This window comes from Bacillus sp. FSL R5-0709 (genome assembly GCF_038004785.1).
In the GTDB taxonomy this organism is placed as follows: domain Bacteria; phylum Bacillota; class Bacilli; order Bacillales; family Bacillaceae_G; genus Bacillus_A; species Bacillus_A mycoides.
This window is the reverse complement of record NZ_JBBORT010000001.1, coordinates 2,846,644-2,904,314: the sequence shown is the minus strand read 5'-3', so window position 1 is coordinate 2,904,314 and position 57,671 is coordinate 2,846,644. Positions and strand designations below refer to the sequence as shown.

57 protein-coding genes, 6 pseudogenes and 1 riboswitch (2 of these 64 only partly in view) are annotated in these 57,671 nt (G+C 34.4%); of the genes and pseudogenes, 45 read left to right on the top strand and 18 right to left on the bottom strand.

Going from position 1 to position 57,671, the window contains the following annotated elements; translation table 11 throughout:
- Together MKX37_RS14900 and lepB are read left to right on the top strand one after the other, a co-directional pair.
- Positions 1-1,696, top strand: partial view of a peptidoglycan D,D-transpeptidase FtsI family protein gene (locus MKX37_RS14900; RefSeq protein WP_176126844.1) — the 3' portion only. The gene continues 461 nt to the left of window position 1, outside the view; the window shows 1,696 of its 2,157 coding nt (coding positions 462-2,157); its start codon lies off the left edge, out of view; its stop codon occupies positions 1,694-1,696.
- 110 nt (positions 1,697-1,806) lie between these two features.
- A complete protein-coding gene (gene lepB, locus MKX37_RS14895; protein ID WP_016127209.1) occupies positions 1,807-2,328 on the top strand; it encodes a signal peptidase I in 522 nt (173 codons plus the stop codon).
- 33 nt (positions 2,329-2,361) lie between these two features.
- Here lepB and MKX37_RS14890 read toward each other — a convergent pair whose 3' ends face one another.
- Complete coding sequence (locus MKX37_RS14890) at positions 2,362-2,985, bottom strand: cephalosporin hydroxylase family protein (protein WP_078422142.1); 624 nt, start codon at positions 2,983-2,985, stop codon at positions 2,362-2,364.
- Positions 2,986-3,150: 165 nt separating this feature from the next.
- Between MKX37_RS14890 and MKX37_RS14885 the strand changes: the two genes are divergently transcribed.
- Positions 3,151-3,675, top strand: a complete 525-nt coding sequence (locus tag MKX37_RS14885; RefSeq protein ID WP_002127986.1) for an NUDIX hydrolase — start codon at positions 3,151-3,153, stop codon at positions 3,673-3,675.
- A gap of 82 nt (positions 3,676-3,757) precedes the next feature.
- Here MKX37_RS14885 and MKX37_RS14880 read toward each other — a convergent pair whose 3' ends face one another.
- Complete coding sequence (locus MKX37_RS14880; RefSeq protein ID WP_002127984.1) at positions 3,758-4,522, bottom strand: class I SAM-dependent methyltransferase; 765 nt, start codon at positions 4,520-4,522, stop codon at positions 3,758-3,760.
- Positions 4,523-4,718: 196 nt separating this feature from the next.
- On the opposite strand from MKX37_RS14880, the gene MKX37_RS14875 reads away from it, so the two are divergent.
- Positions 4,719-5,210, top strand: a complete 492-nt coding sequence (locus MKX37_RS14875; RefSeq protein WP_078422143.1) for a DUF2716 domain-containing protein — start codon at positions 4,719-4,721, stop codon at positions 5,208-5,210.
- Positions 5,211-5,307: 97 nt separating this feature from the next.
- On the opposite strand, the gene MKX37_RS14870 is transcribed toward MKX37_RS14875, so the two are convergent.
- From MKX37_RS14870 to MKX37_RS14860, 3 genes are all read right to left on the bottom strand, one after another.
- On the bottom strand, positions 5,308-6,078 hold the full coding sequence (locus MKX37_RS14870) for a DNA alkylation repair protein (RefSeq protein WP_078422144.1): 771 nt from the start codon (positions 6,076-6,078) through the stop codon (positions 5,308-5,310).
- A 33-nt stretch (positions 6,079-6,111) separates the two neighbouring features.
- The gene (locus tag MKX37_RS14865; protein WP_002127979.1) at positions 6,112-6,417 is read right to left on the bottom strand and encodes an iron-sulfur cluster biosynthesis family protein; all 306 of its coding nucleotides are present in this window, start codon (positions 6,415-6,417) and stop codon (positions 6,112-6,114) included.
- 114 nt (positions 6,418-6,531) lie between these two features.
- Positions 6,532-7,998, bottom strand: coding sequence for an amino acid permease (locus tag MKX37_RS14860; RefSeq protein ID WP_002013597.1), 1,467 nt, complete (start codon positions 7,996-7,998; stop codon positions 6,532-6,534).
- A 112-nt stretch (positions 7,999-8,110) separates the two neighbouring features.
- Positions 8,111-8,303, bottom strand: a riboswitch (Lysine riboswitch).
- 384 nt (positions 8,304-8,687) lie between these two features.
- Between MKX37_RS14860 and MKX37_RS14855 the strand changes: the two genes are divergently transcribed.
- Positions 8,688-9,137, top strand: a complete 450-nt coding sequence (locus MKX37_RS14855; RefSeq protein WP_002127978.1) for a GNAT family N-acetyltransferase — start codon at positions 8,688-8,690, stop codon at positions 9,135-9,137.
- Between the two features lie 40 nt (positions 9,138-9,177).
- Here the strand turns inward: MKX37_RS14855 and MKX37_RS14850 are convergent, their stop codons facing one another.
- Positions 9,178-10,080 (bottom strand): sulfite exporter TauE/SafE family protein, encoded by a 903-nt coding sequence (locus tag MKX37_RS14850; protein ID WP_002127976.1) that lies wholly within the window; start codon positions 10,078-10,080, stop codon positions 9,178-9,180.
- A gap of 207 nt (positions 10,081-10,287) precedes the next feature.
- Between MKX37_RS14850 and MKX37_RS14845 the strand changes: the two genes are divergently transcribed.
- The 8 genes and pseudogenes from MKX37_RS14845 to MKX37_RS14810 form a co-directional block, all read left to right on the top strand.
- Positions 10,288-11,085 carry a VOC family protein gene (locus tag MKX37_RS14845; protein WP_078422145.1) on the top strand — a complete coding sequence of 266 codons (798 nt, stop codon included), beginning with the start codon at positions 10,288-10,290 and terminating at the stop codon, positions 11,083-11,085.
- 14 nt (positions 11,086-11,099) lie between these two features.
- On the top strand, positions 11,100-12,038 hold the full coding sequence (locus MKX37_RS14840; RefSeq protein ID WP_002185507.1) for an aminoglycoside phosphotransferase family protein: 939 nt from the start codon (positions 11,100-11,102) through the stop codon (positions 12,036-12,038).
- A gap of 13 nt (positions 12,039-12,051) precedes the next feature.
- The gene (locus MKX37_RS14835) at positions 12,052-12,795 is read left to right on the top strand and encodes a metallophosphoesterase family protein (protein WP_002013591.1); all 744 of its coding nucleotides are present in this window, start codon (positions 12,052-12,054) and stop codon (positions 12,793-12,795) included.
- A gap of 111 nt (positions 12,796-12,906) precedes the next feature.
- Positions 12,907-13,557 carry an AAA family ATPase gene (locus MKX37_RS14830; protein ID WP_003190117.1) on the top strand — a complete coding sequence of 217 codons (651 nt, stop codon included), beginning with the start codon at positions 12,907-12,909 and terminating at the stop codon, positions 13,555-13,557.
- Between the two features lie 43 nt (positions 13,558-13,600).
- Positions 13,601-14,143 (top strand): GrpB family protein, encoded by a 543-nt coding sequence (locus MKX37_RS14825; protein ID WP_002168100.1) that lies wholly within the window; start codon positions 13,601-13,603, stop codon positions 14,141-14,143.
- 286 nt (positions 14,144-14,429) lie between these two features.
- A complete protein-coding gene (locus MKX37_RS14820; RefSeq protein ID WP_002185508.1) occupies positions 14,430-15,254 on the top strand; it encodes a DUF2785 domain-containing protein in 825 nt (274 codons plus the stop codon).
- Positions 15,255-15,370: 116 nt separating this feature from the next.
- Positions 15,371-15,652 (top strand): annotated as a pseudogene (locus MKX37_RS14815) (alpha/beta hydrolase); the annotation flags it as partial.
- A pseudogene (locus tag MKX37_RS14810) lies at positions 15,652-17,613 on the top strand (PAS domain S-box protein); the annotation flags it as partial. The pseudogenes MKX37_RS14815 and MKX37_RS14810, both read left to right, overlap by 1 nt.
- Positions 17,614-18,255: 642 nt before the next feature.
- Here MKX37_RS14810 and MKX37_RS14805 read toward each other — a convergent pair.
- The gene (locus MKX37_RS14805) at positions 18,256-18,393 is read right to left on the bottom strand and encodes a hypothetical protein (protein ID WP_000283272.1); all 138 of its coding nucleotides are present in this window, start codon (positions 18,391-18,393) and stop codon (positions 18,256-18,258) included.
- 320 nt (positions 18,394-18,713) lie between these two features.
- On the opposite strand from MKX37_RS14805, the pseudogene MKX37_RS14800 reads away from it, so the two are divergent.
- Positions 18,714-19,420, top strand: a pseudogene (locus MKX37_RS14800) (alpha/beta hydrolase family protein).
- 105 nt (positions 19,421-19,525) lie between these two features.
- Here MKX37_RS14800 and MKX37_RS27460 read toward each other — a convergent pair.
- Positions 19,526-19,751: pseudogene (locus MKX37_RS27460) on the bottom strand (IS4 family transposase); the annotation flags it as partial.
- 69 nt (positions 19,752-19,820) lie between these two features.
- Between MKX37_RS27460 and MKX37_RS14795 the strand changes: the two are divergent.
- The 3 genes from MKX37_RS14795 to MKX37_RS14785 are packed head-to-tail and all read left to right on the top strand — an operon-like array spanning position 19,821 to position 23,561.
- Positions 19,821-21,356: a spore germination protein gene (locus tag MKX37_RS14795; protein WP_078422146.1), complete on the top strand. Its 1,536-nt coding sequence runs from the start codon at positions 19,821-19,823 to the stop codon at positions 21,354-21,356.
- A 4-nt stretch (positions 21,357-21,360) separates the two neighbouring features.
- Positions 21,361-22,461, top strand: coding sequence for a GerAB/ArcD/ProY family transporter (locus MKX37_RS14790; RefSeq protein ID WP_002120379.1), 1,101 nt, complete (start codon positions 21,361-21,363; stop codon positions 22,459-22,461).
- Positions 22,458-23,561, top strand: coding sequence for a Ger(x)C family spore germination protein (locus MKX37_RS14785; RefSeq protein ID WP_002168107.1), 1,104 nt, complete (start codon positions 22,458-22,460; stop codon positions 23,559-23,561). The genes MKX37_RS14790 and MKX37_RS14785 overlap by 4 nt, the downstream gene beginning before the upstream one ends.
- Positions 23,562-23,901: 340 nt before the next feature.
- Here the strand turns inward: MKX37_RS14785 and MKX37_RS14780 are convergent, their stop codons facing one another.
- The gene (locus MKX37_RS14780; RefSeq protein WP_033712249.1) at positions 23,902-24,099 is read right to left on the bottom strand and encodes a hypothetical protein; all 198 of its coding nucleotides are present in this window, start codon (positions 24,097-24,099) and stop codon (positions 23,902-23,904) included.
- Positions 24,100-24,330: 231 nt separating this feature from the next.
- Here MKX37_RS14780 and MKX37_RS14775 point away from each other — a divergent pair, with 231 nt between their 5' ends.
- Positions 24,331-24,651: a DUF3892 domain-containing protein gene (locus MKX37_RS14775; protein ID WP_002120371.1), complete on the top strand. Its 321-nt coding sequence runs from the start codon at positions 24,331-24,333 to the stop codon at positions 24,649-24,651.
- 86 nt (positions 24,652-24,737) lie between these two features.
- Here the strand turns inward: MKX37_RS14775 and MKX37_RS14770 are convergent, their stop codons facing one another.
- Positions 24,738-25,178 carry a YaiI/YqxD family protein gene (locus MKX37_RS14770; protein ID WP_002120370.1) on the bottom strand — a complete coding sequence of 147 codons (441 nt, stop codon included), beginning with the start codon at positions 25,176-25,178 and terminating at the stop codon, positions 24,738-24,740.
- An 80-nt stretch (positions 25,179-25,258) separates the two neighbouring features.
- Positions 25,259-26,701 (bottom strand): MocR-like pyridoxine biosynthesis transcription factor PdxR, encoded by a 1,443-nt coding sequence (gene pdxR, locus MKX37_RS14765; protein WP_078422147.1) that lies wholly within the window; start codon positions 26,699-26,701, stop codon positions 25,259-25,261.
- 124 nt (positions 26,702-26,825) lie between these two features.
- Here pdxR and MKX37_RS14760 point away from each other — a divergent pair, with 124 nt between their 5' ends.
- Positions 26,826-27,737 carry a DMT family transporter gene (locus MKX37_RS14760; RefSeq protein WP_002120365.1) on the top strand — a complete coding sequence of 304 codons (912 nt, stop codon included), beginning with the start codon at positions 26,826-26,828 and terminating at the stop codon, positions 27,735-27,737.
- Between the two features lie 18 nt (positions 27,738-27,755).
- Here MKX37_RS14760 and MKX37_RS14755 read toward each other — a convergent pair.
- Positions 27,756-28,176: pseudogene (locus MKX37_RS14755) on the bottom strand (NUDIX domain-containing protein).
- Between the two features lie 96 nt (positions 28,177-28,272).
- On the opposite strand from MKX37_RS14755, the gene MKX37_RS14750 reads away from it, so the two are divergent.
- The 7 genes from MKX37_RS14750 (at position 28,273) to MKX37_RS14720 (ending at position 33,268) form a co-directional block, all read left to right on the top strand.
- Positions 28,273-28,674: a DUF3980 domain-containing protein gene (locus MKX37_RS14750; protein ID WP_002084779.1), complete on the top strand. Its 402-nt coding sequence runs from the start codon at positions 28,273-28,275 to the stop codon at positions 28,672-28,674.
- Positions 28,675-28,691: 17 nt separating this feature from the next.
- Positions 28,692-29,162 (top strand): GNAT family N-acetyltransferase, encoded by a 471-nt coding sequence (locus MKX37_RS14745; RefSeq protein ID WP_078422148.1) that lies wholly within the window; start codon positions 28,692-28,694, stop codon positions 29,160-29,162.
- Positions 29,163-29,209: 47 nt separating this feature from the next.
- A complete protein-coding gene (locus MKX37_RS14740; RefSeq protein WP_002127964.1) occupies positions 29,210-30,100 on the top strand; it encodes an AraC family transcriptional regulator in 891 nt (296 codons plus the stop codon).
- A 23-nt stretch (positions 30,101-30,123) separates the two neighbouring features.
- A complete protein-coding gene (locus MKX37_RS14735) occupies positions 30,124-31,074 on the top strand; it encodes a serine hydrolase domain-containing protein (protein ID WP_002127961.1) in 951 nt (316 codons plus the stop codon).
- Between the two features lie 79 nt (positions 31,075-31,153).
- Complete coding sequence (locus MKX37_RS14730) at positions 31,154-31,453, top strand: hypothetical protein (protein ID WP_000361375.1); 300 nt, start codon at positions 31,154-31,156, stop codon at positions 31,451-31,453.
- 293 nt (positions 31,454-31,746) lie between these two features.
- Positions 31,747-32,772 carry an SDR family oxidoreductase gene (locus tag MKX37_RS14725; protein ID WP_002127960.1) on the top strand — a complete coding sequence of 342 codons (1,026 nt, stop codon included), beginning with the start codon at positions 31,747-31,749 and terminating at the stop codon, positions 32,770-32,772.
- Between the two features lie 64 nt (positions 32,773-32,836).
- Positions 32,837-33,268, top strand: a complete 432-nt coding sequence (locus tag MKX37_RS14720) for an SMI1/KNR4 family protein (protein ID WP_000265815.1) — start codon at positions 32,837-32,839, stop codon at positions 33,266-33,268.
- Between the two features lie 61 nt (positions 33,269-33,329).
- On the opposite strand, the gene MKX37_RS14715 is transcribed toward MKX37_RS14720, so the two are convergent.
- A complete protein-coding gene (locus MKX37_RS14715) occupies positions 33,330-33,527 on the bottom strand; it encodes a hypothetical protein (RefSeq protein WP_016127194.1) in 198 nt (65 codons plus the stop codon).
- 195 nt (positions 33,528-33,722) lie between these two features.
- Between MKX37_RS14715 and MKX37_RS14710 the strand changes: the two genes are divergently transcribed.
- The 6 genes from MKX37_RS14710 (at position 33,723) to MKX37_RS14685 (ending at position 37,385) form a co-directional block, all read left to right on the top strand.
- On the top strand, positions 33,723-34,112 hold the full coding sequence (locus MKX37_RS14710; RefSeq protein ID WP_016127193.1) for a GntR family transcriptional regulator: 390 nt from the start codon (positions 33,723-33,725) through the stop codon (positions 34,110-34,112).
- Positions 34,100-34,972 (top strand): ABC transporter ATP-binding protein, encoded by an 873-nt coding sequence (locus MKX37_RS14705; RefSeq protein ID WP_000432454.1) that lies wholly within the window; start codon positions 34,100-34,102, stop codon positions 34,970-34,972. The genes MKX37_RS14710 and MKX37_RS14705 overlap by 13 nt, the downstream gene beginning before the upstream one ends.
- Positions 34,960-35,577, top strand: coding sequence for an ABC-2 transporter permease (locus MKX37_RS14700; protein ID WP_002127955.1), 618 nt, complete (start codon positions 34,960-34,962; stop codon positions 35,575-35,577). The genes MKX37_RS14705 and MKX37_RS14700 overlap by 13 nt, the downstream gene beginning before the upstream one ends.
- A gap of 29 nt (positions 35,578-35,606) precedes the next feature.
- Positions 35,607-35,900 carry a YfzA family protein gene (locus MKX37_RS14695; RefSeq protein ID WP_029442680.1) on the top strand — a complete coding sequence of 98 codons (294 nt, stop codon included), beginning with the start codon at positions 35,607-35,609 and terminating at the stop codon, positions 35,898-35,900.
- A 351-nt stretch (positions 35,901-36,251) separates the two neighbouring features.
- Positions 36,252-36,719: an NUDIX hydrolase gene (locus MKX37_RS14690; protein WP_016127192.1), complete on the top strand. Its 468-nt coding sequence runs from the start codon at positions 36,252-36,254 to the stop codon at positions 36,717-36,719.
- 21 nt (positions 36,720-36,740) lie between these two features.
- Complete coding sequence (locus MKX37_RS14685) at positions 36,741-37,385, top strand: hypothetical protein (RefSeq protein WP_016127191.1); 645 nt, start codon at positions 36,741-36,743, stop codon at positions 37,383-37,385.
- Positions 37,386-37,432: 47 nt separating this feature from the next.
- Here the strand turns inward: MKX37_RS14685 and MKX37_RS14680 are convergent, their stop codons facing one another.
- A complete protein-coding gene (locus MKX37_RS14680) occupies positions 37,433-39,376 on the bottom strand; it encodes an elongation factor G (RefSeq protein WP_016127190.1) in 1,944 nt (647 codons plus the stop codon).
- A gap of 290 nt (positions 39,377-39,666) precedes the next feature.
- Here MKX37_RS14680 and MKX37_RS14675 point away from each other — a divergent pair, with 290 nt between their 5' ends.
- The 10 genes from MKX37_RS14675 (at position 39,667) to MKX37_RS14630 (ending at position 49,230) form a co-directional block, all read left to right on the top strand.
- Positions 39,667-40,095: a MarR family winged helix-turn-helix transcriptional regulator gene (locus MKX37_RS14675; RefSeq protein WP_078422149.1), complete on the top strand. Its 429-nt coding sequence runs from the start codon at positions 39,667-39,669 to the stop codon at positions 40,093-40,095.
- Positions 40,096-40,113: 18 nt separating this feature from the next.
- On the top strand, positions 40,114-40,752 hold the full coding sequence (locus MKX37_RS14670; protein WP_063225766.1) for a nitroreductase family protein: 639 nt from the start codon (positions 40,114-40,116) through the stop codon (positions 40,750-40,752).
- A gap of 46 nt (positions 40,753-40,798) precedes the next feature.
- Positions 40,799-41,092 (top strand): putative quinol monooxygenase, encoded by a 294-nt coding sequence (locus tag MKX37_RS14665; protein ID WP_000583822.1) that lies wholly within the window; start codon positions 40,799-40,801, stop codon positions 41,090-41,092.
- A 146-nt stretch (positions 41,093-41,238) separates the two neighbouring features.
- Positions 41,239-42,171 (top strand): AAA family ATPase, encoded by a 933-nt coding sequence (locus tag MKX37_RS14660; protein WP_001023371.1) that lies wholly within the window; start codon positions 41,239-41,241, stop codon positions 42,169-42,171.
- A complete protein-coding gene (locus tag MKX37_RS14655; protein WP_001075915.1) occupies positions 42,168-43,277 on the top strand; it encodes a DUF58 domain-containing protein in 1,110 nt (369 codons plus the stop codon). The genes MKX37_RS14660 and MKX37_RS14655 overlap by 4 nt, the downstream gene beginning before the upstream one ends.
- A gap of 15 nt (positions 43,278-43,292) precedes the next feature.
- Positions 43,293-44,027: a hypothetical protein gene (locus MKX37_RS14650; RefSeq protein WP_016127189.1), complete on the top strand. Its 735-nt coding sequence runs from the start codon at positions 43,293-43,295 to the stop codon at positions 44,025-44,027.
- Between the two features lie 349 nt (positions 44,028-44,376).
- Positions 44,377-44,883 (top strand): DUF3902 family protein, encoded by a 507-nt coding sequence (locus MKX37_RS14645; protein WP_002127948.1) that lies wholly within the window; start codon positions 44,377-44,379, stop codon positions 44,881-44,883.
- 424 nt (positions 44,884-45,307) lie between these two features.
- A complete protein-coding gene (locus MKX37_RS14640) occupies positions 45,308-46,474 on the top strand; it encodes a serine hydrolase domain-containing protein (protein WP_002127946.1) in 1,167 nt (388 codons plus the stop codon).
- Positions 46,475-46,840: 366 nt separating this feature from the next.
- Positions 46,841-48,595 (top strand): adenine deaminase C-terminal domain-containing protein, encoded by a 1,755-nt coding sequence (locus MKX37_RS14635; RefSeq protein WP_078422435.1) that lies wholly within the window; start codon positions 46,841-46,843, stop codon positions 48,593-48,595.
- 113 nt (positions 48,596-48,708) lie between these two features.
- On the top strand, positions 48,709-49,230 hold the full coding sequence (locus MKX37_RS14630; protein WP_078422434.1) for a hypothetical protein: 522 nt from the start codon (positions 48,709-48,711) through the stop codon (positions 49,228-49,230).
- Between the two features lie 124 nt (positions 49,231-49,354).
- On the opposite strand, the gene MKX37_RS14625 is transcribed toward MKX37_RS14630, so the two are convergent.
- The gene (locus MKX37_RS14625) at positions 49,355-50,734 is read right to left on the bottom strand and encodes a catalase (RefSeq protein ID WP_078422433.1); all 1,380 of its coding nucleotides are present in this window, start codon (positions 50,732-50,734) and stop codon (positions 49,355-49,357) included.
- Between the two features lie 301 nt (positions 50,735-51,035).
- Here MKX37_RS14625 and MKX37_RS14620 point away from each other — a divergent pair, with 301 nt between their 5' ends.
- On the top strand, positions 51,036-52,253 hold the full coding sequence (locus MKX37_RS14620) for an aspartate aminotransferase family protein (RefSeq protein WP_002127942.1): 1,218 nt from the start codon (positions 51,036-51,038) through the stop codon (positions 52,251-52,253).
- Positions 52,254-52,556: 303 nt separating this feature from the next.
- Positions 52,557-54,008: an MFS transporter gene (locus MKX37_RS14615; RefSeq protein WP_002185536.1), complete on the top strand. Its 1,452-nt coding sequence runs from the start codon at positions 52,557-52,559 to the stop codon at positions 54,006-54,008.
- Between the two features lie 68 nt (positions 54,009-54,076).
- Here the strand turns inward: MKX37_RS14615 and MKX37_RS14610 are convergent, their stop codons facing one another.
- From MKX37_RS14610 to MKX37_RS14600, 3 genes and pseudogenes are all read right to left on the bottom strand, one after another.
- Positions 54,077-55,183 (bottom strand): DUF4018 domain-containing protein, encoded by a 1,107-nt coding sequence (locus MKX37_RS14610; protein ID WP_078422432.1) that lies wholly within the window; start codon positions 55,181-55,183, stop codon positions 54,077-54,079.
- Positions 55,158-56,321: a DUF58 domain-containing protein gene (locus MKX37_RS14605; protein WP_002168123.1), complete on the bottom strand. Its 1,164-nt coding sequence runs from the start codon at positions 56,319-56,321 to the stop codon at positions 55,158-55,160. Before MKX37_RS14605 ends, MKX37_RS14610 begins: the two co-directional genes overlap by 26 nt.
- Positions 56,318-57,247: pseudogene (locus MKX37_RS14600) on the bottom strand (AAA family ATPase). The gene MKX37_RS14605 and the pseudogene MKX37_RS14600 overlap by 4 nt, the downstream one beginning before the upstream one ends.
- 204 nt (positions 57,248-57,451) lie before the next feature.
- Between MKX37_RS14600 and MKX37_RS14595 the strand changes: the two are divergent.
- A protein-coding gene (locus MKX37_RS14595; protein ID WP_000991891.1) for a PadR family transcriptional regulator crosses the window boundary here: on the top strand, positions 57,452-57,671 show its 5' portion. 98 nt of this gene lie beyond the right edge of the window; only the first 220 of its 318 coding nucleotides appear in the window; its start codon is at positions 57,452-57,454; its stop codon lies beyond the right edge, outside the window.

Here is a 57,671-nt window from a genome sequence, read left to right as displayed (position 1 = left end):
TGAGAGTAAATTTAGGAAACAGGAAATAGAAGGGAAAGACTTAGATAAGAAAGTAGAAGAGTTGAGACGAGAAAGAATTACACAAGAAGAATTAAACGAGCTTTCGAAAGAGGATATAGAAGTACTAGCAATTAAAAGCAAAATGAATGCGGGATATAAAATGACGCCACAAATCGTCAAAAAAGATGTAAGTCAAAATGAATATGCAGTAGTGAGTGAAGGATTATCGAGCTTGCCAGGCGTAGATACGACTGTGGATTGGGAGCGCGAATATCCAAATGACAAAATACTACGTTCTGTACTTGGTAGTGTTTCTACTGAGAATGAGGGATTACCAAGGGAGCAATTAGACTATTATTTAGTGCGAGATTATAACCGAAATGATCGTATTGGTAAGAGTTACATCGAAAAACAATACGAAGATGTGTTACATGGAACGAAAGAACAGTCTAAAAATATTACGGATAAAGCTGGAAATATTATTCGGACTGAAAAAGTGACAAAAGGAAAAAGTGGAAATAATTTAATGTTAACAGTTGATATGGATTTACAGAAAAAGGTGGAGGAAAGTCTTGAAAGGAATTTAAGGGCATTTCATTCTTCTGAACCGATGATGGATCGTGCATTCGTCGTTATGATGAATCCGAAAAATGGTCAAATTCTATCATTAGCAGGAAAGAAAATTGTAAATAAAGATGGCGGGATGCAAATAGAAGACTACGCTTTAGGAACGATGATAAGTTCTTACGAGTTAGGATCAACGGTGAAAGGAGCTACGGTATTAGCGGGATATCAAACAGAAGCGATTAAGCCATATACGCATTTCTTGGATGCACCAATGTACTTTAAAGGAAGTTCGAAGCCGAAGAAATCGTGGAAAGACTTTGGAGATATTGATGATTTAAGAGCATTGCAAGTTTCATCCAATGTCTACATGTTTAATACGGCGTTAAAGATTGCGGGGATTGATTATGTACCAAACAATCCGTTAGATATTAGGCAAGAAACATTCAATAAAATGCGCTATTACTTTAGACAATTTGGTTTAGGTGTACCAACCGGTATTGACCTTCCAAATGAATCGATTGGTCAAATGGGTAGAACAGATAATATACCTGGTTTTTTACTTGACTATGCCATTGGACAATATGATACATATACGCCGCTTCAGCTTGCGCAATATATGTCAACGATTGCAAATGGTGGTTACCGAATGAAACCACAAATTGTACAAGAAATTAGAGAGCAACCGAATAGACCAGAGGAAGTCGGGAAAGTTATGCAATCGATGGAACCAGTCGTGTTAAATCGAGTGGATATGGATCTTTCATATATAAATCATGTGAAAGAAGGGTTTAGAAGAGTTTTCCAAGAGGTAGATGGGACCGGTGCTGGAACTTTTAAAGGTTTACCGTATAAACCGGCTGGGAAAACAGGAACAGCAGAAACAGTGTACGGTGGAGAAAGTGATATTGGAAGAGATGAAAACAACTATCGAAAAAAATGTTATAATTTAACTCTCGCCGGGTATGCGCCATATGATGCTGATCCGGAAGTTGCTTTTTCTGTTGTTGTGCCATGGGTAAATAATGATAAATCAGGTATTAATTCTGCAATTGGTAAAGAGGTTTTGGATGCATATTTTGACTTAAAAACGCAGAGATCGGGTGCAAGTCCAGTCCCAGTAGCACAATAGCCGAGTAAGGCACAATAAAAACTTCAAATTGTAGCATATCACTGCGCAAATGAACAGGTGCAGTGATATATTTTTGAGTTGAAAAGTGTTTTGATAAGGTGGGAATGGATATGAAAGAGGAGATTAAGAGAGGTTGGGGAAAGTACATACTATTTATATTTGTCCTAGTAGGAGCGTACCAGTCTTTTACTTTATGTAAGGTGGAAGGAAAATCAATGCAGCCAACTTTACATGAAGAAGACTACGTATTTGTAAATAAAGCCGCTGTACACTTTTCTAGCTTACAGCATGGAGAAATCGTCATTATTAAGGAAGAGGATGAGTCGAAATATTATGTGAAACGTGTAATAGGGCTTCCTGGTGACATAATTAACATAACGAATGGAACTGTATACGTAAATGACAAAAAGCAAGATGAACCTTATATAAATAAAGATTTATATAACAATACACAAGTGTTTTATAATTTTCAAAAGACAAAGATTCCGCCAAATAAGTTATTTGTAATGGGAGACAATCGTGAACAAAGTAAGGATAGTCGAAATGGTTTAGGATATATTGAAGAAGATAATATAATAGGAAAAGTGAAATTTGTGTACTATCCTTTTTCGAAAATGAAAATCATAAAATAAGTGGGGATTCACAAAACCCCACTTATTAAAGTTTCACTTTATCTTCTTTAAAAAACCTTTTGGATTAAATGATATGAAAAACTTATGTTTAGATTCATCGATTATGAAATTGCTATTTTTAGTTAAAAACTCTTCCACAGCTTCCATTGGGCCAGGGCCCCAATCAGGAAGGAGAGGATTTCCGTTAATACTTGTATCTTCTACAATAATGTAACTGCCAGTGGTTACAATAGATTTATAAAGTAAGAGTTCTTTCGATACATGTTCTTTACTATGATTAGAATCTAAAATAACTAAAATCACATCATCAGGTTTGCGCATACTTAATATTGATTGGACGGCCTGTACAGAAACAGATGAAGCTGTTAAATACGTAATTCGATTATGGGATGGCCGATTTGGTTGCGGAGTTATATCGATAGTAAGTACGTGACCTTTTCCAATTAAATCTAACATAGAAGCTAAAAACAGTGCACTACCACCGTAAAAAGTTCCGCATTCAATAATTAAATCAGGCTTTAATTCGTATAATATTTCTTGATACAAAAAGAGATCAGAAGGAAGTTTGCAGATTGGAACCCCGAACCAGTGTGTACCATGTAACCAAACGTTGCTGTCGTAATATTGTTTTAGAAATTCGCTACTAATGTTATCGATTTTGAATTCTCCTTTCTAAAAAGGATTCTTTCATACGTAAAGAGTTTACGTATGAAAGTTGTACTATATATTATGTGGTAAGGGATTATAAGGCGAGTATTTTCACGTGAAAATAAGCCAAATAACACATGTGGAAAATGAATTGCTATGAAAGGAAATGATCGTATGTATAAGTACACAATTTGCTTCATTAGAAAAGGAGATAATATACTGCTATTAAATAGAAACAAAAAGCCGACAATGGGAATGTGGAATGGTGTCGGAGGGAAAATAGAAGAGTATGAAACGCCATACGAAGGAGTTATTAGAGAAACGTTTGAGGAAACGGGAATAGAGCTTCCAAGTGTAACGTATAAAGGGAATGTTATGTTTCAAGTTAAAGACGAACCTTTGGGTAGTGAGGGAATGTATGTATTCCTTACTGATTTACCAGATGGAGTACATATTGATACGCCAGTAAGCACAGATGAAGGTATATTAGAATGGAAGTCAATTGATTGGATATTAGATGGTGATAATAGAGGTGTAGTTAGCAATTTGCAAAGATATTTACCAAGAGTATTAAAAGAAGAAAACAATTTAGAGCATACATTCACATATGATAACCGGAATATTATTGATTACACAACTACACTTTTGACAGAAGATGATACGAAAAAACGATATGAAAAACATCTCATTTCTCAATAGGATAAGATGCGTTAAAATAATAAGAAAAAGCCAAGTCCTTTATTGGGACTTGGCTTTTTTGTAGGGAATGCTAATTCAAATTTTACTCTTCATAATTTGCTTTAATAATAAAGCGGTGTTGCTTCACATCGAAATATCCTTTTTGCAAGATGATTTCATGTATGCGATACAATTCCTCGGTATAGCTGTCTACTGTAAATTCAGGAATTTGCCACGGAATTGCTTGCAAGTAATAGACAACAGAACCGACATCATAAAAACGCTGAAGAGGGAACTCTTCCTTCGCTTCTAAAATTGTAAATCCGCTTTTTCTCAATTCACTACATGCCGTTTCGAGTGACCAACTTGAAAATTCGCTATTCAGCGGTGTGCCAAACTGCTCATTCAGTTCCGCACAATCAAGACCACCGACTTGTTGTGTAAGAAATGTTCCATTGGTGGAAAGACTTCTTTTCACTTCAGAAGCAGAATAGGATTCATGTTGATTCACAATTAAATCAAACTGACCATCTTGAAATGGTAAAGCAGTATCATCAGTCACTTCTACGACTATAACTCCTAAAGGTTCTAATTTCTTTCGTGCAATTGGGACATTCGGAGCATAGCCCTCAGTCGCATAAATAGTTGACGGGAACGGTTGTAACATAGATAAAAACTCTCCGCCACCAGTCCCCATATCTAGCATTGATTTTGCACGTTGCATAAGCTGGAAAGCAGTGCTACCGTATGACCATGATAGGGGCTCGCTATTCATACGGCCAGTTTCTGAAATGAAAGAAAAATCCCAGCCGCTAAAGTTAGTCTTTGCACTTTCTAATAGTGCTGAAAATAATGGATCACGTTTCATAATATGTCCTCCTATTTCGTTAATGAATGATATAGTAAGAACAGAGAAATGGAGGACCTCTTGTAAAGATGAAGAGGTTTTACGTTTCGTGTTCGAATAGATTCATACAAATTCGCTCCTTGCGAGAATAATTATTTATATATTCGGGATAATCGAGTGAAAATCCTTTGAACTATAAAGGGAAGGTAGATATTTAATGAAGAATTGGATTGAGTTTACAGACAAAGAGTACGACCGAATATGGGATAGGGTATATAGTGATTTTGAGTTTTCACCAAGTATGTCTATATTCCCATCATTTAAGGTGCCAAGTCCTTTTATAACATATGATATTTCTCATTACTTTGGAGAATCGGTAGATTTAAATGTATATGACGATCTGGAAGAAAAAGCATTACTAGTTTTTAAAGAGAATACAGTATCGAATGAATATATAATGGCACTTGATTGGCAACATGAATGTTACTGGGTAAATTCACATTTAAAGTTCGATAGAAATGAATTTGATGAGTGGACAATCCCGATTTTTCCAACTGGAGATTACTATTTCTTTATTCAGAAGGACTTTAAGTGGGGGTATTTATGGCATCCGTGGGAGGAGAGTATAACGATATTTGGAAAAGAATTAATAGATGCTTTTGATCAACATAAACCGGAAATGTTTCATAAGATTTTAAGGCAGGGTTAATGTTTAAAAGAGAAAAAACGTTTATACTTCCAAATGAAGTATAAACGTTTTTATTATTAGCTGTTTTCATATAGATTGTTGCTTTCTTTACAAATACTTAAAAATAAAAATCTTTTGGTAAAGTGCCATTTTTTATCACCGTTCTTAATCCATGTTTCATAATCCAAGGATTAACAGGATGGTTTTTATCGAGTAATTCTCGCAACCATCGAAAAACGAGTTCTTTATCTTCTTTCGTAATATCATTAATGTGATTGGCTACAGATTTTTGAACATAATTAGAAGGGTCATTCATTAATGGCTCAAGAAGCTTTAAATTATTTCTGAAGTCACCTTTCAAAGCTCCTATTTTTTTTGCCCAAGGAAGTCTTGGCCTAGTACCTTCTGAAGCTAATCTTCTAATGCGGCTGTTTTCATCACGTAACCATTGCTGCAATATGTCCAAGGTTTCTTCATGGTATTTTTCAAGATAAGGACGAATGGCATATTCAGCAGTATTTCTTTTTGTTATTTCATACATTGCGTTGAATGAGGAGTCAAAATCGTTAAGCCCATATTTTCCAACGTATTTTGCGATAGGCATATACATATAACCCTTTGTAAATGTGCCGACTTCTGTTGTATTTTCTGGTCCTAATGTTTTCAGTAATATATGTATTGCTTCATTAAAATCTTTTTGTAATGCATTGTGTAATTCATCTGCTATTACTTCTATACGTTGCTTTAACTCTAAATTTTCAACTTTATATGTTACGGTAGATACAAAGTTTCTTTTAGAGAAATTAGGATCGTGTTTACAAATAGAATCAGCCATTTTTTCTGCTAATTCTTTGTTAAATAAAAATTTTAACGGAACATATTTGCCCATTTTTTCACCCCGTTGGTCGGATAAAAACAATGTTTATTTTTTAATCGACAATCCATACACCAAAGTCTCACTAGGAGTCGTAATACTAAAACCTGTCGTCTTATAATCAAGTTTCACCGTATCACCAGTGTAATCTGTCGTGAATGAATCCATTTGTACGATAAGCTCCGCATCTTCATATACAACATCATCCGCATTATATGTATCCCAAATTAAATCGACATCAACGAAAATACTGCAAGAGTTTGTCATAGTTCCTCTAATGCGAATGATCTTTTTGTCTTCACGTACTAGTCTATGTATAGCTGCTTTTGCTTCATCAGTAATACGAATGTTCATGTAATCCCAACCTTTATTTATATTTCCTCTATTATTGCAAAAACAGGAGAAATAGGGAAGGGAGAAGCATTGCATTAAAAAAACGAGCAAACAATTTTGTTTGCTCGTTTTACTTTATTTCAGTTCACATTTATCAAGTGGAATGACTTTCGTTTTCTTAGTAAATTTATAACCTAACCATAGTACTAAGAAGAGTGGTAAACCGATGTAAGAAACGAGTACACCGTTCCAGTCGATAGATGCTCCTGTAAATGCTCCGTAGTTTTGACCTAAAATAACAATAACACAAAGTGTAAATGCAAAGATTGGACCGAACGGGAACCATTTCGCTTGATATGGTAAATCTTTCAAATCTTTCCCTTGTGCAATATAGGCTTTACGGAAACGGTAATGACTAATAGCAATCCCTACCCAAGCAATAAATCCTGACATCCCTGAAGCATTTAATAACCAAATGTATACAACACCGTCACCGAATAAAGAAGCGATGAAAGCGACGCTACCAACTACTGATGTTGCGATTAATGCGTTAACAGGTACACCGCGGCTATCTAATTTCCCTAAGAACTTTGGTGCTTTTCCTTGGCGAGCTAAATCCCAAAGCATACGAGTTGATGCATACATTCCAGAGTTACCAGCAGAAAGTACTGCAGTTAAAATAACAGCGTTCATAACAGAAGCAGCGAAGGCAACGCCCGCTTTTTCAAATACAAGTGTAAATGGACTTACTGTAACATCACTTGCTGCAAGGCTTTCAGTCGTATAAGGAATTAATAAACCGATAACGAGAATTGCTAAAATATAGAATAATAAAATGCGCCAAAAGATAGAACGAATTGCTTTCGGAATATTGCGTTCTGGATCAGCAGTTTCACCAGCAGCTACTCCTAATAATTCAGTTCCTTGGAATGAGAAACCAGCAGCCATAAATACACCGATAATTGCCATGATGCCGCCATTAAATGGTGCATCTGCAACAGTGAAGTTTTTAAAGCCAACAGATTCGCCGCCCATAATTCCAAAAATCATCATAAAACCGACAATTAAAAAGATAATAATAGTAACTACTTTAATAAGTGCGAACCAATATTCAGATTCACCAAAACCTTTAACAGATAAATAGTTTAAGAGAAAAATAATAGCTAAACAAAGTCCACTCCAAATAAGAGAAGGGGTATCTGGGAACCAAAATTTCATAATTAATGTTACGGCCGCTAGTTCAGCTGCAATCGTAATCGCCCAGTTATACCAATAGTTCCATCCAAGTGCAAAACCAAGTGATGGATCAACAAATTTTGTTGCATAAGTACTAAAAGATCCAGTAACAGGCATGTAAGCCGCGAGTTCTGCTAAGCTTGTCATTAAAAAATAAACCATAATTCCAATTGCGGCATATGCGACTAATGCACCGCCAGGACCAGCTGAATGGATAACACCACCACTGGCAAGAAATAATCCGGTACCGATTGTACCACCGAGAGAAATCATCGTAAGGTGACGAGATTTTAATCCGCGTTTTAATTCACCTTGTCCTTGTGTAGTTTGCGTTTTAGAGGTAGATTGATTTGTTGCGCTATTCATGTTCAACACTCCTTTTCTTGTAGGTTAGGAAGGAGCGGGGAAGAAAAATACAAAAAACCGCCAAAGGAATTAGGCGGAACGTTTCACAAATAACCACCCCATCATACCCTTCCGTTAAGATAGCACACCACGTTTACACGGTAATTTTGTAAACGTGACAGTTCTGTTCCTTTCGGAGACAGCCCCAGCTCATATTTCCAGAGAAGAAATATAAACTTCGGCAACTTTTCCTTTCAAACGGAGTCAGTGACATTCGCTGTGTCTCGTCCATTTTACTTTTAAAAGTCGCAACCTCTACCTCATCGGATTGATGAGGATTTATATATTGCTAAGATATTTAATATATGGCAATTGTAATGACTTTCTGAATATATTGCAAGGAATTTTGTTAGGAAAAGTCAAAAAATATCGGTTATTGTATAGGAAACGCTTGCAAAACTCCACCCGAACCTACTATTATGTAGCAATAAGCAAAGAAAAAATTGTTATACAAATGTTTCGCAAAAAATATTGAAAAACCCTTTAAAATTAAAAGAAAATTCAGAAAATATAATTCGACATAACTATCAGAAGGGGATTATTCCTTAAATTCGTTTCAAAGAATAAGTATAAATTCGATAAATAGAATGAATATTCTTTTTATTTCTGATAAAATTGAGGTATTGTTTAATTGAAAAGGGGATATCATTATGAAATTAGAAACGGAAAGATTATATATAGTACCGTGTACAGAAGAATGGATTCAAATTGCGGATAATCAAGGATACAATAGTGGTCCGCATATTGTAGGACATATAGAAAATATGAAACGAGATGCGGCTTCATTACCGTGGGGACCGTGGTATGTTATTCGGAAAGAGGATGATGTTGTTCTAGGTGATATAGGATTTAAAGGGAAACCGAATGAGCAACATACGGTAGAAATTGGTTACGGATTTATTGAGAAATATTGGAATAAAGGGTATGCAACAGAAGCAGTTAGTGAATTAATGAAATGGGCTTTTCAAACAGGGGAAGTGGAAACGATTATAGCGGAGACACTCCTTGATAATTATAGCTCTATTCGTGTCTTAGAGAAATTACATATGAAAAGAGTAAATAGTACTGAAACGATGGTCAATTGGAAAATAGAAAAATAAAAAATACCGCTCGAAGTAAATCGGGCGGTATTATTATTAATTATGGTAGCATTTGTTTTTGATCTTTCGGATAGCCGGCTGTCGATACGTTAGAACGATTGGAATGATTACGAACAGCAATAAAAATAGATATAATAACGACAAGACCAACTGCAACGTAAGAAAGTGAAATAATAGTTGGATCTACTTTAAATGTAGTAAGCAGTGTACGTATATTCGTAAAGATAATAAGTCCGCCAACGAGTACGCCAAGTAAATGAGAAGGAACGATGCGTACTAACCATGCGGCGATTGGTGCGGCAACAATACCACCAAGCATGAGGGCAAATACCCAAACCCAGCTTACTTGTTCCCAGCCAAGTGAAATGAAAAAGCCAATCGTTGCAGCGAGTGAAACAGGAAATTCACTCGTATCTACAGATCCAATAACTTTTCTAGCTTCATTTCCTCTTGCAAGAAGAACAGGTGTCGTAATCGGCCCCCAACCACCGCCGCCAGTTGAATCGACGAATCCAGCGAATAAGCCAAGTGGTACAAGTTGTTTAGCAGACATACGCTTATTTGAAGAAACAATTTGTTTTTGAATGATGAATCGTAATAAAATATAAACCCCTAAAGTAAATAAAAATATGGAAATGTACGGTTTAATTACATCACCAGGTAAATTGCTTAAAAAACATGCCCCAATAAATGCGCCAATTGCTCCTGGTAATGTAAGTCTGGAAACTGTATATTTATCAACGTTTCCAAATTTGATATGAGATGCACCAGAAGCGGCGGTTGTAACGACTTCAGCTAAATGAACTGATGCGGAAGCTACAGCTGGTGCGATACCAAACATTAATAATAGTGAGGTAGACGTTACCCCGTACGCCATACCAAGTGCGCCATCAATCAATTGAGCGAAAAATCCAATAATAGCAAAGACAATTAATTTCTGCATAAATAATCCCCCTGTAATAATAAATGAAAAAGACACTTTTCCCGTATGAGAAAAGTGCCTTTGGTTTTTCCAATCAGCAATAATTAAATTTGTTTTATTATAATACACATTAATCGTATAAATCAACTGGGTTTTAAAGTTTTTTGAATTGAACGAAAGAAAAATAAAATATACAATAAAAGGATGGAGAGAAAGGGGAGAAAGACTATGTTAGCATTTGATCATCTCGTTCACGCAGTGCATTGTACACCGGAGGAAGCGGCAAAACAAATGCAGGAGCATGGATTTCATACTGCATTAGGCGGTGAGCATACGACTTGGGGTACTTGGAATAGTTTATGTTATTTTGATTTATCATATATAGAATTTTTAGCAGTTCAGCATGAAGAAAAAGCGAAAGAAGCAGAAAATCCATTAGTACAAGAAACAGTGGTGAAATTAAAAAATGGAGAAGGGATGCTACAAATCGCAATTCGAACAGATGCAATTGAAGAACTAGCAGTTAAATTTAGTAAGCACGGCTTACATACGATAGGACCATTTGAAGGGAAACGGATGAGAAAAGATGGCCGGCTTTTAGAATGGAAAATGTTATTTGTAAAGCAAGAAGAGAATGGACCGAAATTACCATTCTTTATACAGTGGAATGAAACGGATGAAGAAAGAAGAAACGATTTACGTAAAATAGGGACGATCACTGAACATAAAAATAAAGTACAAGAAATTGAAACGATTCATTATACGGTGAAAAATGTTCGAGAAACAGTGCGGAAATGGAAAGAAGTAATGGAGCTAACTGCAAATTCAATCATACAAAATGAAGAATGGAATGCTGAGTGTCAAAGTGTATCGTTTGGTGATGTTCATGTGCAGTTTTGTGAACCAGTTGGAGAAGGGCTAGTACTAGAACGTTTGAAGCATTATGGCGAATATCCATTTGCAGTGGAGTTTAAAGGGGAAAATAAACGAGAGTATGAAGTGTTAGGTAGTTTGTTCGTATATTAATAGAGGTGAGTTTTGTGGAAGAAATGTTAAGAGAGATAGAAAGAAAACTAGAGTGGTCACGTATTGTAAAATGTACAGCTATTACAAAAGGTTTTTCACATGAAGAGAAGTATAAAATTGACCTAGAGAATCGAGAAACTTATTTTGTAAAAGTGTGTGATTCTTCTAATTATGAACGAAAACAAGAAGAATATATGTATATGAAACAATTGGAGTTATTACATATTCCAACGCCGAAGTTAATTCATTTCATAAAACTTGAGGGATTAAATAAATGTGTTCAAGTATTTGAATGGACCCAAGGTGTAAATGGTCAAGAGAGCTTAAGCAAGCTATCGGTGGAAGAACAGTATAATGCAGGAAGAAAAGCAGGGGAAATATTAAAGAGAATTCACTCGATAGAAAGAGAAAGTGCAAGTAATAAATGGGAAATATTTAGGTGGAATAAGTATGAAAGGTACATAGAGGCATTAGCAGATTATGAGGTGAATTTTCTGGATTTGAAGCCAGTATTAACCTTTGTAGAAAATCATAAAGACTTATTGAAAAATCGGCCTATCACATTTTTACACGATGATTACCACCCAGCAAATAGTATGATTCATAATAATGAATTTATCGTTATCGATTTTAGTGGATATGATTTTGGCGATCCAATACACGATTTTTATAACGTAGCGATTTTTACTACAAGAATAAGCAAACCATTTGCGGTTGGACAAGTTCACGGTTATTGCGGAGGCGATCCGTCAATCCACTTTTGGAAACTGTATTCATTATATGCAGCGATGACATTCCCAGCGGATATCGTATGGACAAACCGAACTACACCACATTTAGTAGAGGATATGAAAGAAAGATTGAACCGAATTATAGAAGATCATAATCATTTTTCATCTTATATTCCAAAATGGTATCAATCACAACATGAGGATATAATAAACAATAAATAACGGAGGGATTCATTTGGATAAAATTGCGGTAATTTCAGATATACATGGTAATATTCCGGCATTAGAATCAGTACTGAAAGATATTAAATTAAGAGGAATTGAACGTATTATTTGTCTTGGAGATTTAGTAGGAAAAGGTCCGCATTCTAGCGAAGTAATTGAAATCGTTCGTAAAGAATGTGAAGGAACCGTAATGGGAAACTGGGATGATTTCATTACAAAACCGACTGAATTTGAAGCGTTAAAATGGCATCAAAAACAATTGTCAGAAGAACAAAATGAGTATTTAAGAAGCTTACCATTTTCAATCGAGTTTTATATGAGTGGGAAACTGATTCGTATGTTCCACGCTTCACCGAGAAGTTTGTATGAAAGAATTCAACCACATGCAACAAGAGAAGAGCGTATTAGTATGTTCGAAAATAGTGAGCTCACAGAGAATATAGAAGGGGAAAGAAAACCAGATGTCGTTTGTTACGGTGACGTTCATCAGGCGTATGTGCAAAATTTTAGAGGGAAAACGTTATGTAATGCTGGTAGTGTAGGTAATCCACTTGAAATTACACAAGCTTCCTATTTAATTTTTGAAGGAACATACAATGAAAAAGAAGCAGCAAGCTTTTCCATTCAACTCGTACGTGTACCATATGATATTGAACTAGCCATCCGATTAGCTGAAGAGTTGGATATGCCAGAAATTGAGGAATACAAGCAGGAGTTACGGACTGCTTTATATCGAGGGTTTAAGGGGAAATAAGGAATATGTATATCAATAAAAATATACCGACAAGTAGTGACATTTTTATTTATCATAATTTTGTTATGTAAACAAAAATGAGGAGGTCATATCGTGCATCGCCAAAAACGAATGAAAGAAATTGCTGATCATATTTTAAATTTAAATTTAACTCATCCAACAAGAGTTGGAGTGAGTGGTATTACAGCTTCAGGAAAGACAACATTTGCAAACGAACTGGCAGAGGAAATGAAAAATCGGGGAGTACAAGTAATACGCGCCAGCATTGACGATTTTCATAACCCTAGAGTGATTCGCTATACACAAGGCAAAGAATCAGCAAGAGGGTATTATGAAGATGCACACGATTATACAGCTTTCAAAGAAAGGCTATTAAAACCTTTAGGACCTAACGGGAATTTACAGTATGAAACGATTTCTCATAACTTAATAACGGACATCCCTGTACATAATACGCCGCTAGTGGCCTCGCCAAATATGGTGCTAATAGTAGATGGAACATTTTTATTGAAAAAAGAAATTGAGTATCTATTTGACTATAAAATTTTCATAGATACAGATTTTGAGATTGCGAGAAAACGTGGTGCAGAGCGCGAGACTGAGGCTTTTGGAAGTTATGAAGAAGCAGAGAAAATGTTTATAAACAGATATCATGCGGCTTGTAAGATGTATATAGATGAGCATAATGCGAAAGAATGTGCAAATGTTATATTTCAGAATAGTAATTTTGATGATCCGGTAGTTGTATTTAAAGGAATTTAAAATCTTTTATATAACAAAAAGTTCGTGAAAGGGGATGCGTCGGGTGGATAAAAAAGATAATCCGAACGATTGGCCTGTATGGGCGAATGAGTCAGTAGAGATAGTTAATGCAAATCCTGATTGGCAAGATAAAGGCCGATATGAAGAACGGCAACTTTATGAACTGCTTACTCCTCTCGGTATTAGCAAAGTAATACATATAGGAAGTACATCCATACCTGGTTTACCTGCAAAACCTATCATTGATCTAATGGCTGAAACAGACTCATTTGATAGAGTGCTCGATATTTCAGCAAAATTGGCTATATATGATTGGCATTATGTAGGCCCGGAATTAGATGAAAGACCTTGGAGAAGGTTCTTTGTGAAAGTGAAGAATAATAGGCGTGTAGCTCATCTGCATTTGATGGTTAAAGGAACTGAACGATGGGAGCAACAACTTTTATTTCGTAACCGCTTACGAGAAAATCCACAATTAGTTTATGATTATTCAAATCTAAAGCAAGAGTTAGCAAAAAAGTTTAACCAAGATAGAGAAGCATACACAAAAGCTAAAACAGAATTTATTAAACAAGTTCTAAAATGATTTAATTTTTGATTGTAACTACGTTTGAATATAAATGAAAAAAATACTTTATTTTATAGCCTAAACTTACATGAAATGCATGTAAACAAAGTGAGAAGCTTTGGTGTTCCAATGTATTTCCTTTTATTTCTCGGGAGAAATTTATATAATTGAATCAAGTTCATAGAAGGATAGATACTTAGTGAAAATGATTTTAGAAATCTACTTAATTTTATGAAATGAATTGCAGGGAGATAAGGTAAAAGGGGAAATATAAAAAAATCTTTAAAAGGGGACAGGAAATATAATGACAGAAGTACAAGAACTAAAAGAAGAACTACAACAAATTAAAAATAACAATTATGCTGTACCAGAAGACGTAGACGCATATCCATATGCACAGTGGATGTTAGATTATATCGGATCACCTGATGCTGAATTACGTGATGATTTGATTTATAGTACGCTTCACACATGGATTACAAATGATGTATTTAGACAAAAAGAATTACGAGGATTAATGTTACAAGCAATTAGTCCTGACTATTTATTTTATAAAATTGGTGAAAAGGGAACAGACTCTGTTTTTAAACGTGCGTTCTCCGTATTAATTCCACCACTTATTTTATCTGTTCATGAAAGAGAACCGCTGTTATCTGAAGAACAACTGTACAGTGTGGCAGAACAAGTGCTGGAATATGTATATTTAGAAGAAGATGTAAGGGGTTACGTAGAAGGGAAAGGCTGGGCACACTCAACTGCACATGCTGCAGATGCACTAGATGCTTTAGCACGTACAATACGAAATCGTGAGTTTTCATATGCAATACTAGCTGCTGTTCGTCAAAAAGTTCGTATGAATGACTACGTATACATACACTTTGAGGATGAGAGATTAGTAACGCCAATTATGTCGTTACGGAACCAAAATCTTTTAACTGAAGAAGAATGGAGCAACTGGCTACATAGTATAGCAATTGTTGAAGACATCCCGCATCCTCAGCATGATATTTTAGTACAAAATATTAGAGCTTTCTTAAGAAGTTTATATTTCAGAGTTTTAGAGAAAGAGGGAAGCACGACCTTTACAGATGATATATTGGAGACTTTGGAGAAATTGCGTAGGTATTAAAAATGACCAATACTTTAGAAACAAAGAGAAAATAATAATTTTCAAAAATTTATTAGAAATTTATTTTTACATTGTACCCTTTCAGTATAAGTTGAAAGGGTACAATGTAAAAATTATTGAAGATAGGAAAGATTATATTTTTTGTGTGTATTAGCATTATTTTTCTTGGAATAGGCGCTGTATTTATATATCATAACTATCAATTAAGAATGGAATCGAAATTAATTAATAATGAAGGTGAACTTGTTAATTTCAATAATAAAAATGTGAATGTTTATAATGAGGGGAGCGGGAAGGATACGTTTGTATTTATGGCCGGATCTGGAATTGCCGCTCCTGTTTATGAATTGAAAGGCCTATATAGTAAATTTTCGAAAGAAAACAAGATTTCTGTAATCTATTTGCTACTTTTAAAACATATTTTAAAAACCTTCATCCTTTTAAAAGTGCATCTTTATATTTTTCTGTTTTTGTGGGAATAAAGTGGTTAGTTGGTTTATGTTTTAATACTACATTGCTTTACACTGGAGGCTTATTATATATAGCTTTAGGACTTCTAATCGGGCTCTTTCTTATGGAAGCTTACCAGAGATTGTAATATTTAACACAAGATTTATCTAAAATAAATCGAGAATTAATTAAATCGAAGCAAGAACTCACAGATACCGTACATGAGCTTCAAGGAGGGATTTTTAAATTTAAAAAAGTGGGTAAGCACTTTATACACACTTTATGTGATGGGCAGTTTTATTATCAAAAAGGATTTTATTCTGAACAGGTGGTAGGAAAAAGCTTACGCACTATTGATGCTTCTATTGTTCCTCCACATTTAGTTCCACAATTGATGAAGCATTATCTTCAGGCATGGCAAGGAAAAGAAATTATATTCGAATTACCCTGGCCAAATGATAAAACTATTATTCTTATTGCGCTTAGGCCGATTAAACGAAATGGACAAGTTATTGAAGTTGTTGGTTCTACAGTCGATATAACCAAAAGGAAAAAGGTAGAATCAGAATTAAGAGCTACCAAAGAATTACTGGAATCGTTTATAAAGCATAATGTAGATGCTATTACCATATCTGATCGAGAAGGGCATATTTTACAAGCCAATAAAGCTTATGAAAAGATATTTGGGTGGTCATCACAAGAAATCATAGGTAAGAGATTACCTTGTGTACCAGATTTCTTAATGGATGAATCACTTGAAAATATTCAGAAAATTCTAACATATGAATCCATAGTTACTAGATTAGAAACGATTAGACAACGTAACGATGGAAGTCTTCTTGATGTCAGTCTGACAGTTTCTCCTATACTAGATGTAAGAGGAAATGTGATAGCTTTATCAGCAATATGTAGAGATATTTCTGAAAGAAAACAAGCAGAAAGAGAAAGGCATCGATTACACCAACAATTAAGAGATAGTGAAATGAAGTACCGTGCACTAATCGAACAAGCAACTGACGCAGTATATGTAGTAGAGCTGAATGAAGATCATGTTCCAAGTCGATTTATTGAGGTAAACCCTGTTGGGTGTAAAAGATTTGGGTATAGTAGAGAAGAACTGCTCTCGTTGCCATTTCCAAGTGTTGTACCACAAGATTCTCGATTGATCGTAAGGTTACTAGAAAAAATTAGAGAGGGACAAACTTCCTTCACTTTGCAAGATGAATATGTTTTTCCAACAAGAAAAATAATAACAACTGAGTTTAGTGTCCGTGTTTTTAACTTAAATGGTAAAATAGTTTTCCTAAGCATTTCTCGTGATATTACTGAACGGTTAAAAACAGAAGAATTACTACGAAAATCTGAAAAACTTGCTGTCGTAGGACAATTAGCGACTGCAATGGCTCATGAAATTAATAATCCATTAACCGCAATGAAAGGGTTTATGCAATTACTAAAATCAACGGGAAATGAGAATGATCAGGGTTATATAAATATAGTATCATCAGAGATTGAGCGTATAGAAAGTATTACAACTGAATTTATGGCGGTAGCTAAACCACAGGTGGTAAAGATACAACCTAATGATATTGGTGTGCTAATGGATCAAGTTTTGACGCTACTGCAACCTCAAGCAATGATGAATAATATACAAATTAGAATCGATTTTACACCTGATATTCCATTGATTCCATGCGAAGGAAATCAATTAAAACAAGTATTTGTTAATATTTTAAAAAATGCAATTGAATCCATGCCAACGGGAGGCGAAATTCTGATTCAAATTGATAAACTTGATAATGATCAAATAATCATTCGTTTTATGGATCAAGGGTGTGGAATTTCAAAAGAACGTATACCATATCTAGGAGAACCTTTTTACAGTATTAAGGAAGAGGGCATTAGTATAGAGGCTCCAACAAATTCAGTTAAAATAATTTTGTATGCAACATTAACAATAGATAAAATCAATAAAACCGGTATTAAAATCGGTATAATTGTGCCTATTCTATTTTTCTTTATCATAATATCCTCTTTTTTATTCAAATAAAATACATTGACCTATAAATAGAAAAGAAAAAACACTGTTATTAAGCTAGTGTTTTTTCTTTTCTTCCTACTTGATAAGAAGTTTATAAATAATAAATTATTGCTGATAAGATAAATACAAATAATACATAGTTAAATATTTTCGCTGTGCCATTCATTATTTTCACTATATTACTTAATAATCCAATTGTACAAAGACTGAATATCACCATTGTGGATCCTATAAAGTCAATTGAATAACATTGATATATAGATGTTATATTTTAAACAATTTATATAAAATTACAATAATTTAATGTGAATTATTTTCGTATCAAAGGGTACACCTTTTGAAGTGGCGTGATTTCTATGAAAAACAATGTGTCAAAAAGTTGGAGATAACATTTTGAAGTAGGGGTACCTCCACATGCCCATCAACCTAGCAGAAGAGCTTGTCCCAAAAATGATAAAAACGAACTTTGTTTCTACAAAAGACATAAAACAATAAACACGTACTTCATATTTACTTTTGTTGTGGACGATAAAAAGCATCTACCAATTGATTATACTCGCTTCTTGAAATTTCTTTATTATATAGTTTAATTAATAACTCTTTATGCGCCTTCGAAAACGCTATTTTATCAATAAATTTTGGATACATACGATCATTTTCTCCCTGTCTGATAAATTATTCTGTTGAATTCCGTCTATTTCCCCTGAATATTTTAAAAAATAAACCAACAATGTTTTATGAAATATTACATATCGAAATGATTGGACATTTTATAAGCGCTTACTATTACGAAAATGACAACAACCCTTCATTTCTCCTATGAAGAGGGTGAAGCAAAAACATTAAACTATTATATTTAAAGTTTAATCTACATGAATCGACATAGAAAGACTTTTTTAGACGAAATTATACATAATTTTATGTAATTGTACATATCCAAATAAAGTAAAAATGTATTTAAAGTATCATTGGTCTTAATATCTCATGGCACTGGTGGTTCACCATTAGTTTATCGAACGATTGCTCGTCACTTGGCTCGTAACGGATTTGTTGTGGAAATGCTTGAGCATCCATTCAATAATCGAAACGACAATACAGTGGAAGGTACAGTCGATAATTTAACTATTAGGCCAAAACATATTTCTATGGCGATTGATTGGTTCTTTAATAGTGAAGATTTTACAAAGGTTTTAAAACCTGATTCTGTTTCAGTCATCGGACATTCTATGGGAGGATACACAGCATTAGCAGCATCAGGAGGAATATCAACCTCTTTCCCTTATGAGTCTTTTGATGAGAAATCTCATCTTATCAATGTTACACCTGATTACAGAATAAAATCTTTAGTTCTTTTACGCCAGCTTCAGTTTGGTTTAAAACAAAAGGGGCTTTGGAAGGCATAAACATCCCTATTTTGATGCTTGTTGGGGAGAAAGATCGATTTACACCTTATTTTCATGCGGAAATTATATTGAACGGGATAACTGACAGTACTAAAATTCAACATAAAATAGTTGAGAACGCAGGACATTTTTCGTTTCTTAGCCCGTTTCCAAAAGAAATGACGAATGCGTCTTTTCTTCCGTCGCAAGATCCACCTGGTTTTAATCGAGAATATTTCCATCATGAACTAAATGAAGAGATTACAGAATTCTTATTAAAGAATATACAATAATAAGAGACGTTTGATAAAGATTAAGACTATGTATCTGAAAAAACAATTGATCTATTCACAAAGCATTCTCGTTAAACAAATGGAACCATAAATTTTCTCATTTTACTTTCCTGATCCTACATGAACATGTAGAAACTGACCACTTGGTAAAGCATACTCTAGTTGAAATTTTACACTAGCATTTTGGCTACTCCGATCCAATCTTGATATGTAGAAGCAAATTCATAAAATCTTAAAATATTTTATAATACAGTGTAAAGATATGGTGAAAATAGATTGTTTACAAAGTTGGAATTTTGCTTGAAGAACAAAATTGCTGCTGAAGTAAATAGTGGTATAAATCCTTTTAAACTATACACAATAAAAATACTGAAAAGTCTTTTCGAGGGGAGTCAATGTTGTGTTTTCTATATTTAAATTTTTAAAACAAGGACGTTATTCTATAAATGATTCGGAGAACAGAAATTCAAATGTTCAGAAAGAAACTATGGGAAATCATAATATCAGCTGTGACTTATTCCAAAACACAAATGATCTTCAAAAGCTTTTTCAACAAGCTCCTGATTTGGTAATTCGTCAATTTCAACTAGTAAATAAATCAGAAGCCGCTTTGATATACTTATCTGGATTAACAGATAAACAATCTATTCATAATAATATACTGCCCCCTTTGATGCATAACCCATTTGATGTTAGTAATGGTCTACCTGTCACAATAGGAGAAATTCAAACAATCAATACTTGGAATCAAGTCGAAAATGCTATTTTTCAAGGGGATAGTATTTTATTAATTCACGGTCAAAACACAGGGTATCAACTAAATACAAAAGGATGGCCACAAAGAGATATAACAGAACCTAGAAATGAAATATCTCTAAAAGGGACGCATCAAGGGTTTGTAGAAACATCTAGTCAGAATATAGCTTTAATACGAAGATATATTCCTAATAGAGAGTTAGTATTAAAAGAGGTTTTAATTGGAAGTAGAGGGAAGACCAAAGTATCTATTTTATATTTAAGAGATGTAGCTTCTCAAGATGTACTTAAGGAATTGGAAACTAGATTTCAAAATATTAAGGTGGACTCAATTATTAATACTGGCGAAATAATTGAATTTATTGAAGATAATCCATATTCACCCTTTCCGCAGTTTATCTTGACCGAAAGACCAGATTCAACTGTATCACACATCCTTCAGGGGAGATTCGCCATTGTTGTGGATCGAAGTCCCAATGTTTTGATTGCCCCCATAAATTTCATTTCCTTCTTTCAATGGGTAGATGACTACAACACACGTTGGTTAGTATCTTCCTCTGTTCGATTACTACGTTTTATAAGTTTTTTTATAGCCTTATTGTTACCTGCAACATATGTAGCGTTTATTTCATTTAATTATGAAGTTATTCCTGTACAGCTCTATTTATCAATTGCAGAATCGAGAGAACGCGTTCCGTTTCTTCCGGTGATAGAAGCTTTACTTATGGAGATTACCTTAGAAATGATGAGAGAGGCTGCCCTTCGTTTACCCACTCCCATTAGCCAGACCGTAGGGATTGTTGGAGGTATTGTGATTGGACAAGCTGCTGTTCAAGCAGGGATTGTGAGTAATATCATGATTATTATTGTTGCTATTACAACTATAGCTTCTTCTATTGTTCCTAATTTTGAAATGGGTTTGGCAATAAGATTACTGCGTTTTCCTATGATGTTATTAGCTGCTTTATTTGGAATTGTAGGAATTATTATCGGCTGGATGACTATAATTGCACATCTTATAAGTTTAGAGTCTTTAGGTACTCCTTATGGTAGTCCTTTGTCACCTTTTCGAATATCAGGTATGAAGGACACGTTCGTTCGCTTTCCTTTGTGGTCAATGAAGAGAAGATCTAAAAATATTACGAAGAATCACAAAGAAACCAATCCTGATAAAGGGTGAAAATATGAAAAAATATGCATATAATGACATCACTGTCATGCAATACATCTTTATTATTAATGCCTCACAAGTAGGAACTGGAATTCTGTCCCTTCCAAGGGTACTTGCAGAAAAAGCTGGAACAGATAGCTGGATAGCACTATTTATTGGTTGGTTTTGCGCTATGACTGCCAGTATTTTGCTAATTCAAACAGCCAAACACTATCCAAATGATACCTTATATGAAATTCTTATTCGATTGTTTGGGAAAATCATTGGTACCATGGTAATTATTCTTTATATGATATATTTTGCTTTTTACGCATGGACAGTTCTAATTAATGGCATGCTTTATATTAAGGGCTGGCTTCTTCCAAAAACACCCGACTATATTATTTTGTTTCTATTCTCTATTCCAACCTTTTTGGTTGCACGCAATGGTGTTCGGATAATAGGTCGATACTGCGAATTATGCTTTTATATGACAATGTGGATTCCATTTTTTTTCTTCATACCATTAAAAGATAGCAATTGGTTACACTTTCTTCCAGTATTAAAGGAGGGTTGGAAACCTGTCTTTTCGGCTGTTCCGTCTACTATCTTTTCCTTTATAGGATTTGAAATTGCATTTTTTCTTTATCCTTTTTTGCAAAAAAAGCAATATGCAACGCAAGGAATTATTATAGCAAATACCTTAACATTTATATTTTATCTATTTACTATCCTTATCTGCTTTTCGTACTTCAGTCCAGATGCAATTTTAGAGTTTAATCAACCTGTACTAAACTTGCTTAAAGTTATTGAATTTCGTTTTTTAGAACGGTTTGATATGATTTTATTGGCTATTTATCTAATTGTCGTCTCTACTGCATGGATTCCTTGTGTATACGGTGCTGTATTTTGTTCTAGTCAACTAATTGGAAAACAAGATCATACTCTTCATGTAGCTATTTTATTATTGGCAGTAATTATAGTAACGTTTTGGATCCATCCCTCATGGAATGAATCTGAACTATTTCAAAAGCTTACATCGAAAGCTGGACTTGTATTAGCTTTCTTATTCCCTGTATTTTTATGGATATATAACTTAATCCACAAAAAATACTTTCGGAGGGAAGCACATTGAAGCAGAAAATATTATGCAGTGTTTTAATTCCGCTAATATTGCTCACTGGGTGTTTAGACCAAATGAATGTAGAAGATGTTACACTCACGCTTATACTGGGTTTAGATTTGGACGAAAATGATAATTTGAAAGTATACTTATCCAGTCCTGTTTTCAATAAAGAAGCCAAGATTAAAGAGGAACAATATGGTGTGAAATCTGTTACAGTGCGAAACTCTCGTGAAAAATTCGACACCATGGCTATGGCTTTGACATCGGGAAGCAAGACACAACTTATTTTGATTGGTAAGCGACTTTTAAAACAAAAGAAGTGGGCGGATTATTTAGATCCTTTTTATCGAGATCCCAAAAATACGGTTACTACAAGAATTGTTGCTGTGGATGGACCTGTTTCAGACATAATTTATTATGCTCCCAAAAATAAACCACGTCTTCCTATATATTTGGCAAAATTAATTGAGACTGCACATAGAAGAAATATTACTGTAAAAACTACTCTTCAAGATTTTCATAACCAAACAAAAGAAAAAGGAATGACGGCGAGTGTTAGCGCACTTAAAAAGAATAACAATATAAAGTTGATAGGTTCAGCATTACTTGATGAACAGAATAGATATAAGCTAACTATTACACCAAAAGAAAATTTATTATTAAGTATCTTACAGAATCACATACAGGGAGAATTTCCATTTACTATTGCCGTACCGCTACAATCTGAAAGCAAAGAAAAACATTGGTTAAGCTTTAATACTCAAAGTACCAAAGTAAAAACAAACGTACAATACAAAAATCATTTTATGTTTAATATAAATGTACATATGAGAATTTCAATTTCAGAACGACTGTTTCCTTTTAATGTTAGGAATGATGGAGAAAGATTAGAAAGAAGCATTGAAAAACAGTTAAAAAGTGATTTAGAACGTTTAATAAAGAAAATACAAAAAGCAGAAATTGATCCTATAGGATTGGGGTTGTATGCACGAGCTTATACATATAAAGATTGGAAAAGAGTCCAAAAGAAATGGGGAAAAGCATTATCGAAGGCTGATGTTAAAGTTAATGTACATGTTAAAATTGGTGGAATGGGTACAATCAAGTAACAAGAACTCAGAGTAATAATTTTTTTTAGAAACTTCCTGGGTAGCATCACATCTCCATCAGCTTAAAGGTTCATAGCGCCCTTAGAACGTAATTTTTTGTTAGTCTGTAACAAAAAAGTACATTTTTTTCTTTTTTGGGGTGTTTACTTTTCTTAAGTTGATGCGCATGGGTCACCATACCATTTCGGGGAAATTGTACGTTTAGACACAATTTGGACGCAAATTAACCGATTCCCTGTACGTTAAGGAATCGGTATTTATAATACAGGTTAAAATAAACAGCACTGTAGACTAATTGCTATGGTGTTTTAGCAGATGAAATAACCCATACTTTATATAGCTAAGGTTCATTATTTACGTCTATTTCTGTATGAACTTTAAAATGAGGGACCTCAGCCAATAGAACATAGGCAATCTTATAATCAGGTGTTACATAACCATCATAAACACGTCCATATATTTCATTCCCGATTGAGTCCGTCCATACTTCAGCTTCTCTCAATGTCTCAAATATAATGTTTTCACTATTCCATTTGATATTCATCTGAACAGCTCTATTTCTTAAATGTTTTCGATATAATATTATCAGTTTTGAGTATCTTATATTGAGAGGTACTCTATAAAGTTCTAAAATAAATTTGTAATAGATTGAAAAATTATGATCCGGGTTATCTTTTTGAGGGAGTGTATTTTTGTGAACTTGATGGAAGAAGTACATAAAACCAATACCTTCCAAACATACTAATAAAATATTTTGGAGGTGAGTTTTATGGATAAAAAAGACTTTCAAAAAGTTTATAATGAATACTTACATCAAGGAGAAGAGCAAGCCCAATTGGAAGTAGTCCAGGACCAGGAAGTCGATTCGGGAGCAGAACAAATTGTTGCCGTTCGTAAAAATGATGATGGGGATTTAATTGCTTTTAAGACAAGTAGCGGGAGAGAGTTAGATTATATTACTGCTCTTAGTGAAGCGAAATCAGGGAAGTTAGTTCATGTGGACGTATTTCATAAGTATGGTAGAGATATTATACGTAGTGAACCTGATGGAATAAAGGAAAATAACTTAGATAATTTACCTTCATTTTAAACAGGTAAACCTCAAGAAGAGAATGTTCATTTGGATATTCTCTTCTTTGTTTTGCGAAGTTTTCCTTGCAAATAGACGGTTCATTTTTAAAGTGCGACTATACTTTTAAAGAGCACTCTAAACTTCTCTTTATCTTCTGCTGTAAATGGTTTCGGTCCCTTTGTACGCTTACCGCTTTTTCGAACCATTGCACTTAAATACCGTGTTTGTAACAATTGTTCAATGTTTTCATTCGTATACTTATAGCCTTTATGGTGTAGAACGATACAGCCTTTTGCTAAAGCTAGCGAAGCAAGACCATAATCTTGCGTTACGATTAAATCTTCTTTTTTGGCTAATTGCATTATTCGGTAATCCGCAGCATCTGCTCCGGAATCAACATAAATTGTTTCTACACCTTTTGGTTGTTCCGCATTAGAATAATGAGAAAAGCTAGTAACGAGGGTAACGGGAATTTCTGCATTCGTAGCCTCTAAAATAATTACATCTTTTACAGGACAAGCATCTGCATCAACGTAGATCTTCATTTTATCACTCCTATGAATAGGTTCGTGTTGATAATAATGGTAGATTTTGCTTTTGTCAAACGAGACTTCTTTACATAATGTTATTTCCCACAAACCAAAATAGCCTCACGCAAACGAGAAATACCTTTTTCAATTTGATCAATATTCACTTTCCCGTAAGATAAACGAATATAACCGTCTTTAGCACCGAAAATACTACCCGGCATAAAGGCGATTTCTTGTTTTAAGCTTTGCATAATGAGTTGTTTTTCGTTTATCGGTTCGTTTAATTTTCCCCATATGTATATACCACCGGTCGGGCTTGAGAAAGAGATTTTATCGTGAAGTTGCTCGTTTAGGGCACGAGCGATAATGTCTCTTTTTTCTGCAAGTTGTTTTCGTAACGGTACGATATGCGACTGAAATGGTACAGTTTCGAAAAATTGTTGTATAAGCCACTGCGGGAATATACTCATTCCTAATTCCATTTGGTGACGCGCATCTGATAATCGCTCTACGACAGACTGCGGAGCGACAAGCCAGCCAACTCGTAACCCTGGCGCAATCATTTTTGATAAGGAATGAACATAAATGACAGTTCCGTTTTCATCAATCGATTTTAAAGTAGGGCAAGGTTGTTTATTTTCTAGCGTAAGTAAACTAGACGGATCATCTTCAACGATTGCAATTCGTAGGTCTGCGCAAAGTGATAACAGTTTTTTTCTACGGTTTGGATGCAACATTGTGCCCGTAGGATTTTGGAAGTTTGGATTTAAAAAGATCATTTTAATACGATGCTTTCTATATAACTCTTGCACATCGTCTGGATTAATACCGTGTTCATCGACAGGTAATGGAAAAATACGAATACCTGCCGATTGGAATAACGGTAATGAATAACAGTGTGATGGACTTTCGAAAGCGACCGCATCACCTGGGTTTAATAAACATTGTACGATAAGGTGAAGTGCTTGTTGGGCGCCGGATGTAATCATAATCGATTGTTCGGTCGCTTCAACTTTTAAATATTCCTTCATATATTTTACTACCGCTTGTCTTAGCGGGAGATACCCCTGGGGATGATCGTAACTTAATGACTGCGTTAACGGTTGTTCTCGCAAAATTGTTTGTAGTTGATCGTGAGGATAGAGATTACAACCGAGCTCTCCGTTTGCGAAATCTATAATGTTCTCATTTTGTTGTACTTCTGCCCGAATATGGCGAAGTAACGGTAAGTTTGGTAAGAAAGTACCACCTTCTACGAAATTTCTCCAATTCGGCGTTAATGTTGGAGAAACGCCCCACATATGTGTACTCACACGTGTACCTTTACCAGTCGTACTTTCTACAATTCCCATAGCACGTAGTTCATTATAAGCAGTCGTTACCGTACTTCGGTTTACATTTAACTGTGTAGCTAATTTCCGTTCTGAAGGGAGGAAGCTTCCTGGAGGAAGTTCTCCGTATGTAATACGTTTCTCAATAAAGTCAACTACTTGCTGATAAATTGGGATTTTACTGTCGTTATCTAGCTTCCATTCCATACAAACGCCTCCGCAAATCTTATATACATTAAGTATAACAAATTGGCTGGGTAAAAAAACAGCCAATTGGACGGTGTTATATCCAGCCAATTTTACTATGCTAAATAGGGAAGGGGAGATTCGGATGAAACGATGGCAAATGGAATGGCTCCTAGTATCAGTAGCATTAGTATGGGGAGCAAATTATACAATTGGAAAGTATGGCGTGGCATATATGTCATCCATTCAATTTAATAGTTTACGATTTTTAGTAGCATCACCGGTATTATTACTTATTACATTTTTAATGGAACGCTCATTACGTATTGAAAGAAAAGATTGGTTACGATTACTAGCAGTCGGTATCGTTGGAACGACAATGTATCAAACGATGTTTATGCTATCTGTAAAATATACTTCAGCAACGAACGCCTCATTATTAATTGCGATGTCACCTATATTTACAGGGATATTAGCAGTATTGCACAAACAAGAACGTTTTTCGATGAAAGTACAAATTGGTTCAATAGTAGCGTTTATTGGTGCAGCATTCGTTTTATTAACAGGGCATACGGGAGGAGCTACATACGAGTATGCGTGGCTCGGAAATGTAATTGGATTAGTCGCAGCAATTGCGTGGGGATGGTATCCCATTTTAGCGCAACCACTTATCACAAAATACTCCGCAATGAGAGTCACATCATGGTCTACTTTAATTGGAATTGTACCTCTCGTTATATACTGTTTATTCAACGTAAATACATTAACGTGGCCAGTAGATACGCCAAGCTGGGGATCACTAGCATATTCAATCGTCTTTGCGACAATCTTCGGACTTGCAATGTGGTATGTCGGTATTAGTAAAATCGGTTCAACGAAAGTAATGGTTTATATGTATCTCGTACCATTGTTCGCAGTTATCTTTGCAGCTGTAACAATTGGAGAGCAAATCAATATGATGCAACTTGTTGGCGGTCTTATTATCTTTATCGGTTTATATGTTGTAAAAAAAGGCGGAATCAAAAAGACAGCTCTCAATTTGAAAAAAGTAAGCTAACAGTAAAAAGGATCTCTTTCACATAGAAGGAGATCCTTTTTTATTTAGTAGTAAAAGTGCTTGTTCAACAGCCCATTTTTGATGATCATGAATTAAATGTTCTATAGCAAGCGATGGAGACATCCATTGTAAAATATGGTCTTATTCATGAACTTCAACTTCATGAATCTTCTTTTTCGGCATAAAAATATCGTGCTGCATTACCGATAGAACGATCAATTTCAATCGCCCAACCTAATTCCTCTAGTAATTCACGATGTAAACATGCTTCTTTCGTTTCCGTACTTTCCATACCGTCACCAGGTAAAAAGTAATGTTCTCCTTTTTCGATGATAGCTATTTTTGAGCAAGTATTGTTAAAAATAACCGCATAGCAACTAGGCCGTAATACATACTGGACGGTAGGGTTTTTAGAGATAAATGTCGGTTTCGAAATCATAAAACACGACCTTTCTCTATAAAATACATAAAAGGGATATTAAGGTAAATGTAGAATTATGTAAGTATAATCTTATATGAGTGGAGTGATATCAACATGATAAATCGAAAGTGTTCAAGGTGTAAAGAAATAACAGGTACAATACATGGTGGTAAAAAAATAAATGAAGAATTTTTGTGTGAAGATTGTCTACAAAAAGGAATTGCGAGCGGGGAAATCGAATTATCACAAGTGGAAGAAGAACAAACTTCGTATCTTTCTATAAAAATATTAAAAATAATGAGTGTTATTTATTTAATAGTATCTATTATAACTGCTTTTTCTGCTGGAGCACTTATACAGGATCCAGGGCTTGGTGGAATATCATTTTCAATAACAGGTGCAGTTGGTGTTATGGTAATTGGATCGATATTCCAGTCTGTTCTTGTATTTTCAGGTATTTGGGTATTCATTCTGTTAGTCGAAACGGTTATTAAAATATATGAAAAAATGAAGTGAGTGAGAGGGAGAAATACATGCGAGTAAGAAATATTCAAAGGGAAGATTATGTAAAGATTCATTCTGTATTAAATGATTGGTGGGGCGGAAGAGACATGGCTAGTATGTTGCCAAAATTGTTTTTCGTCCATTTTCAAGAAACGAGTTTTATCATTGAAGAAGATGGCGAAACGTTAGGTTTTCTATGTGGTTTCTTTTCACAAACGCATAAAGATGAAGCGTACGTTCATTTTATCGGTGTAAATCCGAAGTTTAGACGAAAAGGAATCGCATCGACGTTATATTCTTATTTCTTCGATAGCGCTCGTGCAAATAACCGTAAAGTTGTAAAAGCGATAACGTCACCAGTTAATAAAAAGTCAATTGAATTTCATCAAGAAATCGGATTTCAAATTGAAGCTGGGGATGATGAGATAGAAGGTGTATCCGTACATACAAATTATGATGTGAACGGCGGGAGTAGAGTTTTATTTTTAAAAAATGTGTAAAGTAGGCTGACGTAAAGTTAGTCTTTTTGTTGTGAGGAGGGATAAATGTGGAGAGTTCTCAAAGTAGAAACGAGTATTTACGACGTGTTTATAAAGTGCAAGACTATATAGAATCACATATAAATGATTCACTTTCAATTGAAGATTTAGCTAATGTGGCAGGCTTCTCAAAATTTCATTTTCATAGAATTTTTAAAGGGATGATGGATGAGCCGTTATCTCGGTATGTGAATCGTTTGAAATTAGAGAGGGCAACACACCTTCTTACTTATCGTACAGATATGACGATTACAGACATTGCGTATTACTTCGGGTTCACAGATTCAGCAGTTTTCTCCCGGATATTTAAAAGTTATTACGGAGTAAGTCCGTCTCACTATAGAAATCACAATAGCAAGAATTGCAAAGACGTAAGTGAAACTTCTCAATACAATGAGTGTAAGAAGGTTCGAGGAGAGGTCGAAATTGTAACAGCGGACAAAGTAAACGTCGCATACATAAGACATGTAGGTACATATAAAGATTTAGCTATAGATTTTCCGAAAATGATAGAAAAACTATTTCATTACGCATCGGAGCAAAACTATCATGTATTTGAGGATACGAAAGTATTAACCATTTACCACGATCATCATGAATTTACTGAGGACTATCATTTAAGAACAAGTCTATGTATAACAATTCCAGATGAGTCCGCAGTAGAAACGAGCGACATTGGAATAATGGTAATACCTTCAGGCAAGTATGCGGTAGGTCATTTTGAAATATTCCAAGATGAATATAAAGGAGTATGGAATTTCTTGTACGGTGAATGGTTGCCAAATAGCGGATATAAACCGAAAGATTCGTATCCTTTCGAAGTATATAGAAATGATCCAAGGCAGCATCCCGAACATAAACATATAGTTGATATATATGTACCTATCGAACCTTTTTAATCATAGATTAAGGGGGAAGAACGATGAAAACTGCTGAACAGTTAGATTGGACTATAAAAGAAAACTATAAAAATATAAATGGTGTATTCGTTGTACAAAAAGGTAATGTTACTTTTGAAAATTATTATAATGGTTACGGTCCAGATGATGCACGTCATGTAGCATCTGTCACAAAGACGATAATCTCCGCGTTAATTGGGATATGTGTAGATAAAGGGTATATAAAGAGCGTTGATCAAAAAGTAATAGAATTTTTCCCAGAATATAATTGTAATTCATCTGAAATAACAGTACGACACCTTCTTACAATGACAGCGCCACATCCTTTCGTAGATTGGCAGGAACCGTTAGAAGAATTATGCACACAAAAGGATTGGGTGCAGTATACGTTAAATAGGGTAGGGAAAGGCGGAGAAATTGGATTTTTTAAATATTCATCTGCAGGAGCTCATTTATTATCAGCAATTATTACGAGCGCAACAGGAAAAAGTGCGCGTGAATTTGCGAATGAATACTTATTTCAGCCGCTTGGCATGAGAGAAATTCCAAACTACAATATGAAATCTTTTGAATTCGATGACTTATTCGGAAAAGATGTGAAAGGATGGGTTCACGATCCAAATGGTATTTCGACGGGCGGCTGGGGACTAACGTTAACAGTTAAAGATATGGCTAAGTTTGGACAGATGTATTTGAATGAAGGTATTCATAATGGAAAGGAAATTCTTTCAAAATCGTGGGTACAAGAATCAATAGCGATGAATTCAAATCAATACGGTTACTTATGGTGGTTACGAGAAGAAGATGGGGTCTTTTCATACTGTGCCATGGGTGATGGTGGGAATATGATTTGTTGTATTCCGGAGAAGGAATTGGTGGTGGCGATTGCATCTGAGATTATACCGGAAGCGAAGGATATATGGGGGGAGCTAATTTCAAAATATATTCTTTCTAGTGTACAGTCAAATAATTAAATTTAGTTTAAAATATGGTATGAATTGGAATTTTATACCATATTTTTTGCTATTATATATAAGTAAGAGATTTCACTAGATGGATAAAAGACGTTGTTTGAAAGGTGAGGGTATGATGACAAAGTCTAATGTTGTAGAAATCATTTCAGCTTTAGTAGCTATTATCGGTGTGTATGTACTAATAAATGCACCAGAAATGGGGAGTAAGGCAACAAGTGAATCTGTTGCAGAGCAGGGCGGTCATATGGATACAAGTACGTATTTAGCTTTATTACAAGGATACGGAAATTCTTATACAATTCTAGGCGCGACTTGTTTATTTATGGGGTTGCTCAGTTTAATTTCGATCATTTCAATTCAAGTATATAAAAGTAAATAGAGGTTGAAAAAACAATGCTCCTGCCAAATTGACAGGAGCATTGCTCGTATAAATAAGTATTTTCGTAGATGTGTACTTATCACTATGACTTAGTTGAAATATTTTTCAACCCCTCTTTATCGTCTTCATTACTGTCGAATTCGATAAAAAGTTATGTCACAAGTTGCAAATTTGGATGACGTTATATTAACTATAGAAAAAAATGAAAAATACCCGTAACTTTTTACAAGGGAAAATCGTTAAACAAAAGAAAAGGTTTTTAATCATGCGCTTGATTGAATGGGGGAAAAAGAATGAAGATTCTAATACTGGGCGGTACACGTTTTTTAGGAAGGGCTTTCGTAGAAGAGGCTTTGAATAGAGGGCATGAAGTTACATTATTCAATCGTGGAACAAATAAAGAAATTTTTCCTGAAGTGGAGCAGTTAATTGGTGATAGAACTGATGATGTTTCAAGTTTAGAAAATCGAAAATGGGATATGGTCATAGATACATGTGGATTTTCTCCTCATCACATTAGGAATGTAGGAGAAGTACTTAAAGATAATATAAAGCACTATACATTCATCTCAAGCCTTTCCGTATATAAAGATTGGATCCCGCATCACATAAAAGAAGATTATAAATTACTACCTGAACCACCAAGTGATAAGGTAAAAGCTGTAGAGAATGGTGAAATATCTCCTTATGAGTATTACGGTGCGCTTAAAGTATTATGTGAAAAAGAAGCAGAGAAGTATTGGCCGGGGCGTGTTTTACATGTAAGAGCAGGACTTCTTTCAGGAATGTTTGATTATACAGATCGGCTTCCATACTGGATTCAGCGCGTAGCAAAGGGAGGAAAAGTGTTAGTTCCAGGAAGGAAAGACCGTCCAGTGCAGTTCGTTGATATAAAAGACGTCGCAAGCTTTGGACTAAACATGGCAGAAAACAATAAAGTAGGTACATTTAATGTAACGGGTCCGAAAGATGAGCTGACGATGGAAGAGCTATTAAATATGAGTAAAAAGGTTACGAATAGCGACGCTGCATTCGTTTGGGTTGATGAATCGTTTATGCATGAGAATAAAGTACAGCCATGGACGGAAATGCCATTGTGGCTTCCAGAAACTTTTTCATTAGAAGGTGAAACAGATCCGTGGAAAGGTGGATTCTCTATTAATATAGAGAGCGCAGTTAAAGAGGGTCTTACTTTTAGAAGGTTAGAAGATACTGTTACAGACGTGTATGCGTGGATGAAGAGTATGGACGAATGGGAATTAAAAGCAGGTATTTCAGGCGAGAGGGAGAAGGATTTGTTAGAAAAGTGGTATCAATAAATTTAGAGGAGCCACATTGTATATACTGGATTGAACATAAGGGACCGCAAGGAGGAAAAAGGTTATGTGGAAAAATACCATTCGCAGTATTTCATCAAACTTAAGTTTGAAAAATCCCGCTACGAAGGATGAACTCGCTGAAGTTCAAAAAAATTTGCAGTTGGAGTTACCGAATGATTTATATCAATTATTACAGGAAACAAATGGTATAGAAGGTGAATATGGACAATTTATTTGGGATGCCTCAAAAATTAAAATTGAAAATATGAATATGAGAAATATAGTTGATTTTAAAGATTTATATATGCCTTTTGACTGTTTATTATTTTTTGCTGATGGCGGAAATGGTGATTTGTTTGGCTATTCCATTTTGAATGGAATAGTGCAAAGAGATGATATATATGTATGGAACCATGAAAATGATAGCAGAACGTGGGTTGCGCCTTCTTTAAAGATTTTTATGGTGTGGTGGGAGAGTGGAAAGATAACAATTTAAACATAGTATCAAGAAAAAACGCCTTGTTAATAAAGAAACAAGGCGTTTTTCGTATATAAATCTACCACTCAATCGGTCTTTCTCCATACATTTCCCATAGCATAGGAAACATCTTTTTCAATCCTTCCTCGTCACCTTCATACCAGTCTAACTTGATATCAACTTCCTCAGATTGTTCTTCTGTTCCAAACTCTTTTGCTTTCACACTATCAGCTGTGCCAATTTCTCCGTAAAACACAACGTAGTCTTTATACCGCATTAGATAGCAGTAAGACCTCCACCTCAAAATCGAGCAAATACGAGGAAGACCCGTATAAATAAGTTGTATGAATTACATTTATTATTAGATTGTGTTTGTGACTATATTTTGGAAATTTTCTGTTGATTTACAATGTACGATAGTATATATTGTATATAAAGTATATATACAATATTTTTAAAAAGAGGTACTTGCATGCAAATCGTTATTACGAACACTTCAAAGGAACCTATTTATGAACAAATTGGTGTCCAAATAAAAAAACTTATTTTACTAGGTGATTTAAAGCAAGGAGATGCTCTTCCTTCAATGCGTCAGTTAGCAAAAGATTTAAGAGTAAGTATTATTACAACGAAAAGAGCATATGAAGAACTGGAAAAAGACGGTTTTATTTATTCAATTGTCGGAAGGGGGTCCTTTGTAGCAGAACAAAACACTGAAACTATGAAAGAAAAAAAATTAAAGACAGTTGAAGAAAAGTTGTGTGAAGCGATTCAAAATGCTAAACAAATGGATGTTTCTTTAAATGATCTAAAAGAAATGCTTACAATTTTATACGAGGAGGAAAACTCTTGGAAAACGTAATAGAACTTCAAAATGTCAGTAAATCTTTTAAAGGATTTCAAATTAAAAATTTTTCGATGGAAGTAAAAAAAGGATTTGTTACGGGTTTTATTGGGGGGAATGGATCAGGTAAATCTACAACGATTAAAATGATTATGAATCTAATGAACCCGGATAGTGGAAATGTCTCCTTATTTGGCATGAACTATTCGACTGATGCGAAGCGAATTAAAGAAAGAATTGGTTTCGTTTATGACGATAATGTGTTTTATGATGAACTCACATTAAAGGAAATTACTAAAATTATTGCGCCTGCTTATAAAAAATGGGATTTTAACCAATTTACATATTATAAAGATCTGTTCGAATTACCATTAAATAAAAAAATGAAAACATTCTCCAAAGGAATGAAAATGAAAGCCTCTCTTGCAATTGCCCTTTCACATCATGCTGAACTAATTATTATGGATGAGCCTACTTCCGGACTCGATCCGGTATTTAGAAGAGAATTATTGGATGTTTTACAAAATATTATGCAGGATGGTGAGAAAACTATCTTTTTCTCATCTCATATTACAACGGATTTAGACCGCATTGCCGATTATATTACATTTATTCAAAATGGGAAGCATATTTTTACAAAAGATATTTATGCCATTGCAGAAGATTATATTTTGGTCAAAGGACCACTAGATATGTTAGATTTTGATACCGAGCGTGAATTTATATCTGTATGTAAGGCAAATACAGGTTTCGAGGGATTGATTGAAAATGTAAATTCTATCGAAACTTTATTTAATAAAGAAGTGGTGATTGAAAAACCAAGTTTAGAGGATATTATGTATTTCATGAAAAAGGGGGAGTCAAGATGCTTAATTTAATTAAAAAGGATTTGATTTTACAAAAAACTTTTTTACCTGCTTATCTCTTATTTCTAGTTACCTATTTGTGGGCCGGCATGGATGTAGCATATGTCATAATCATTTGTAGTGCCGTTTTTGTAATTAACACATATCAATCTGATGATAAAGATAATGCTAATATTTTAGTAAACTCATTACCGTATACTAGGAAGGAAATTATAAGTTCAAAATACGTTGGAACCTTATTTTTTACAATAGTAATCATCCCATTTTGTTTAGTTGGAAAATATTTCATTTTAGACAGCATGGAATTTCAACTTTCCTTAGAAAGTTACATCCTAGGATTCTTGGCAGTCATGCTGATTACTGCATTTTACATCCCATTTTTTGTTGCATTTAAAGTGAAAACACTTGTACCAGTTTTTATACTTTTATCTATTGGAGTTATATATTTAATGCGAAATACTCCATATTTATTAAATAAATATGCTAATGGCGTACTGACCTTTTTAAAAGAGATTTCAGATTTGAAATTATTTCTTATATTTGCTGTCATAGCAGTGGGGTGCTATGGGGTTTCATGGATATTATCTATTCGTATCTATCAGAACAAGGCTCTTTAATAGCAAGTTCTAAAAGGAGGATCATTTAAATGACATCAAAAAAAGGGCGTCCTATTCGAATGCGAAATTGGCTGAAAACTCTTGGAGCATTTTTCGTTATGCAACTAATTTTTATCATCCTTGATATGAATTCGTGGATACCGAACTTCAAGGAAGGAGGAGTTGGGGAGCGTCTCGTTAATTCAGAGTTCTTTACGGAATGGTTCGCTCCTTATAAAACAAAGCAATTTAACGTATTAACGGTAGTTATGGCTATTTTATTATTCCTAAATGTATTAACAAGTGCAATAAAAGACGCTTTTTCTAGAAAAAGAATTAATTAGCACATAAGTTGACCTTGCGTCTTTTTTAATAATGTCTTAACAATATTTAAATACAATAGGGGAAAGATAAAAACTCCATTTATTGAAGTTTTACTTTATCTTTTATAATGATTCCTTAGAAATTATTTGATTTTTCAGTTTTATATATTGGCAATGTTTCCATTCGTCCCCCATAATGCTTCTCTAGTGTGTGCAGTGATTGTGACATATGTATTTATACTTGTGATGACAAATGATGCGTATTGTTTTTGGAAAGTTAAAAAATAATTGAATGAAATAGAAAAATTTAGTAATCTTATTTGTACAGCACATACATAATAGTTTTGTAATGATACATTGGAGGGGTTTGTTGTGGATCTTACGTTTAAAGTAGAGGAAACATGTTTTAATTACCGAGTCGGAGCAATTTGTAAACATGATAATAAAATACTCATTCTGCAAGGTGACGGTGAAGATTTTTGGTACGTACCAGGCGGAAGAGTGAAAATGCTAGAAAATAGTGAAGATGCGTTAAAACGAGAGCTTGCAGAAGAACTAGGCGTACCTATTGAAGTGAAGAGATTAATATGGTCAGTAGAAAACTTCTTTACACTTTCTGAGCGAAAGTTTCATGAGATTAGTTTTTATTATGAAGTAGAATTGCATGAATTACCTGCAAATGGGGCGGATCAATATATTCTTGAAGAAGCAGGTAGAAAATATTTATTTAAGTGGGTGCCGGTAGAAGAGTTACATGCATATAACTTACAGCCAGCGTTTATAAAAGATAAAGTAAAGGATGTATCAGTTCATACAGAACATATCGTTTTACAAAAGTAAGCGTGCTTGGAGGGGAAAACGGTGAAGGGGACTAAAAAAGAGATACATATAGATGATAAAGTCATTCGTTACACACATATCGAAAAAGGTTCTAATACAATTTGTTTTATGTTCTCAGGTTCAGGCTACAATTATGACAAGCCGTTATTTTATTATGCAACGATGCTTATGCTTGAAAATAAAATAGATGTAGTACATATTCATTATTCCTACGATGGACAATTAATGGAAAAACCAATGGAAGAAATAACGAAAGTAATGATGGATGATATTAATCCTGTCATTATTGAAGTGCTAAAAAGTGGGCAATATAGCAATTCGATGTTTTTAGGAAAATCACTCGGAACAATCCCGATTGCGAATGATTTAATGAAGAGAGAAGAATTTCTACGGTCAAAAATGATATTGCTTACACCATTACTAACTTTTGATTCTATTTTTGATTCGATCTTACATAGTCATCACGAAGGGCTTTTAGTAATTGGAGATAAAGATCATCAATATAATGCAAATCAAATAAATCAGTTACATAAAACGAATTTACAGATTGAAGTTGTCAAAAACGCTAACCATTCTGTAAATGTTGGAGAATTTGAAACCGAGAATTCGATCGAAGCGATAGCAAAAATAATAGAAAAACTTAAAGAAGTTGTTAGGAAAAACTAACCTATCAATACATGCAAAAAGAGGTGCGAATGGCACCTCTATTTTATTTAATAAGCCTTCAAAACACGAAGAAAATAATCCCTCCGATTTAGCGGATTAAAGTCAACACGTTTTCGAGTAGGAAAGGGAGCCGTAAGTTTTGTGAAACCAGTTGGCTTTGTTATAAAGATACCTTCTCCTTCAGTAAATGAATGGAGCATTCGTTTAAAATCCTCTGTTTTTGCAACAGGTAATGATCCTGTTAAATGGTAAGAATCATTATGCAACGTAGGCTCTGCAAAAGTTGCTGGGATAGCAGCTAGTTTATACATTGCGGTACTAATTGCGTGCTCTGGAACAGTTAATTCAAATTCATTTATTGGTTCAAATACACATGTTTTGGCTTGTTTTAAAGCATCCATTAATACGAGCGGTGTTAAATTTCTAAAGTCACTCGCTGTTGTAACAGGACTGGCATAGCCGGTATGTGTTAATGTGACGATAATGTCCGTAACTTCCCATCCAAATAAACCTTGTTTTAACGTTTGAAATACTGTATCTTCAATCGCTTTATGAAATGCTAAAGGCAGTGATCCAAGTTCAACACCTAAGTTATACGTTATGCCAGAGTTAAGCGCGCCACGTTCAACTTTGAACCCAATTGTTGCGTAAAAAGGATTTTCTTTTTCACCCATTACTTCAACGCTATTCCCTAAGTCAATTGGTTTTTCAATACATACAACTCGCGTGTTTGAAAAGGTAACTTGTAGACGGTATTTTTCATAAAGTGTTGTTTCAATAACTTCTTTTTGCACTTCACCGAAAAGGCGAATGTATAGTTCATTATGAACATTGTCTTTCCAAACCTTAATGAGAGGATCTTCTTCGCATAGCTCCATAAGTGCAGCGTATAAATCATGAATTCGTTCTTTAGGCACTGCTTCAATAGCAGCTTCCATTTGTGGTTCGGCAAAGTGAATATCCTTTATATAATCCGTCCGCTTACCGATAATATCACCAATTTTAATATTCGTAAGTCCCCACACTTTGCAAAACTCTCCGCTTTGAACAGTAGAAGATTGAACGACATCTCCATTATGAAACATGCACATTTTTTTAATCTTTTCCTTATGTGGTAGAGACTCTCCACGCTGTATATCAACATATTTTCTAACGTGTAAACAACCAGAAAATAGTCTTACGTAAGCAATCTTTTCGCCAGAAGATTCACGTTCAATTTTAAAAACAACACCGGATAATGTTTCATCTTGTGCCGATTTAGTAGCTGGAATTAAGGCTGAAATATTTTTAAGTAATTCAGTTACTCCTATACCTGTCATTGCTGAACCAAAAAAGATAGGAAACACATTTGCTTGCTGTATTTGCTTTTCGAGTTCTTTTCTTAATAGTGCATCCGGTATTATTTCGTTATTTACATATGACTCAAGCAATGATTCGTTAAATGGTGCTAATCGTTCAATACAATCGTCATAGGATTTATATTCAATAATCCGAGCGTCCTTTGTACCTTCGTTTTCTACAGAGTAGAAGGGGGATGCTTCATTTGAAAGAAGCTCTTTTATTTGTTTCACAACTTTTTCAGTATTTGCGCCACTACGGTCTATTTTATTAACAAATAATATAGTAGGTATGTTTAATTTCTGTAATGTCCGCATTAAAATCTTCGTTTGTGCTTGCACACCTTCAACGGCAGAGATAACTAAAATCGCACCGTCTAAAACGCGGAATGATCGCTCCACTTCAGCGATAAAATCAGCGTGTCCAGGTGTATCAATGACATTTACTTTTAAACTGTCAATAAAGAAAGAAACGACCGATGCTTTAATCGTAATTCCGCGTTGTCTTTCTAATTCCATTGAGTCAGTTTGAGTATTACCACTATCTACACGGCCAACTTCTTTAATCACATTCGTTTCATAAAGAATACGCTCAGTCAAACTCGTCTTGCCAGCGTCTACGTGCGCGACAATCCCTATATTTATTGTTGTCATATATAAATATCCTCATTTCATTTTCCATGTTCATTTCCTCATTTCTATTTGTGTATTGCCGCATTACAATCACTCTCCAGTCATTTGAATTATTACTATTATAATGTAATTTACATTTTTTGTAACGTCATAAAACGTCTTATTTTGGAAAAATATTAATAGACGAATTTCAAAAAAATAAATAGTGAAAACAAAATGCTTGCATTATAAATCGATATAGATTATATTAATTGACATATCAACTATTGATACATCAAATATTTTTGTTTTGCATGTAAAGGAGGGGTAATTTGACAAGTTCATGCTCAAAAGAAGCAATAATTTTATATAAATTACACTTTCTAAATAAAGAAGTAAGTTCGAAGTTTGAAGGGTGTACGGGTATGAGTCAATCTAGACTAGAGCTTATACTTCAGTTATATGAAGTAGATGAAATTAGTCAAAAAGCACTTCAGCAAGAAGTGAATATTGATAATGCCGCGATTACGAGGCATTTAAAACAGCTGGAAGCAAACGGAATGATTACAAGACGTAAAAATCCAGATGATAACAGAATTACGTTAGTTTCTCTTACAGAAGAGGGGCGAAATAAAATTCAAGTGTATCAAGAGGAAAAAGAGCGTTTCGCTACTTCAGCATTTAAAGGATTAAGTGAAGAAGAACGCGACAATCTTTTAACGGTGTTAGACCGCATTCAAGAAAATATAAAAGAACTTTAAAAAAGGGAGAATACAACCATGACTAACTTAGTAAAAACAAATGATTTTAACGAAATTTTAACAGGACGTCGTTCAATTCGTAAGTACGATCCTTCAGTAAAAATTAGCAAAGAAGAAATGACAGAAATTCTTACAGAAGCAACACTTGCACCATCTTCAGTAAACATGCAACCATGGAGATTCCTTGTTATTGAAAGTGACGAAGCAAAAGCAACACTGGCTCCACTTGCAAAATTCAATCAATCTCAAGTAGAAACATCTTCAGCGATGATTGCTGTATTTGGTGACTTAAACAACTTTGATAACGCAGAAGAAATTTACGGTACAGCAGTAGAGCGCGGACTTATGCCAGCTGAAGTAAAAGAAGATCAAATGAAAAAACTTTCAGGTTACTTCTCAATGGTTACACCAGAAGTAATGAAAGATACTGTACTAATTGACGGTGGTCTTGTAGCGATGCAATTTATGTTAGCAGCACGTGCTCACGGCTATGATACTTGCCCAATTGGTGGATTTGAAAAAGACCAAATCGCAGAAGCTTTCGGATTAGACAAAGAGCGTCACGTACCAGTTATGTTAATTTCAATCGGAAAAGCTGCTGACAGTGGTTATCCATCAGTACGTCTTCCAATTGAAAAAGTTGCTGAGTGGAAGTAATTTTATAAAAAAACAGAAATAAGTGAGATATGAGAGGGGAAACACCATGATTATTATTCACGCAATATTTCAAGTAGATCCAGCAAAACAACAATCATTTTTAGAAGAAATTCAGCCACTACTTCATGGTTCAAGAGAAGAAAGTGGAAATGTATCTTACGATTTATATAAAGATACTGAAAAAGAAAGTGTTTATACGATGGTAGAAGTATGGAAAGATGAAGCAGCAGTTGCGAGTCATAATACGAGTGAACACTTCACATCTTTCGTTAGTAAAGCATCACAGTTTTTAACTGCTCCGCTTGATATAAAGGTTTATAGCGGTGAACTAGTAAAATAATTAGGTAGAAAAAGATGACTTTAGCGTATGGCTGAGGTCATCTTTTTTATTTTGATAGGAATATATTTACTTCTAACGTAATGTGTTATAATTTGGAAAATAAATATTCTTAATTTTAAAAATATTTAAAGGTGGTAGTGAAATATATGAACATATTAAAGAAAATCACTAACAATATTTCAAAGGTCATTATAGGAAAAGATGAATCGATTGAACTAGCAGCTATAGCTCTTATAGCAAGAGGACATATTTTATTAGAAGATGTACCTGGGACAGGGAAAACAACATTAGCGAAAAGTTTGGCTAAAAGTGTGGACGCTAAGTTCCAAAGAATTCAATTTACAGCTGATACTTTGCCTGGAGATGTTATTGGACTCGAATATTTTGATGTGAAGGAATCGGATTTTAAAACGAGGTTAGGGCCTATTTTTGCAAATATAGTATTAGTAGATGAAATTAATCGAGCTGTGCCGAGAACGCAATCTTCGTTACTTGAAGTTATGGAAGAACGTACCGTTACCATTGCGAAACAGACACATTCATTACCAGAACCTTTTTTAGTTATTGCAACGCAAAATCCTCTTGAATCGGCGGGTACATTTCCTTTACCTGATGCTCAATTAGACCGATTTTTACTTACTATTCGACAAGGTTACCCTACGAGAGAAGCAGAAAAGGAAATGATGAATCGGTTCCAAACGAATGATCCATTAGAAACGCTACATTCTATTATTTCAAGTGAAGAAATAATAAATATACAAAAACGTGCAAGGGAAGTGTTAGTAGGGAATGATGTGCAAGATTATCTTCTTGAAATTATTGAAGCAACCCGTAAGCATGAGTTAATTGAAATTGGTGTAAGCCCGCGAGGCACATTGGCATTTATGCGGGCAATCCAAGCACGAGCAATATTAAATGAAAGAGATTACTGTACACCAGATGATATAAAACTACTAGCTGCATCCGTTTGTGCTCATCGTTTAACGTTAACGATTGAAGGGGAGATGAAAACGACAAAAGAACAAATCATGAAAGAAATTCTTCATACGATTAGTGTGCCAGTGGAGAATGTACGATGAATCAACAGCTTGTGTATACACCTTTAGCGGAGCCTTTCGTAATAGGAGTTATGTCAGTTGTAGCCGTTATTTTATGTGTATTTTCAAGTAATCTACTCATATTATCCCTCGTATTTTTGTATTTAATTTTAATAGGTGCTACGCATATATACATTCGGAAAGTATCTCGTGTTAACTGGGAATACAATCAAGGAAATTCGAATGTCTTTATCGGTGAAACGAACACGTGCAAAATGAAAATTTCAAACAAGTCGATATTTCCTATTCTTAATATCGTATTTCGATTTAAATGTGAAAATAAGCTAACTTGGAATCATGATGAAATAAACAAAAATCATAGTACAGGTTCAAATTATTATATGAATTTTAGTTTAAAAGGAGGAGAGTCAATTTCATTTGATTTGCAAGCTGTAGCGTTAAAAAGAGGAATTGCTAAATGGGAAGAAGTTGAAATTGTTATTACTGATCCCTTTGGATTCATAACGAAACATATAACATATAAACAAGTTGATACGCCTTCCTATTTAGTTTTACCAGCCGTTCCGAAAATACAAGTTCCTGAATTACAAGAATGGTCACGGGGATTTCGAAAAGCGATGTCTTCACCGCTATATGATGAAACGAAAGTAATGGGAGTGAAGTCGTATGAAAATGAAGATTTTCGTTCTATCCACTGGAGCGCAACAGCAAAAACAGGGATGATAACTGCGAAAAAATACGAACGAACACAATCTGATAAATATGCGATTTATCTCAATTTACAAAATAAAAGTGGCGTTTCTTTACGAAATGATATTGAAGAGCTTATTGAATTAACGGCAGGCATATGCAAACAACTGCTCATGCAAGATTGTTCATTTGAGTTATGGATTAACAGTGTGAAAGGTAACGGATTGTTACATGTAAAGAACGGGGATAATCGGAAACATTTGCAAAATGTATTAAAGGTACTTGCCTCAATATCGGATCAAGATACGCCTGTATCATCTTCTTATTTTTATACAGCAGGATTTCGTCGTAAGGAATTGGATGCAGTTCCTTTAATTCTTGGTACTTCACCTAGGGAATACAGTAGAACGAATAAATGGATTGTAATTAAAGAATAAGAAGGGATTCATGTCATGTTGAATAAAAAGCGGCATATGAAAGTGAAGTTTTGGAGTGTAAGAGCTTTAATCATACTATTCTTTGCGGTTAGTGCGATAACGTTATCACAAGGTGTTGTGCATGTGCAAGACATAGTAAAAGAGCGTTTTTTTAGTGAAAAGAAATCTGAAAAAATTTATAAGGAAACAATAAACAATGAAAATAATGAAGATTATGGCACACCTTTGGAAAAGACAAAAGTAGGAGATAATGGGAATAGAACGACAACGGGTAAAAAATTTAAAGGTTTTGAAAGGGAAAGTTCATGGGGAGGCGTATTTTCTATGCTTTCAAATTCATGGATTAGTATAGCTTTTTATGTGATTATTGTAATGTCAATTATATATTCCATCTACAAGTACATTAGGAAAAGGTTGACGAAAACTGAAATAGTACAGGAGAAAGAATCGGTCACAAAGCAAACTGTGGTAAGAACCATAAAAGATGAAAAAACCATTGATCAGTCAGAAAAGTCATTGCCTACTGATACGATAAGGAAAACATTAGTTGAATGGGAAAGAACTTTACCATTTCACGAACAGCGAAGGTCTTATGAAACGATACAACAATGGTTAAAACGAATATGTCGAACGAGAGATATTATTCCGATATATGAGTCTGTTCGTTATGGTGAAAAGACGTATACGGAGTTAGATGTTAAGAAGACTATGGGGTGGATAGAGCGGGATGGAAAAGGGCGATATGAATAGTAGAATGTATTATATGAAAATAAAATGGTGGCTGAGTTAATCTGAATATGAAAGTTATATAAGTAAATAAAATTAGCAGTAAATTAATTTTATTTACTTATATTTAATTGCATGTTAATGTATACTTAATTTTTTAATATCTCTACCAATGGAAAAAGAATATACAAGCTATATGGAACTCTTTGTAGAGTATTGCTTCTTTAATTGTTCATGAGTATATCTTTGTTTTATTAATATAGAATGAAAAAAGGATACGTTAGAGCTAAACGATTAATGGGTAGCATGTTAATAAAAAATTACATGAGTTTAGTAAAAATTTATAATTTATTTTTAAGGGTGTGAAAATATAATGAAACCGGTATTGAAAAGCATACTTATTTCCTTTGCTTTTTCTGCAGTAGGGATGTGTTGGTTGCTGTTCATGTTATTTAGAGGAGGCGGAGACTGGTTATTGTCTTGGATAGGTGTATTAATGGCATATTTATCTTTATACACTTTAATAGATTTATATTGTAAAAATACATACGAAAAAACATTAAATATAGTGCTTATAAAATCAACAGTTACTACCTTTAGTTTTGGAGTATTAGGAATCATATTTGGTATAATACACGAGCTATTAACACCATGGAGTCTCAGTTTAATGGTTTGGTATTGGTTGCTAACTCTACTTTTATTTTTAACGACCATAATATTATTAGTTATTTTAGTATTTGTAAATCGTAAAGATCAAAATTTCCCCGGGGTATATAGATTACTTATACTTCTAAATTTACTTCTTACGTTAGGACCAGTATTGTGGCCACTATTTCTTACTATTATTGGAAATGGCATGAACGCTAGTGCAGGATGGTAAAAGTGAATGAAATAAAAAGTTGATATAGGGTTTTAAGTATGTAAGAGAACGTGTTCTGATAAATTGAAAACACGTTCTTTTTTATTGTTAATCTTAATATGAACTCCTTAAATTTATAAGATAATTCGATTGGGAAAAAGATATGTTATTGGAACAAACATATATGTACCTTTGAAACGAACACAATTAATGAATCATCTTAAAAATAATAAAGACGAGGTGAAATGAAAATAAGGGCAGTTAAGTGGCTGTCCTTATTTTATATGCCCTTTTTATTTTCATGCATAGCTCTTTCTCAGTTTATCGTATCAAAATTTGAACGTAAGTATTTCGTAAGGAATGGATAAGAAAAAAGAGAGTTTTATCATATAGGATTAAAGTATAACTTGAATTAATCCTATATTAATAGAGGAGAGGGAGTCTTATGAAAAAATGTAATTCAATTAAGTTAGCAAGTTTGGCAGTTTTATTAGCGGGTACTACTCTATTCACACCAGGTTTTACTGTGAAAGCAGAGTCTGTTCAAAATTTATCTAGTCCGTCACAATCACATGATCAAAAGAATCGGAATGGTTGGAAACAAGTAATGCAGGAAACAGTACAGCTTGGAACCCCAGGAATATTAGCGAAGACGTCTAACAATGGAAAGATTAGTAGTTATACTGCTGGCGTCGCGGATTTAAATACAAAGAAAACAATGAAATCGGATTATCGTTTTCGGATTGGGAGTGTGACGAAGACTTTTACCGCTACGACTGTTCTTCAATTAGTAGGAGAAAATCGCGTGCAACTTGACGATCCAATTGAAAAGTGGCTACCGGGTCTCATTCAAGGAAATGGGTATGATGGCAATCAAATTACGATACGTCAACTTTTGAATCATACGAGTGGTATAGCTGAATATTTAAAGTCAAAAGACGCTGACATAATGAATTCGAGAAAAACGTATACAGCAGAAGAAATAGTGAAAATAGGACTTTCTCTACCCCCAGATTTTTCGCCAGGTAAAGGATGGGCGTATTCAAACACAGGATACGTAATATTGGGAATGCTTATTGAAAAAATAAGTGGCAATAGTTATGCAGAAGAAATTGAAAAACGAATTATTGAACCTTTGGATCTGTCAAATACGTTTTTACCAGGGAATTCACCCGTTATTCCAGGAAAGGATCATGCTCGTGGGTATATGAAAATAGACGAAACAAGTGAATTGAAAGACATGACGTATTATAATCCGAGTTTAGCTAATGCAGCTGGAGATATGATTTCAAATGCGGACGATTTAAATACGTTCTTTGCATCTTTACTCGGTGGTAAGTTACTGAAAGAACGCGAGCTAAAAGAAATGCTTACTACAGTTCCTATAGAAGGAAAAGGTCTTGGTGATGGATATGGTCTTGGGATCTATGAGACGAAACTTTCAAACGGTGTTTCAATTTGGGGTCATGGAGGGTCGATTCCTGGATTTACAACTTTTGTTGGCGGAGTAATTGGAGGCAAACATACATTGGCTGTCAGTATTAACTCTTTAGGTGCGATTGATATTTTAACACAGTTTAATAAAATGATGCAAGTTGAATTTAAGAAATAGATGAAAAGAAAGCGAATGGAATCCGGCTTTAGTTGTAAATAAAAGAGATGCTTTTTAATTTTGCAAATAAGGACAGTATTAGCATTCATGGTATGGCAGCAATCAAGTATATGTAGAACATAAATACGGATACAAGTGTAATTCACTCTTATAGTCTAGTATAAAAAAGATGTCAGTTGCATGACATCTTTTTTATTTTGGATCAAAGAGATATATTATAAATTTAGAAAATTGTTATTTTTGTAATCATTCCATATAATAAAGAGTATAGGGGATATACAGGGGAGTTAGGAATGGATAATACTTTAGTTAGTTAATTATTTTTGTTTTAATAAATAAAAGTAAATTGATGTGGAGTGAAATACATTGGGACAAAATCAGTTTAGATGGAGTAACACACAATTACGAGAACATGTTGAAGTAATAGATGGCACAAGAAGCCCGCACATTTTATTCAAGAATGCAACATATTTAAATTCCTATATGCGCGAGTGGGTGCAAGCAAATATTTGGATCTATGATGACCGCATTATATATGTAGGAGAAAAACTACCAGAGCAACTACACGAATGTGAAGTCATTGATTGTGATGGAAAGTATGTAGTTCCTAGTTACATAGAACCGCATGCACATCCATATCAATTATATAATCCTGAAACTTTAGCAAATCATGCGATGCAATTTGGTACAACAACTTTCATTAATGATAATTTAACTTTGTTTTTCACATTACAACGGGAAGTAGCGTTTCGTTTATTAGATGAATTTAAAAAGATTCCAGCAAGTATGTATTGGTGGTGTCGTTTCGATGGACAGACTGAACTACAGAATGGGGAATCTTTATTTAATAGTGAAGAAATAATGGAATGGCTGAAGCATGAAGATGTTCTTCAGGGCGGCGAGTTAACAGCATGGCCGAAACTATTACATGGCGATGATGAAATGTTAAATTGGGTGCAGGAAACAAAGCGGTTACAGAAAAAAGTAGAAGGTCATTTTCCCGGTGCGTCTGAATCAACGTTAGCGAAGTTAAAGTTACTAGGTGCTGATTGCGATCATGAAGCGATGACAGGACAGGAAGCATTAACACGCCTTATGCAAGGTTACACCGTTACTCTTAGAAACTCTTCTATCCGTCCAGATTTAGAAGTTTTACTGAAAGAATTGCTGGAATTAGGTGTCAAGAAATTTGATAGATTCATGTTCACAACAGATGGTTCACATCCGTCATTTTATGAAAACGGAATGACGAATAGGATGATAGAAATCGCGATAAAGCAAGGAATACCAGTAATTGATGCCTATAATATGGCAAGCTATAACATTGCTCGTTATTATAATATGGAGCATTTACACGGCGCGATCGCGACAGGAAGAATTGCAAATATTAATATTTTGGAAAGTAAAGAAAATCCGATTCCAATAAGTGTAATTGCAAAGGGGAAATGGATGAAGCGTGACGGAATAAACAAAAATGCATCATTACATATAGACTGGAGTAAATTCAAAGTAACTCCATTATCATTAGACTGGTCTTTAAAGAAAGAAGATATGATTTTTTCTGAAACAACAGGTATAAAATTATTAAATGATGTTATTTCAAAACCATATGTAACTGAAATCGACTTAAACGGTGAAGAACTTTCTATTGAGCATGATGAATGTTTCCTTATGATGATTGCTCGTGATGGCACTTGGCGAGTGAATACAGTTGTGAAAGGTTTTGCGAATGGATTAGGAGGTCTTGCTAGCTCTTATTCTGGTACAGGTGACATCATTCTTATTGGAAAAAGGAAAGAAGATATGCTTACAGCTTTTCATAGAGTAAAAGAGCTTGGCGGGGGAATGGTAATAGCGGAAAGAAATGAAGTGTTACACGAAATTGCATTACCATTGCTCGGGATTATGTCTAATTTAAAAATGAGTGAATTAATACAGGAAGAAAAACAGATGGTGAAATTGCTACAAGAGCGTGGCTACGCGTATGACGATCCGGCATTTACGATTTTATTCTTTTCTGCGACGCACTTGCCTTTTATACGAGTAACGCCTATAGGATTATATGATGTGAAAAGTAGTAAGGTACTTGCTTCGCCGATGAAACTGATAAATCAATATTAAAAGGAAAGGTCCTATAAAAAGTCTATTTTATAGGACCTTTCTCATTCTTAGCATAAGAATATCCTAAGCCTCAAATAATATAGTATCTAAATCATTTGAGGTGATACTTAAATATGAAAAAACTATTGTATGTTTTAAGTGTATTTATTTTGTGCGTATCTATACAGCATGTGGTACATTCTCAGTCAAATGCACCAAGGTTATCTTCAGATTGTCTGGAAGAAAGTAAAATGCGTGATGAAAAGTATGTGAAAAACATTATGAATGACATCATATCTACGTTTGATTTAAATATTGATGAAAATAGTTTTATGGAAGTCAGCAAAAGAGATCTAGAGGCTGCACATTTGATGTATGGTGGGCGGGTTGATGATTCTTATTATAATTCACTAACTAAAATTTATGATAGTGGTGGATATAGAGGAGAGCCTAGGTTGTTTGTGAAGGCGCAAGAAGCATTTTTACTTTATAAAGAAATTGACGATACTAATGTAATGAAACGCTTAAACCTTGAAAAAGGGGAATGGATTGTTACCGAAACGAAAAAGAAGCAAGGGAAAATCGTGGAATACAAACCGTTACAATGTGAAAAAGATTATCTGAAAAAGAGAAATGAGTACCATAATATGAAATGAGATAACGAAAATCTTGAAGGGGAAAGATTTCGTTAATAAATGTACAGTGGTCGATAGAAATCACTAGTAAGTTCGCCATAAAAAAACGTCATTTTCATCATTAAAAATGACGTTTTTTATATTTTTAAAGCCTTTGCATCGCACTCTCAATCCTATTCACCAAATCAGCTGACACTTTATAAAAATACCCTAAAACTACCTTTCTTATATCCTCAGATATAACTTTCAAATCACTAGCTAAGTTTTCGGCAAGATGTTCTTTTTCTATCGGTTGTAACTTCACATAAAATTCACCAGCCTGCTTAAAGTCATCTTGTTTAGTTATAGAAGTCCTTTCGAGTTTACCTTCAATGTACCTTCCGTCACCGCTTGTTATTTGGTTAGCTGGTGTCCAATCTTGCTGCTGGTTAACCTGTAATTTACGAAATTCAGCCCCAATTCTTCTTCTTTGAGAATCACTATAAATGTTAGCACGGCCTTGCAGTATTTTATCATCAGATAATTCTGTGCCGTCTAGTAAATTAGAAGGGGAGAAGGCGACTTTTTCTACTTGTTCCATATAATTATCAGGATTTTTATTTAATACCATTTTGCCTACTGGTATTAGGGGATACTCTTTTTCATCCCATACTTTTGTATCGTCTAAAGGATCATAAGAAAGATTTGCTTCATCCTTAGGGTCCATAAGCTGAACATATAGGCCATATTCCACCGGTTTGCCACCCGCAATCGCATCGTATAAATCTTTACCAGCGTAATCAGGATTTTCAGCGGCTAGTCTATTTGCTTCTTCGCGACTAATGTATTGTACACCTTCAAATGGGTACCAATGGTATTTAACGTACTTTCTAATACCTTGAGCATTTCTCCAAACATATGTATTTACACTATGTCCTGGAATGTGGCGAAGACTTTTTATCGTACCAGCATCAGAGTATAAACGTACAATAAAATGAATCGATTCAGGCGCTCTTGCTACAAAGCCCCAAGACCTATCAGGATCAATTAAATTATTTTTAGGTGAAGGTAAGAATGCTTTAATAAATTCTGGGAAACGCATCGGATCACGAATAGAAAAGACAGGAATGTGATTACATATAAGGTCAAAAATGCCTTCTTCTGTATAAAATTTTGTAGCAAAGCCACTTACATTTCTAGATGTATCAGGTGTTCCTTTTATACCGACAGCTAAAGAAAAGCGAACCATAACAGGAACTTTCTCATTAGAATTTTGTAAAAATATTAGTTTTGTATGCTCAGACATCGGATATATCGTTTGGAAATAACCAAATGCACCAAATCCTTTTACATGAACAGGTCTTTCTAAAATTTTTTCATGAATGAATTCTTGTAACGCCTCGTGCAGTACACTATCTTGCTTTAAAACAGGTCCACGTGAACCAACTGTTTGAGAGTGAAGTTTAGCTGGTTCATTAAGTTCTCGATTTTGGTTAAAGTCTTCTCCTAATAAAGATTGCCTCTGTTTATCATATTTTTCATTCATCGATTTAGCCTCCAAATTTTTTTCGTCGATTGTTACTAAATATGATTCTTTAGCCTTGATTATGTATTACATACAAAGTTCAAATTGGTAACATACCGCAAGATGAAAAAAACGCACATGCAGTGGACCTGTTGAAATAGAAGAAATTATGGAAAAATGAATATCGGGAAGAGAAATAACACGTTTTATTTAAAAGGTGGAAGAAAACCACTATTAAAATTTCAATCTTAAAAATTAATTTGTAAATGAATTTATAGATAATGAACATGAAAAACGGGAAAATAGCCAGGAGGAATTTATTATGTCGGATTGGTTTCAATTAGATAAAGAATATATGATGCCTACGTATTGTCGTACGAAGGTTGCAATAGAAAGAGGAGAAGGGTGCAAGCTTTATGATGTGGATGGTAAAGAGTATGTAGATTTATTTTCTGGTGTCGGAGTGAACGTATTAGGGTATAATCACCCGAAAATCGTGCAAACGACAATGGAACAAGTTACGAAATCTCTGCATCTTCCGTTTCATTTTTTAAACCCAGTTGCGATTGAGTATGCAAAGAAATTAGTTGATTGCTCTTTAAAAAATGGAAAAGTCTTTTTTACAAACTCTGGTACGGAAGCGACAGAAACAACGTTGAAATTAATTGATAAATATAGAGCGAATACGCATGAGGAACGTGAAGGAATCGTAGTGCTGAAGAATAGCTTCCACGGGCGTACGTTAGGGGCACTTCATTTTACGAGACAAGAAAGTGTATATCAAAATTTCCCTAAAACATCGATTCCTGTATATGAAGTAGAGCGCGAGAATATAGAGCAATTAGAAGAAACAATTGTTAAAGAAAATCCAATTGCGATTATGCTAGAGCCTGTATTAGGTAGCGGGGGGATATACCCTTTATCGGGTGAATATTTACATGGTGTTCAAAACTTATGTGATAAATATAATGTCATTCTTATCGTTGATGAAGTTCAAAGTGGTATGGGGAGAACTGGTAAACTATTTGCTTATCAAAATTTCAATATTACACCGGATATTATTCAAATTGGTAAAGGAGCAGGAGGCGGGATACCGCTAGGGGGAATCATTGTAGGTGAAAAGCTATGTGATGTATTTTCACCAGGAGATCATGGTACAACGTTTGCTCATTCTTCAATGGGAACAGCTTTAGGGTTAACGGTTTTAAATACATTGATTGACGATGGTTTAATGCAAGAAGCTTATGAAATGTCACTATATCTAAATGATAAATTGCGAGAAATTCAGAATGAAAATTCTTATTATATTCAGGAAGTACGTCATGCTGGAATGATGTTTGGAATTAGTTTGAATGATACGAATACAAATGTAAAGAAATTACAGGTAGAGCTAATGGAGAAAGGGATGTTAGTTGACGTTACACAAGGGAACATCATCCGTTTACTTCCTCCATATATAATTACAAAAGAAGAGATTGATGCATTTATTTATGAGTTTATCTCCTGTATTCATAGCTTATCAGCTATAGCAAGTGTTTAAAAAGCTTTATGAAAAAGCACCTTATTTTTAATTCAAATAGGAAGAAAATAGGGGTGAAAAAAATAAATTTACATATTAAAATAAAAAGCTGAAAAAGGTACTCGTATAGCGCCTTCTTCAGCTTTTTAAAATACTAAATTACTTAACCTAGGGATCATCTCATTGGACAAATAATTAATTATGTGAAACAATAATAACAGATAAGGAGACGTTGCTTTTCCTTAAGTGCTTCGTATTGAATTTATTCTAGTAAGAGAAGGTGTGCTTAAAGAAGTTAAATTAAATAAGGAGCTGTTTTACTATATGCAACAAAATAATGATTTAAATTTTGAACCTCAAGACGTTAATATTGTCAATCCTAAACAAGCGAGGAAAGCAGTTGTTGCTACTGGCATTGGGAATGCAATGGAGTGGTTTGACTTTGGATTATACGCGTATTTAGCGGTAATATTAAGTCAATTATTCTTCTCAGGTGTGGATAATAGTGGTTTGCAACTTGTACTTACATTTGGTACATTTGCAGCGGCCTTTCTCGTTCGACCAATCGGAGGTATTTTCTTTGGTAGAATAGGAGATAAGTATGGCCGAAAGATTGTTTTAAGTACAACTATTATTTTAATGGCACTTTCTACATTATTCATCGCATTACTACCAACCTATGAACAAATTGGTGTATGGGCACCAATACTACTTTTAATTGCTCGAATGATTCAAGGCTTCTCTACAGGCGGCGAATATTCAGGTGCAATGGTTTATATCGCAGAATCTTCTCCAGATAAAAAGCGTGGTATACTCGGTAGTGGTCTTGAAATTGGAACACTCTCAGGTTACATTGCTGCCTCGGTAATTGTTACCATTTTAACGTTATTATTAACAGATGAGCAAATGCTCAGCTGGGGATGGCGTATTCCTTTCTTAATTGCTGCACCAATTGGTTTGGTCGGTTTATATTTACGACGTCATTTAGATGAATCTCCAATCTTTCAAGAGATGGAAAAAGCACAAGAGGAATCTGAAGACAACGAACAATTTTCATTTATGGATATATTAAAATATCACAAAAAAGACTTCTTATTAAGCACAGTAATTGTTGCCTTCTTTAACATTACAAACTATATGATCCTTTCGTATATTCCTTCTTATTTAACACAAGTACTAAAAGTCAAAGAAACAACGGGCTTATTAATTATTTCAATTACGATGGCACTTATGATTCCACTGGCACTTTATTTCGGTAAATTAAGTGATAAAGTAGGTAATAAACGCGTAGTACAAATTGGCTTACTTGGTTTAGCATTATGTTCAATTCCAGCATTTTTATTAATTGGTAACGGACATATTGTAGCCATGTTTGCGGGTATTTTCATTTTAGGTTTCTTCCTTAGTGTATATGAAGGAACATTGCCTTCGTTATTACCAGCACTCTTTTTCACCGATGTACGTTATCGTGCGCTTTCTATCTCCTTTAATATTTCTGTATCTATATTCGGTGGTACAACGCCGCTTGTATGTTCATACTTAGTTCATGCTACTGGTAATCCACTGGCACCAGCATTTTATTTAACTGGTGTAAGTGTAATTGGATTAATTGTGTTTAGTGTACTGTTTGTCACAACATCAGGACGTGCACTAAAAGGTTCTTACCCTACTGTCGAATCGAAAAAAGAAGCACATCAAATTGCTAAAGAGGATCCTGAAGAAACACTTTGGTGGCATGAAGAATCTTTAGAAATTGAAGCAGGAAAAAAAGCATAATTTGTGAAAAGCAACGTGGACTTTTACACAAAAAGACTCCTAGTTTAATAGGAGTCTTTTTGTATACATCATTTTCTCTTCTTCAAACTCTTCTGATACGCATAAAGCTTATAAACCTCTTCCTTAAATTCATGCAGAAGTACAGTGTTTTCACCATTTGAATAACGCACTGCATTATACGCGTCTATAATAATATGACTCTGAATATTTACCTCTTCTTCAACATTAATTCTCTCTAGCCAAGCTTCAACAGTTTCTCCTCGTTCTCGGTTTAAAGGAGGAGATAGCTTACTCTCGAGTTTGAAAATTTCTTTTCGAATTTCGTTATGTGGTGGTTTATTTCGTTTGAAGCGTTTTTGGCTAATGCCTTCTTTATCAGTAATGATTGTAGATTCAAAGACAGGCATATTTGGTAAACTTAAATGTTTTCGTTTTTTTACTATTTTCCAAACGACGTAAATAGCGATGGCTGTACAGGCTATTATTGTAATGCTATTTATGAGAGTTGGATCAAAAGGACGCTGCCCCAATTCTTCTTTAATTTGAGGATCTTTTAAATTTCCTTTATTCGACCAAAAGTCGTCTGTATCTTTTAATGCAGCTGCCGAGAACAATGGATTTAAAGCATAACCAAATCCTAAGGCAACTACTTGTATGATATAAGAAAAAAGAAGCCGAATATAAGGAAATACCGGAATAAGTAAAGCGCTAATTATTCCAATCGTAATAATAGAAGTGAAACGTAATAGCTGTTGATTACGATTGGAACCTGTTAACCAAAATGTAATCATAATGTGTAAAGTTAATAGTAACAATTTCCACAATGGCGGAAAGGGGGCATAAAATATAGCTGAAACGACAAACCATACAATACCGCCTAACGATTTTTGTACTGGATATCCCGGTCCAACAGAGTGTACGATAAAGAAAAACAGTGGTAATAATATTGTGCCTAAAATAGAGAAAGGTAGAAATAAAGAACAACCGATTATTTGAATAACTAACAGTAGTACAAAACCTGTTGTTTTTTTCTTCATAAATTTATGAATAAGAAATACTCCTACATAACCGGTCACTAAAAATATTGCAATACCAATGAGCTCATCTCTTTCCGTTAATAATGAAAGAAGGAGGAGCAGAATAAAGTCATTAACGTGATAGGGCCAAGTTTTCAAGCTTTTCCACCATCCCTTCATTATTAATGAGGAACGTAGGCTGAGATAGAAGAGGGAGCTCCTTTTTCTGCAAACCAATGTATATCATTGTAGATGAGCGTTCCCTTTTTCTCGTTACATAGTGAAGAAATCCTTGTTTCGGAAGTAGCGTACTATCATCTGAAATACGTGCTAATTCTTCTAACGCTTTGGCGTAATGTGTTTGTCCTTCGTTTAATGGTAAAAGCAAAGGGCCACCTTCTGCTAAAACGCTAATAAATAACTCAAACGGAATTTGATGCTTCGTTGCGAATTGACAAATGTACGTTGTAAATGAAATAAGGTCTTCTACATTTTCTTTCCAACCAAACCCACGATCAGCAGCTAAAGAAAGACAAATCGTCCAACTATAATTTTTTACAGGTTCATATTGCTTCGCTTGTAACGCCTGCATTTTAGCAGATGCTTTCCAATGAATAGAGCGGAAAGATTCACGTTCATATCGTTTAACACCGATAATGGATGTTTCATCATTGTAAAAAGAGAAATTCGTTCGATACGAACCTGTTAATAGTTGCTGAAGTTCTTGTAAACCGGCTACCTCTTTAGGAGAAGGGTACACAATAATTTCAGTCTTTAACTTATCGAAAACAGGTAAATGTACAGTTAAAAGATGAAAAGGATCTTTTAAAACACATTCGAACTGTTCAATTTGAAACACACCACGCTTCGTTGCGGTTAATGTTAAATCCCATTTTTGTGCTGAATGAGCAGGTTGTGAAAATGGGAAAGAAAATAACGTTTTCGATATTTGTTCAATCCCTTGATCCTTATGCGGTATAAGAGATGAATTTAAATGAAAATAACAAACGCCGTTAACGAGTGGTATATTTGCACCATTTTTTAAATGAATAAAAAACTGTCCAGATTCATCAGGGAAAAGCCGAGTTGTTTGTTTTTCATTTATAACTTGAAATCTTTTCTCTATGTAAGCGACATATTTATAAATGAAAATCGCAAATAAATAGTAGAAGAAAAAGAGAAACATAATAATTCGTTGCGGCAGAAAAAACGTAAATAGTATAGCGCCTGGCACAGTTAATTGAATAATATGGAGTTGAAAAAATAAAGGTACAGTTACAACGCGCTGTCCATTCATGCTTGTTCAATCTCCACAGGTACGTCAACTTCTTTTAAAATCCTTTGCGTGATTTCATTTTTTGTCGTGCGTAAGGCACCTTCCATTGATAAGACGATACGGTGATTCCAAACAGAAGGAACTAAAAATTGTATATCTTCAGGTGTGCAATATTCTCTGCCGCGTAAAAAGGCTAGTGCTTGAACGGCACGTACTAAAGCTAATGTAGCACGCGGGCTTACACCGTTAGCAATGTAATCATGATTTCTTGTAGCGTGAGCAAGCTTAATAATGTAATGTTCTAACGGTTCTGATACGAAAATTTCTTTCACTTGTTTCTGTGCTTCTAAAATGTCTTCTAAAGAAATGACAGATGTGACGCTTTCTAACGGTGCATTGTTACGAAAACGGCGCATCATTTTTAATTCATCTTCAGGAGACGGATAACCAATTGAAATCGTCATTAAAAAACGATCAAGTTGTGCATCTGGAAGAGGGAAAGTTCCTTGTGATTCAATCGGGTTTTACGTCGCAATAACAAAGAACGGTTTCGGAAGAGGAGTAGACTGCTTTTCAAGCGTTACTTGTCGTTCTTCCATCGCTTCTAACAAACTAGATTGTGTTCTCGGCATCGCGCGGTTAATTTCATCTGCGAGTAGTATATTTGTCATAACTGGTCCAAGTCTTAATTCGAATTCACTAGTTTTTGGATTGAAATATTCAATACCTGTTACATCACTCGGAAGTACATCAGGGGTAAATTGAACGCGAGAAAAATTACCACCAATGCTTTTAGAAATTGTTTTTGCTAGTAATGTTTTTCCAGTACCAGGTACGTCTTCAAGCAGTACATGTCCATCAGCAAGCAGTGAAACGAGGAGTAAATCAATTACATTTTCTTTACCGACAAAAACAGATCCTATGTTTTCTTTTAATTTATTTATCATATGTATCATTCCTTTCAAAATAAAAGTGGATATTTCTATATTTTAACAAATTATTCAGAAAATTAGTATGATTTTTTAATCCGAAGAAATAGATATTTAATTATTAAATTACTATTGCATATTTTGGAATATGATTATACAATATCGATATACGATGTATCGCGAGTCGATATATCATGAAGCGATGTATCGGAGGTAGTTATAATGAATGCGAAAGCGCAAAAATACATTCCATTAACTGAGGCGACATATTACATATTGTTGTCACTTGTAAAGCCAATGCATGGTTATGGAATTATGCAAATGGTAGAAGAGATGACAAATGGGGAAGTAAAGCTCGGTCCTGGTACTTTATATGGGAATACTACGAAGTTATTAAAAGAGAAATTGATTGTTGAAGTTGCCTCTACAGACAGAAAGAAGT

Bases quoted from the DNA above. Each gene is read 5' to 3' on its own strand.
- lepB (WP_016127209.1), top strand. From the start codon at position 1,807: ATGAAAGAGGAGATTAAGAGAGGTTGGGGAAAGTACATACTATTTATA.
- MKX37_RS14885 (WP_002127986.1), top strand. From the start codon at position 3,151: ATGTATAAGTACACAATTTGCTTCATTAGAAAAGGAGATAATATACTG.
- MKX37_RS14880 (WP_002127984.1), bottom strand. From the start codon at position 4,522: ATGAAACGTGATCCATTATTTTCAGCACTATTAGAAAGTGCAAAGACT.
- MKX37_RS14875 (WP_078422143.1), top strand. From the start codon at position 4,719: ATGAAGAATTGGATTGAGTTTACAGACAAAGAGTACGACCGAATATGG.
- MKX37_RS14870 (WP_078422144.1), bottom strand. From the start codon at position 6,078: ATGGGCAAATATGTTCCGTTAAAATTTTTATTTAACAAAGAATTAGCA.
- MKX37_RS14865 (WP_002127979.1), bottom strand. From the start codon at position 6,417: ATGAACATTCGTATTACTGATGAAGCAAAAGCAGCTATACATAGACTA.
- MKX37_RS14860 (WP_002013597.1), bottom strand. From the start codon at position 7,998: ATGAATAGCGCAACAAATCAATCTACCTCTAAAACGCAAACTACACAA.
- MKX37_RS14855 (WP_002127978.1), top strand. From the start codon at position 8,688: ATGAAATTAGAAACGGAAAGATTATATATAGTACCGTGTACAGAAGAA.
- MKX37_RS14850 (WP_002127976.1), bottom strand. From the start codon at position 10,080: ATGCAGAAATTAATTGTCTTTGCTATTATTGGATTTTTCGCTCAATTG.
- MKX37_RS14845 (WP_078422145.1), top strand. From the start codon at position 10,288: ATGTTAGCATTTGATCATCTCGTTCACGCAGTGCATTGTACACCGGAG.
- MKX37_RS14830 (WP_003190117.1), top strand. From the start codon at position 12,907: ATGAAAGAAATTGCTGATCATATTTTAAATTTAAATTTAACTCATCCA.
- MKX37_RS14820 (WP_002185508.1), top strand. From the start codon at position 14,430: ATGACAGAAGTACAAGAACTAAAAGAAGAACTACAACAAATTAAAAAT.
- MKX37_RS14805 (WP_000283272.1), bottom strand. From the start codon at position 18,393: ATGTATCCAAAATTTATTGATAAAATAGCGTTTTCGAAGGCGCATAAA.
- MKX37_RS14790 (WP_002120379.1), top strand. From the start codon at position 21,361: ATGAAAAAATATGCATATAATGACATCACTGTCATGCAATACATCTTT.
- MKX37_RS14775 (WP_002120371.1), top strand. From the start codon at position 24,331: ATGGATAAAAAAGACTTTCAAAAAGTTTATAATGAATACTTACATCAA.
- MKX37_RS14770 (WP_002120370.1), bottom strand. From the start codon at position 25,178: ATGAAGATCTACGTTGATGCAGATGCTTGTCCTGTAAAAGATGTAATT.
- pdxR (WP_078422147.1), bottom strand. From the start codon at position 26,701: ATGGAATGGAAGCTAGATAACGACAGTAAAATCCCAATTTATCAGCAA.
- MKX37_RS14760 (WP_002120365.1), top strand. From the start codon at position 26,826: ATGAAACGATGGCAAATGGAATGGCTCCTAGTATCAGTAGCATTAGTA.
- MKX37_RS14750 (WP_002084779.1), top strand. From the start codon at position 28,273: ATGATAAATCGAAAGTGTTCAAGGTGTAAAGAAATAACAGGTACAATA.
- MKX37_RS14745 (WP_078422148.1), top strand. From the start codon at position 28,692: ATGCGAGTAAGAAATATTCAAAGGGAAGATTATGTAAAGATTCATTCT.
- MKX37_RS14735 (WP_002127961.1), top strand. From the start codon at position 30,124: ATGAAAACTGCTGAACAGTTAGATTGGACTATAAAAGAAAACTATAAA.
- MKX37_RS14730 (WP_000361375.1), top strand. From the start codon at position 31,154: ATGGATAAAAGACGTTGTTTGAAAGGTGAGGGTATGATGACAAAGTCT.
- MKX37_RS14725 (WP_002127960.1), top strand. From the start codon at position 31,747: ATGAAGATTCTAATACTGGGCGGTACACGTTTTTTAGGAAGGGCTTTC.
- MKX37_RS14720 (WP_000265815.1), top strand. From the start codon at position 32,837: ATGTGGAAAAATACCATTCGCAGTATTTCATCAAACTTAAGTTTGAAA.
- MKX37_RS14715 (WP_016127194.1), bottom strand. From the start codon at position 33,527: ATGCGGTATAAAGACTACGTTGTGTTTTACGGAGAAATTGGCACAGCT.
- MKX37_RS14710 (WP_016127193.1), top strand. From the start codon at position 33,723: ATGCAAATCGTTATTACGAACACTTCAAAGGAACCTATTTATGAACAA.
- MKX37_RS14700 (WP_002127955.1), top strand. From the start codon at position 34,960: ATGCTTAATTTAATTAAAAAGGATTTGATTTTACAAAAAACTTTTTTA.
- MKX37_RS14695 (WP_029442680.1), top strand. From the start codon at position 35,607: ATGACATCAAAAAAAGGGCGTCCTATTCGAATGCGAAATTGGCTGAAA.
- MKX37_RS14680 (WP_016127190.1), bottom strand. From the start codon at position 39,376: ATGACAACAATAAATATAGGGATTGTCGCGCACGTAGACGCTGGCAAG.
- MKX37_RS14670 (WP_063225766.1), top strand. From the start codon at position 40,114: ATGACTAACTTAGTAAAAACAAATGATTTTAACGAAATTTTAACAGGA.
- MKX37_RS14665 (WP_000583822.1), top strand. From the start codon at position 40,799: ATGATTATTATTCACGCAATATTTCAAGTAGATCCAGCAAAACAACAA.
- MKX37_RS14660 (WP_001023371.1), top strand. From the start codon at position 41,239: ATGAACATATTAAAGAAAATCACTAACAATATTTCAAAGGTCATTATA.
- MKX37_RS14655 (WP_001075915.1), top strand. From the start codon at position 42,168: ATGAATCAACAGCTTGTGTATACACCTTTAGCGGAGCCTTTCGTAATA.
- MKX37_RS14650 (WP_016127189.1), top strand. From the start codon at position 43,293: ATGTTGAATAAAAAGCGGCATATGAAAGTGAAGTTTTGGAGTGTAAGA.
- MKX37_RS14645 (WP_002127948.1), top strand. From the start codon at position 44,377: ATGAAACCGGTATTGAAAAGCATACTTATTTCCTTTGCTTTTTCTGCA.
- MKX37_RS14640 (WP_002127946.1), top strand. From the start codon at position 45,308: ATGAAAAAATGTAATTCAATTAAGTTAGCAAGTTTGGCAGTTTTATTA.
- MKX37_RS14630 (WP_078422434.1), top strand. From the start codon at position 48,709: ATGAAAAAACTATTGTATGTTTTAAGTGTATTTATTTTGTGCGTATCT.
- MKX37_RS14625 (WP_078422433.1), bottom strand. From the start codon at position 50,734: ATGAATGAAAAATATGATAAACAGAGGCAATCTTTATTAGGAGAAGAC.
- MKX37_RS14620 (WP_002127942.1), top strand. From the start codon at position 51,036: ATGTCGGATTGGTTTCAATTAGATAAAGAATATATGATGCCTACGTAT.
- MKX37_RS14615 (WP_002185536.1), top strand. From the start codon at position 52,557: ATGCAACAAAATAATGATTTAAATTTTGAACCTCAAGACGTTAATATT.
- MKX37_RS14605 (WP_002168123.1), bottom strand. From the start codon at position 56,321: ATGAATGGACAGCGCGTTGTAACTGTACCTTTATTTTTTCAACTCCAT.